At 35.8% G+C, this 57,671-nt stretch carries 45 protein-coding genes and 1 pseudogene (1 of these 46 cut by a window edge); 21 read left to right on the forward strand and 25 right to left on the reverse strand.

What is annotated here, in order from left to right; genetic code table 11:
* A protein-coding gene (locus Bccel_RS26590) for a YhgE/Pip family protein (RefSeq protein ID WP_050753910.1) crosses the window boundary here: on the forward strand, nt 1-795 show its 3' portion. Its footprint begins 786 nt before the window's first position; 795 of the gene's 1,581 nt are visible here — the last part of the coding sequence; its start codon lies beyond the left edge, outside the window; it ends in the stop codon at nt 793-795.
* Nucleotides 796-875: 80 nt separating this feature from the next.
* Here the strand turns inward: Bccel_RS26590 and hypB are convergent, their stop codons facing one another.
* Together hypB and Bccel_RS26600 are read right to left on the reverse strand one after the other, a co-directional pair.
* On the reverse strand, nt 876-1,529 hold the full coding sequence (gene hypB, locus Bccel_RS26595; protein ID WP_036944911.1) for a hydrogenase nickel incorporation protein HypB: 654 nt from the start codon (nt 1,527-1,529) through the stop codon (nt 876-878).
* A gap of 21 nt (nt 1,530-1,550) precedes the next feature.
* Nucleotides 1,551-2,180 carry a trimeric intracellular cation channel family protein gene (locus Bccel_RS26600; RefSeq protein WP_036944912.1) on the reverse strand — a complete coding sequence of 210 codons (630 nt, stop codon included), beginning with the start codon at nt 2,178-2,180 and terminating at the stop codon, nt 1,551-1,553.
* 244 nt (nt 2,181-2,424) lie between these two features.
* On the opposite strand from Bccel_RS26600, the gene ytvI reads away from it, so the two are divergent.
* Complete coding sequence (gene ytvI / locus Bccel_RS26605) at nt 2,425-3,492, forward strand: sporulation integral membrane protein YtvI (RefSeq protein ID WP_036944913.1); 1,068 nt, start codon at nt 2,425-2,427, stop codon at nt 3,490-3,492.
* On the opposite strand, the gene prmC is transcribed toward ytvI, so the two are convergent.
* The 6 genes from prmC to dcm form a co-directional block, all read right to left on the reverse strand.
* Nucleotides 3,473-4,402: a peptide chain release factor N(5)-glutamine methyltransferase gene (gene prmC / locus Bccel_RS26610; RefSeq protein ID WP_152966101.1), complete on the reverse strand. Its 930-nt coding sequence runs from the start codon at nt 4,400-4,402 to the stop codon at nt 3,473-3,475. The two genes, ytvI and prmC, sit on opposite strands and share 20 nt — an antisense overlap.
* Nucleotides 4,386-5,330: a DUF1385 domain-containing protein gene (locus Bccel_RS26615; RefSeq protein WP_036944915.1), complete on the reverse strand. Its 945-nt coding sequence runs from the start codon at nt 5,328-5,330 to the stop codon at nt 4,386-4,388. The genes prmC and Bccel_RS26615 overlap by 17 nt, the downstream gene beginning before the upstream one ends.
* A gap of 126 nt (nt 5,331-5,456) precedes the next feature.
* Nucleotides 5,457-5,666, reverse strand: coding sequence for a 50S ribosomal protein L31 (gene rpmE / locus Bccel_RS26620; protein WP_036944916.1), 210 nt, complete (start codon nt 5,664-5,666; stop codon nt 5,457-5,459).
* 144 nt (nt 5,667-5,810) lie between these two features.
* Complete coding sequence (gene mreB, locus Bccel_RS26625) at nt 5,811-6,845, reverse strand: rod shape-determining protein (protein WP_036944918.1); 1,035 nt, start codon at nt 6,843-6,845, stop codon at nt 5,811-5,813.
* Nucleotides 6,846-6,996: 151 nt separating this feature from the next.
* The gene (gene spoIIID / locus Bccel_RS26630; RefSeq protein ID WP_036944919.1) at nt 6,997-7,260 is read right to left on the reverse strand and encodes a sporulation transcriptional regulator SpoIIID; all 264 of its coding nucleotides are present in this window, start codon (nt 7,258-7,260) and stop codon (nt 6,997-6,999) included.
* Between the two features lie 161 nt (nt 7,261-7,421).
* Entirely contained in the window at nt 7,422-8,414 is a 993-nt protein-coding gene (dcm, locus tag Bccel_RS26635; RefSeq protein WP_036944920.1) for a DNA (cytosine-5-)-methyltransferase, read from the reverse strand.
* 213 nt (nt 8,415-8,627) lie between these two features.
* Here dcm and Bccel_RS26640 point away from each other — a divergent pair, with 213 nt between their 5' ends.
* The 4 genes from Bccel_RS26640 to Bccel_RS26655 are packed head-to-tail and all read left to right on the forward strand — an operon-like array spanning nt 8,628 to nt 13,696.
* On the forward strand, nt 8,628-9,578 hold the full coding sequence (locus Bccel_RS26640) for a sugar ABC transporter substrate-binding protein (protein WP_036944921.1): 951 nt from the start codon (nt 8,628-8,630) through the stop codon (nt 9,576-9,578).
* Nucleotides 9,579-9,591: 13 nt separating this feature from the next.
* Entirely contained in the window at nt 9,592-11,034 is a 1,443-nt protein-coding gene (locus Bccel_RS26645; protein ID WP_036944923.1) for a sensor histidine kinase, read from the forward strand.
* A gap of 6 nt (nt 11,035-11,040) precedes the next feature.
* Complete coding sequence (locus Bccel_RS26650) at nt 11,041-12,648, forward strand: response regulator (RefSeq protein ID WP_036944924.1); 1,608 nt, start codon at nt 11,041-11,043, stop codon at nt 12,646-12,648.
* A 1-nt stretch (nt 12,649) separates the two neighbouring features.
* Complete coding sequence (locus tag Bccel_RS26655) at nt 12,650-13,696, forward strand: sugar ABC transporter substrate-binding protein (protein WP_036944925.1); 1,047 nt, start codon at nt 12,650-12,652, stop codon at nt 13,694-13,696.
* Between the two features lie 340 nt (nt 13,697-14,036).
* Here Bccel_RS26655 and Bccel_RS26660 read toward each other — a convergent pair whose 3' ends face one another.
* Nucleotides 14,037-14,858: a M23 family metallopeptidase gene (locus Bccel_RS26660; protein ID WP_242853185.1), complete on the reverse strand. Its 822-nt coding sequence runs from the start codon at nt 14,856-14,858 to the stop codon at nt 14,037-14,039.
* Nucleotides 14,859-15,241: 383 nt separating this feature from the next.
* Here Bccel_RS26660 and Bccel_RS26665 point away from each other — a divergent pair, with 383 nt between their 5' ends.
* Nucleotides 15,242-16,558, forward strand: a complete 1,317-nt coding sequence (locus Bccel_RS26665; RefSeq protein WP_050753911.1) for a cellulase family glycosylhydrolase — start codon at nt 15,242-15,244, stop codon at nt 16,556-16,558.
* 114 nt (nt 16,559-16,672) lie between these two features.
* Here the strand turns inward: Bccel_RS26665 and Bccel_RS26670 are convergent, their stop codons facing one another.
* The 3 genes from Bccel_RS26670 to Bccel_RS32230 all read right to left on the reverse strand — a co-directional run bounded on the left by Bccel_RS26670 (nt 16,673) and on the right by Bccel_RS32230 (nt 18,409).
* Entirely contained in the window at nt 16,673-17,239 is a 567-nt protein-coding gene (locus Bccel_RS26670; protein WP_036944928.1) for a dockerin type I domain-containing protein, read from the reverse strand.
* A 155-nt stretch (nt 17,240-17,394) separates the two neighbouring features.
* The gene (locus Bccel_RS26675; protein ID WP_050753912.1) at nt 17,395-18,282 is read right to left on the reverse strand and encodes a 4Fe-4S binding protein; all 888 of its coding nucleotides are present in this window, start codon (nt 18,280-18,282) and stop codon (nt 17,395-17,397) included.
* Nucleotides 18,275-18,409, reverse strand: a complete 135-nt coding sequence (locus tag Bccel_RS32230) for a CD1871A family CXXC motif-containing protein (RefSeq protein WP_276326171.1) — start codon at nt 18,407-18,409, stop codon at nt 18,275-18,277. Before Bccel_RS32230 ends, Bccel_RS26675 begins: the two co-directional genes overlap by 8 nt.
* Nucleotides 18,410-18,691: 282 nt before the next feature.
* On the opposite strand from Bccel_RS32230, the gene Bccel_RS26680 reads away from it, so the two are divergent.
* Complete coding sequence (locus Bccel_RS26680) at nt 18,692-19,168, forward strand: hypothetical protein (RefSeq protein WP_201781981.1); 477 nt, start codon at nt 18,692-18,694, stop codon at nt 19,166-19,168.
* A gap of 96 nt (nt 19,169-19,264) precedes the next feature.
* Here Bccel_RS26680 and Bccel_RS26685 read toward each other — a convergent pair whose 3' ends face one another.
* Together Bccel_RS26685 and Bccel_RS26690 are read right to left on the reverse strand one after the other, a co-directional pair.
* Entirely contained in the window at nt 19,265-20,422 is a 1,158-nt protein-coding gene (locus tag Bccel_RS26685; protein WP_036944930.1) for a DUF116 domain-containing protein, read from the reverse strand.
* Between the two features lie 66 nt (nt 20,423-20,488).
* A complete protein-coding gene (locus Bccel_RS26690; protein WP_036944931.1) occupies nt 20,489-21,985 on the reverse strand; it encodes a methyl-accepting chemotaxis protein in 1,497 nt (498 codons plus the stop codon).
* 727 nt (nt 21,986-22,712) lie between these two features.
* On the opposite strand from Bccel_RS26690, the gene Bccel_RS26695 reads away from it, so the two are divergent.
* The 8 genes and pseudogenes from Bccel_RS26695 (at nt 22,713) to Bccel_RS26730 (ending at nt 38,878) form a co-directional block, all read left to right on the forward strand.
* Complete coding sequence (locus tag Bccel_RS26695) at nt 22,713-34,724, forward strand: RCC1 domain-containing protein (RefSeq protein ID WP_036944933.1); 12,012 nt, start codon at nt 22,713-22,715, stop codon at nt 34,722-34,724.
* Nucleotides 34,721-35,155 carry a hypothetical protein gene (locus Bccel_RS26700; protein WP_036944934.1) on the forward strand — a complete coding sequence of 145 codons (435 nt, stop codon included), beginning with the start codon at nt 34,721-34,723 and terminating at the stop codon, nt 35,153-35,155. The genes Bccel_RS26695 and Bccel_RS26700 overlap by 4 nt, the downstream gene beginning before the upstream one ends.
* A 295-nt stretch (nt 35,156-35,450) precedes the next feature.
* Nucleotides 35,451-35,756, forward strand: a pseudogene (gene tnpA / locus Bccel_RS32725) (IS66 family insertion sequence element accessory protein TnpA); the annotation flags it as partial.
* Entirely contained in the window at nt 35,753-35,995 is a 243-nt protein-coding gene (gene tnpB, locus Bccel_RS26710; RefSeq protein ID WP_082225170.1) for an IS66 family insertion sequence element accessory protein TnpB, read from the forward strand. The pseudogene tnpA (Bccel_RS32725) and the gene tnpB (Bccel_RS26710), both read left to right, overlap by 4 nt.
* 238 nt (nt 35,996-36,233) lie before the next feature.
* Nucleotides 36,234-36,587 (forward strand): IS66 family insertion sequence element accessory protein TnpA, encoded by a 354-nt coding sequence (gene tnpA, locus Bccel_RS26715; RefSeq protein WP_050753040.1) that lies wholly within the window; start codon nt 36,234-36,236, stop codon nt 36,585-36,587.
* Nucleotides 36,584-36,937 (forward strand): IS66 family insertion sequence element accessory protein TnpB, encoded by a 354-nt coding sequence (gene tnpB / locus Bccel_RS26720; protein WP_050753039.1) that lies wholly within the window; start codon nt 36,584-36,586, stop codon nt 36,935-36,937. The genes tnpA (Bccel_RS26715) and tnpB (Bccel_RS26720) overlap by 4 nt, the downstream gene beginning before the upstream one ends.
* A 64-nt stretch (nt 36,938-37,001) precedes the next feature.
* A complete protein-coding gene (gene tnpC / locus Bccel_RS26725; RefSeq protein ID WP_050753038.1) occupies nt 37,002-38,606 on the forward strand; it encodes an IS66 family transposase in 1,605 nt (534 codons plus the stop codon).
* Nucleotides 38,603-38,878 (forward strand): hypothetical protein, encoded by a 276-nt coding sequence (locus Bccel_RS26730; protein WP_036944604.1) that lies wholly within the window; start codon nt 38,603-38,605, stop codon nt 38,876-38,878. The genes tnpC (Bccel_RS26725) and Bccel_RS26730 overlap by 4 nt, the downstream gene beginning before the upstream one ends.
* Nucleotides 38,879-38,922: 44 nt before the next feature.
* Here the strand turns inward: Bccel_RS26730 and Bccel_RS26735 are convergent, their stop codons facing one another.
* Genes Bccel_RS26735 through Bccel_RS26745 form a run of 3 tightly spaced genes read right to left on the reverse strand, consistent with a single transcriptional unit; the run spans nt 38,923 to nt 42,139 of the window.
* Entirely contained in the window at nt 38,923-39,909 is a 987-nt protein-coding gene (locus Bccel_RS26735) for a tyrosine-type recombinase/integrase (RefSeq protein WP_050753913.1), read from the reverse strand.
* Nucleotides 39,906-40,841: a tyrosine-type recombinase/integrase gene (locus tag Bccel_RS26740; protein ID WP_242857024.1), complete on the reverse strand. Its 936-nt coding sequence runs from the start codon at nt 40,839-40,841 to the stop codon at nt 39,906-39,908. Before Bccel_RS26740 ends, Bccel_RS26735 begins: the two co-directional genes overlap by 4 nt.
* A gap of 44 nt (nt 40,842-40,885) precedes the next feature.
* Entirely contained in the window at nt 40,886-42,139 is a 1,254-nt protein-coding gene (locus Bccel_RS26745) for a tyrosine-type recombinase/integrase (RefSeq protein ID WP_050753566.1), read from the reverse strand.
* Nucleotides 42,140-42,515: 376 nt separating this feature from the next.
* On the opposite strand from Bccel_RS26745, the gene tnpC (Bccel_RS26750) reads away from it, so the two are divergent.
* Both tnpC (Bccel_RS26750) and Bccel_RS26755 read left to right on the forward strand, forming a co-directional pair.
* Nucleotides 42,516-44,120: an IS66 family transposase gene (gene tnpC, locus Bccel_RS26750; RefSeq protein ID WP_050753914.1), complete on the forward strand. Its 1,605-nt coding sequence runs from the start codon at nt 42,516-42,518 to the stop codon at nt 44,118-44,120.
* Nucleotides 44,117-44,392: a hypothetical protein gene (locus Bccel_RS26755; RefSeq protein ID WP_050753569.1), complete on the forward strand. Its 276-nt coding sequence runs from the start codon at nt 44,117-44,119 to the stop codon at nt 44,390-44,392. Before tnpC (Bccel_RS26750) ends, Bccel_RS26755 begins: the two co-directional genes overlap by 4 nt.
* 923 nt (nt 44,393-45,315) lie before the next feature.
* On the opposite strand, the gene ltrA (Bccel_RS26760) is transcribed toward Bccel_RS26755, so the two are convergent.
* The 6 genes from ltrA (Bccel_RS26760) to Bccel_RS29325 form a co-directional block, all read right to left on the reverse strand.
* The gene (gene ltrA / locus Bccel_RS26760) at nt 45,316-47,133 is read right to left on the reverse strand and encodes a group II intron reverse transcriptase/maturase (RefSeq protein WP_050753915.1); all 1,818 of its coding nucleotides are present in this window, start codon (nt 47,131-47,133) and stop codon (nt 45,316-45,318) included.
* A gap of 512 nt (nt 47,134-47,645) precedes the next feature.
* A complete protein-coding gene (locus tag Bccel_RS26770) occupies nt 47,646-48,812 on the reverse strand; it encodes an IS110 family RNA-guided transposase (protein ID WP_081927203.1) in 1,167 nt (388 codons plus the stop codon).
* Between the two features lie 211 nt (nt 48,813-49,023).
* Nucleotides 49,024-49,464, reverse strand: a complete 441-nt coding sequence (locus tag Bccel_RS31875; RefSeq protein ID WP_242853189.1) for a hypothetical protein — start codon at nt 49,462-49,464, stop codon at nt 49,024-49,026.
* 56 nt (nt 49,465-49,520) lie between these two features.
* Nucleotides 49,521-50,888, reverse strand: a complete 1,368-nt coding sequence (gene ltrA, locus Bccel_RS26775; RefSeq protein WP_242853190.1) for a group II intron reverse transcriptase/maturase — start codon at nt 50,886-50,888, stop codon at nt 49,521-49,523.
* A 973-nt stretch (nt 50,889-51,861) separates the two neighbouring features.
* Nucleotides 51,862-52,089, reverse strand: a complete 228-nt coding sequence (locus Bccel_RS29910) for a hypothetical protein (RefSeq protein WP_152966102.1) — start codon at nt 52,087-52,089, stop codon at nt 51,862-51,864.
* A 306-nt stretch (nt 52,090-52,395) separates the two neighbouring features.
* The gene (locus Bccel_RS29325) at nt 52,396-52,566 is read right to left on the reverse strand and encodes a SymE family type I addiction module toxin (RefSeq protein ID WP_081927205.1); all 171 of its coding nucleotides are present in this window, start codon (nt 52,564-52,566) and stop codon (nt 52,396-52,398) included.
* A gap of 621 nt (nt 52,567-53,187) precedes the next feature.
* Between Bccel_RS29325 and Bccel_RS26785 the strand changes: the two genes are divergently transcribed.
* Complete coding sequence (locus tag Bccel_RS26785; protein ID WP_036944977.1) at nt 53,188-54,480, forward strand: IS110 family RNA-guided transposase; 1,293 nt, start codon at nt 53,188-53,190, stop codon at nt 54,478-54,480.
* Between the two features lie 481 nt (nt 54,481-54,961).
* Here the strand turns inward: Bccel_RS26785 and Bccel_RS26790 are convergent, their stop codons facing one another.
* Nucleotides 54,962-55,261 (reverse strand): IS3 family transposase, encoded by a 300-nt coding sequence (locus Bccel_RS26790; protein WP_050753918.1) that lies wholly within the window; start codon nt 55,259-55,261, stop codon nt 54,962-54,964.
* 59 nt (nt 55,262-55,320) lie between these two features.
* Nucleotides 55,321-55,608: a transposase gene (locus tag Bccel_RS26795; RefSeq protein ID WP_036944978.1), complete on the reverse strand. Its 288-nt coding sequence runs from the start codon at nt 55,606-55,608 to the stop codon at nt 55,321-55,323.
* A 62-nt stretch (nt 55,609-55,670) separates the two neighbouring features.
* On the opposite strand from Bccel_RS26795, the gene Bccel_RS26800 reads away from it, so the two are divergent.
* Nucleotides 55,671-56,495: an ABC transporter permease gene (locus Bccel_RS26800; protein ID WP_242857050.1), complete on the forward strand. Its 825-nt coding sequence runs from the start codon at nt 55,671-55,673 to the stop codon at nt 56,493-56,495.
* Nucleotides 56,496-56,647: 152 nt separating this feature from the next.
* Complete coding sequence (locus Bccel_RS26805; protein ID WP_036944979.1) at nt 56,648-57,577, forward strand: sulfurtransferase; 930 nt, start codon at nt 56,648-56,650, stop codon at nt 57,575-57,577.
* Nucleotides 57,578-57,671: the final 94 nt, after the last annotated feature.

Raw genomic sequence — 57,671 nt, forward strand, 5'->3', positions numbered from 1 at the left:
GCAGTATCGTTGAAGAGTGGTTTGCAGGATGCCAATGAGGGAGCAATAAAACTAAAAGAAGGTTTGAACGGCGGCTATAACAAGTTAAGTGACAAGCTTAAGTTTAACTCTGAGAGTATGTCGGTGTTTGTTTCGGAACCTGTAAAGGTGAAAGATGAATCCATTAATCATGTTAACCATTATGGAGAAGGCTTGGCACCGTATTTTATATCATTGTCCTTATGGATAGGTATTATGCTGATGAATTTGGTACTCACACTCGGTAAAACACTGAAATTGTTTAAAAGCAAGCTTATGAGCAGCTTTAGCGGAAAATTCCTTGTAGGTATATTACTTGCAGTTATGGAGGCCTTAATCTTAAGCTTTGTACTTGTAAAATGGATAGGAATTGATCCTGTGAGCATACCTTGGCTATATATAATGAATATATTTATTGCTGTTGTGTTTTTTGGCATTATGTATGGGGTGTCAAATGGATTGGGTATTTTAGGAGCTCCACTAATGTTCATAGTATTGATACTCCAGTTGGCATCATCAGGAGGAACGTTTCCCATAGAAACAGCACCAAAATTATTTGGAATAGTTGGAGAAAAATTGCCGATGACTTACACAGTAAATGCATTGAGGATGGTAATATCAGGTGTAAATTCAGCCATACTCGGCAATGATATCAGAACACTACTGATAATTATGGTTGCATGTTTGTGCGGCGGATTAATCATAAGACCAATCATTAACCTGGGTAAAAAGATGCACAATAGATTATTGGTGAGAAATTTGGCTTCTGAAAACTAAAAATTCCAAGATGGAAAGGAAATATTGGGCCGCTACACTAATTTCTTAATGCAACGGCCTATAATTTTATTTAGGGAATATTAACGAACTTTATTGTGTTTTTTCATTAAACACTTAACCAATGAATCGATACCCTCGCCTGTTCTACAGGAAACCTCTATTACAACTGCCTTTTGGCTCAAGGCTTGTACACCCTTATAGAACATTTCTTTGTGGAAATCGATATATGGCATAAGATCAGTCTTATTAAGTACGATAATATCTGCAGCTTCAAACATGGATGTGTATTTAAAAGGCTTGTCATGGCCTTCGGGAACACTTGCTATGACCATCTTTATGCTTTCTCCGAGATCAAATGTTGATGGACATACAAGATTGCCTACATTTTCTATAAATACAATTGAATTGTCTTCAATATTAAGATCAGGCATAACAGTTTTTATCATGTTGGCGTCAAGATGGCATCCGCCGCCGGTATTTATCTGTATTACCGGAATTCCTAAGGCGTCAACCTTTTCAGCATCAATACTTGATGCTATATCACCCTCAATAACCCCCATACCAACCTTACCTTTAAGTGCGTCAATAACTTTTAGAATTGTGCTGGTTTTGCCTGCACCTGGTGATGCCATAATGTTTATAACTGTGATTCCCTTTTCATCAAATGCTTTTCTGTTGTCTTGTGCTATCTGCTGATTAGCATGCATTATATTTTTCAAAACTTTTATTTCCATAGGCTCTCCTCCATTACTTCACTATTTGCCGTTTTGGATACTTCTACTGTCAGTCTTAAGTACAGGCAAATTAATGTTAAAATACATGGATATGCTTCTTATTGAAAAAACAATAAGAATGCATAAATATATATTTATTACACTATCCAGTCTATTATACAGGATGTAAAATGAAAAAGCACCTATTATGGAAGCTAATGCATATATTTCTCCTCTAAATATCAATGGAACTTCATTTACCAGCATATCCCTTATTATTCCGCCGCCTACTCCAGTTAAAACTGAAATGAATATAATACCTGTAAGAGGAACATTTAGGAGTATGCATTGGTACGCCGTCAGCACGGTAAATGTTCCTAAACCTAGTGCATCGAAAATCTGTATAAATACAGAAATTCTGGTTATAAATTTATACAGCAGGCAGGTGAATATAGTGGAAATAGCAATGGTAGTCATATATGTTTTATCTGTAAAGAGTACAGGCATTCCCCTGTTTAGTATGACATCCCTTATCAGACCACCCCCACAAGCGGTAAAAACCCCGAGAACGAATAGGCCGAAAAAATCAAGCTTGTTTTTAATTCCCATTAATATGCCGGATATAGCAAAAGCGGCTGTTCCGGCGATATCCATAATATCTATAAAAATCATTAGGACTCCACCCCCTGCCTCTCTATTTGTAATACATTTATACTGTATTTTTCAATACAAATAGAATTATATTTTTTTGAGCAAGTCAAGTCAATGTTGCTTTTAGGAATTAATATATTAAAAATTAATGTCAATTATAAAAAATGCTAGTGTCTTTTAGTATATGCTGTATTATAATAGTGTATATAGTTAGAGTCATTAACACCTAAAAAGATATTTTCTATTTCGAAGGGTAATATAAAATATGCATAACTTTGTTCAAAAGTACTATAAAAGTGCGTTAAAGCTTTTATTTATAGTAGCATTTTTAGGTATAGTTTATATATCGGTTACTTACCTTATACCTTTTTTTGCACCATTTGTTATCGGCATACTTCTGGCTGTAATTAATGAACCGCTGATAAAACTTATGGAAAAAAAGATCAAACTTCCAAGGAAGGCATTGGCACTTATATCCTTGCTTTTCACCATAATAGTTTTTGGCGTGCTGCTAACAGTTGGCCTTGTAAAAATTTATAATGAACTTCTTATATTTAAGGATAATGTAACTGAATATGTAAATAGTACTTCCAACCAGATGAATGATTATTTCAATAGACTGGAGACTTATTACAATAAGCTTCCGTCAGGTATTTCAAGTGCAATAAACAGCAATATAAACAGCTTGGGGCCAAAAGTACAGGAAATAATTACATCAATAGTTACGTACCTTATAAACACGATTTCTTCAATACCAAAGATGACGGTATTTTTGATTGTATCTATTTTATCGGCTTATTTTATAAGCAGCGACAGGAAGAAAATATATGAATTTTTCGGAAAGCAATTTCCTGAAAAATGGAGAAACAATTTTCTTGATGTGAAATCAGGAACCTTTGCTGCGCTTTTCGGTTATGCCAGGGCTTTGCTTATATTAATGTTTATAACTTTTGCGGAGGTTAGTATAGGACTGACTATTCTAGGTGCCGAATATGCTTTGTTGATGGGCTTTATAGTAGGCCTTTCCGATGCTATCCCAATTCTTGGGACAGGTGTTGTAATGGTTCCGTGGATAGGCTGGAATGTTATAATCGGTGATTACAGAATGGCCCTGGGTCTTACAATAATATATGTCCTTGGTGTGTTAATGAGGCAGATCCTTGAACCTAAGATTATCGGTGATCAGATAGGATTACACCCTCTGGTTACGCTAACAGCAATGTATGTTGGGTTGGAGTTTTTCGGAATTATCGGAATGTTTGTAGGGCCTGTTTCAATAATAATACTTAAAAAGCTTCAGGATTCAGGTGCTGTCAAGTTTTGGAATGAGTAAAGTCACGAATTCCTGCAACAACTCTGGCAATGCCTGACAGGTCTTTATGAATTGCTACATCAAAGGACTTTAGAGCCATGAGTTCTTTAACGTCCTGGGCTTGGTTATAGCCTGCTTCAAAGGCTAACAGCCCTCCTTCAGCAAGAAGGGATTGACTCTTTAATATAATCTCCCTATAAAAATTAAGGCCGTCTTTACCGCCATCCAGTGCACCTACGGGCTCATGATTCCGAACCTCCTTTTGCAGCAAAGGAATCTCGTCAGAAGGGATGTATGGAGGATTGGAAACTATTATATGAAAGTCTCCGAATGCCTTGGCAGGTATGGGTTTATGTACAGTGTCTGTACAATAAAAAGTGCTGCTGCCTAAAATATCCAGCTCAATAAAAGAAATTTTATCTCTGACACCGATAGCTTCTGCATTAAACTCTGCAACTTTAAGTGCATTTTTTGATATATCAATTGCTGTAATAGAGCAGTCTTTAATATAATGTGCAAGACTTATTGCTATACACCCTGAGCCTGTACCTATATCGAGGATTCTTAATGGCCTTGCTGTCATCTTTTTTGCATGCTCAATAACTGTTTCAACAAGTATTTCAGTATCCTGACGCGGGATTAGAACATCTGGAGTAACCTTAAAGTCTAATGACATAAACTCCTGGTGACCTGTTATATATTGAAGCGGAGTGCCGTCAGACCTTCTTTTGATGAATTCAATATATTCGGCTGATACTTCAGGTCTTATTATCTCATCGCTTTTTGCATATAATAAGGCCCTGTTTATATTGAGCAAATTGCAAAGCATAACCCCGGCTTCAAGAACCGGGGCTTCTATTTGAGCTTTCTTTAAGCTTGATATTCCTATATCAAATAAATTTTTTAATGTAATATTACCATCTATCTGCATTTGAATCCTCTACCAAAACATTTTTTAGTGCTGTGATGGCTACTTCGATCTGCTGGTCATCAGGCTCTTTTGTAGTAAGCCTCTGAAGTGCCAAACCAGGAAGGCTGACAAAAGACATAAACTTTGAGTCACTTCTTCCTGCAAACTTAATAACCTCATATGACAGGCCTGCAACTAAAGGAATCAGAATAATTCTCGATAATACCCTCCACAAAAGAGAACCCCAGCCTGTAAATGAGAATACGATAATACTTACAATCATTACAACGAACATGAAAGCTGTTCCGCAGCGAGGGTGCCTGGTAGTGAATTTTTTTACATTCTCTACAGTCAGCTCTTCTTCACTTTCATAGCAGTGTATGGTCTTATGCTCTGCACCGTGATATTGGAAAACCCTCTTAATATCCTTCATATTGGATATCAGTGCCAAATACCCTACAAACAAGGTTATTCTTATGATACCCTCAAATACATGAAGACTTATAAGTCCTGAAGTAGTGTCTTTGTCAAAGTGCAATAACCCTGCTAAAAAGCTTGGTAAGAGCATAAAAAGTCCAATTACAAAAATCATTGACAAGAATACTGAAAAGTAAATAACTGCATCAAGAAATTTGTCCTTAAATATCTTTTCAAAAAAAGAATCAATCTTGGATGGTTTTGCGTCCTTCTCGTTTTCCTCTTCAACCTCAACAAACTCTGCAGAGTATAGAAGTGCTCTCATACCTATAACCATTGATTCGAACATACCAACAGCTCCGCGGACAATCGGAAGCTTAAAAAAATTATGCCTTTTGGCAAGTGTTTTTAGTGGTTTCTTATCTATGATTATTTCTCCGTCCGATTTCCTGATAGCTATTGCTATATCATCAGGACCCCTCATCATTACGCCTTCTATGAGGGCTTCTCCACCTATGCTGGTTTTTTTCATTATGACCTCCGATAATAAATATATACCTGTATATTTCTAAAGTTAATTTTCCCCACAAAAAATTAAAGGCTGAAAATATATCTCAGCCTTAGTTTAACACGTTTATAAAATTTTTTCAAATACAAATTAAGCTTTATCAACAATACCAAACTTTTTCTTAAACTTGTCAACACGTCCACCAGTATCGATGAGCTTTTGTTTACCAGTAAAGAAAGGATGGCATTTTGAACAAATTTCAACATGAAGACTGCTCTTAGTTGAACCAGTTGTAAAAGTTTCTCCGCACGCACATTTTACTACAGCCTGCTCATATTTTGGATGAATTCCTTCTTTCATTATATTCACCTTCTTTCGCATATATCTTTATATGATAATAATTATTGTAATCATCATTGGTCTATTGAACTCAAAGAGACAAAAAATATTCTAACACAAAAACAGAACTTGTGCAAGCATTATTTTCCTAAATTCTAATAAATCTTACCTTCTTAATGCCTTGTTTTCTGCGTTGGCACTTTCTTCAATTGCTTCAAAATTGTCCAACGCTTTTCCTGTACCTAATGCAACACATGAGATTGCATCATCAGCTATCAGAACATTGATACCTGTTTTCTCCTGTAGAAGCTTGTCCAACCCGTAAATAAGGCTGCCTCCGCCTGTCATAACTATTCCTCTGTCACTGATATCTGCAGCTAATTCAGGTGGTGTTCTTTCAAGAACGGAGTGAACAGCTTCAACGACGCTAGAGATAGGTTCTTCAAGTGCTTCCATTATCTCTGTTGAAGTGATGGTTATAGTTTTAGGTAATCCGGATATAAGGTTACGACCTCTGATATCCATTGTTACTTCCTGAACCCTTGGATAAACAGTACCTACATTGATCTTAAGCTCTTCTGCAGTACGTTCTCCAATCATGATATTATGTTTTTTACGCATATATCTTACTATTGCCTCATCAAACTTATCACCGGCAATTTTGATGGATGAACTTACAACAGTTCCGCCAAGTGATATTACTGCGATATCTGTGGTACCACCGCCTATATCTACCACCATGCTTCCGCATGCCTTTGCTATGTCTATACCTGCTCCGATTGCTGCAGCTATAGGCTCTTCAATCAAATATGTCTTTCTTGCACCTGCTTGCATAGCTGCATCAACAACAGCCCTTTTTTCTACTTCTGTGACTCCACTGGGAACACAAACCATAATTCTTGGCTTAAACAGTTTAAAAGCCTTGTTACCGCATACTTTATTTATAAAATATTTCAGCATTCTCTCAGTAATGTCATAATCAGAGATTACACCTTCCCTCAAGGGTCTTATGGCAACAATATTACCCGGCGTTCTGCCGAGCATTTTCCTAGCCTCTTCACCAACTGCAAGAAGCTTGTTTGTGTTTTTATCTATCGCAACAACGGAAGGTTCTCTCAGTACAATACCTTTACCTTTTATGTAAACCAATACGGTTGCAGTTCCCAGGTCAATACCTATATCTTGTCCGAAACCAAACAAAATGCATCTCCCTTTCAAAGTAATTTCATATTAATATTATCACACTATTTTAATATTGCAATATTTTTTAAGGAATGATTGAATAATTAGGAAAAAAATTGTGCCTGTAGAAAAAAAGGTATATTAAAATAAAAAGCCTGATACCAGGCTTTTATTCATCTTTTTTATCGTCCTGCCTGTATTTACATTTCGTTGCCTGACCGCCTCTTATATGCCTTTCAGCTTTGTTTTCCTCCAGTATGATTCGCACATCATTTGCAAGGTTATGATTTACTAATACAAGTCTCTCAGTTACATCCTTATGTACAGTACTTTTGCTAATGCCGAACTTTTTTGCTGCTGCCCTTACAGTCGCTTTGTTTTCAATAATAAAATTGGCTAGATCTACAGCACGTTCTTCGATGTACTCCTTCAATTCAGAATTCCCCCCTGTCACACCTTTTGTTGGTAGAAATATATAGCAGTGAAATCACATATGGAATTATTGGTGATAAATCCTATGGTATATTTATGCTATGAAAAGGTGATATATGAAAAGTTTTCTAAAAAATTGAAGGTAATAATTAGTCATCCTTATTAAATCGAAGAATGTGTATTTAATATTAGGCTTTGTAATTCATTCAGTTCAACAACATTTTTTAATATAGACTTTAGAACAGGTACCGCTACACTGTTACCGAACTGTTTATAAGCTTGCCCGTCTGAAACAGGTATTTTGAAGTCATCGGGAAAACCTTGGGCAAGGCAGCATTCCCGAGGTGCCAGTTTGCGAACCCTGCCATTAACAAGATAAGCACCTGTTTTTGCAGCAGCACCCCCGCCATGAGCTGATAAAGTTATGGCATGACCATACGGGCTGTAAATTCTTTCGCCCTGTCCGCCCTTGTTTATTGTACCTATACGGATTGGTTTTGCCTGATTATTATGGGACAAATTATCTGCTAAAACCATATCATCTCTTTTGATTACGTATTTGTCGGTTTTGTTATCAGGTAGAAGTATATCCTGAAGATAAATGTGGTTATTCAAGGGTTCTGGAAACTGGTATTTATTCACTCCCAAATCTTTTCTAAAGCATAACATATATACTCTTTCTCTGAACTGTGGAACACCGTAATTTCCCGCATTGAGTATCTTATAAAATACAGTGTAGCCCAAGCTGTCAAGTATGCCAAGCATATGATTGAAGGTTTTGCCCCCATCATGACGGACCAAGTTTTTTACATTTTCAAGAAATAGTAGTAAAGGCTTATGAAATTCAGTTATGCGGGCAATTTCAAAAAACAGTGTACCCCTTGTATCTTCGAAACCTTTCTGCTTGCCGCTTATGCTGAAAGCCTGGCATGGAAAACCTCCACACAGTATGTCATGAGAGGGTATCTCATGACTCTTTATTTTGGTAATATCACCAGAAGGTTTTTCACCATAATTTGCTTCATACGTAATGCAGGCCTGTTCATCTATTTCTGATGAAAACACACATTTGCCGCCATAGTGATCCATAGCCAGCCTGAAACCTCCAATGCCTGCAAACAGATCTATAAATTTTAAATTATTAAACTTCTTCATTATGATTCTCCGTGTAAATATTCAGTTATTTTATAAATTAATATTTATTATACATTACCGCAAAATTTTATACGATACAATCTTACATTCCGTGATTCAATATTTTTACTGGATACTGAAAATTACATATATCAGGTATTGATTTTATTTTAATATAGTAGTTAAATATATATTAAAGCGATGGGGTTATTAGTAATTTATGGGAGAAACATTATGGCAAAAAGGTATAAAGTTTTAATGATTATGGTGGTATTAGCTGCAATTACTATATCTGGAGTAATCCTATATTCAATAAAAGCTGGAAGAAAAGATCAACCCATAAATTTCAAATATACCTTTGCGTTTATTCCGCACCAGAAGTATGATCCTTACTGGGTAGAAGTAAGGAAGGGTGTTGAAGATGTAGCAAGGAAAGAAAACATTTCGTTGCAGGTTATGGAAAGTGATTGGGTAAATGAGAAAGCTCAACTGGACTTTTTCAATATAGCGATTTTGTCAAAGGTTGATGGAATAATTGCACACTCTTATGACAAGCCACAGTTTACCGATGTTATTAATAAAGCCCAGAGTGAGGGTATACCAGTTATCACTATTGATTCGGATTCACCCTTGAGCAGCAGGAGTGCTTATATTGGAATAGACTATAATTATGCAGGAAGAAGAGCAGCAGAAGCACTTATGAAAAGTCTTAGAGGAAAAGCTCATGTAGCTGTTCTGTTACCGAATACAGGAAATGATGCGAGAATAAAGGCCTTCCAGGAAGAGGTACATTCCGCTGGTCATGTCATAGATACTATTGAAAAGACAGATTCAAATATACTTGGTGCCAGGGGAATAATTAGAAGGATATTTAGAGAATACCCTGATATTAATTATGTTTTCTGCACGGATTATAATGATACAATAGGGGTTGCCAGAGAGATTGTAGATCTAAATAAGTCAGAGAAGATTAAAATAATAGGTTTTGAATGTATGTTAAAGGATGGGATTGATTCTGAGATGCAAACATATATAGATACAGGTACAATTTTAGCAAATATGGTCCAAAATCCCTATTATATAGGAAGAAATGCAATGATTAAAATGATTAATCATAAAAAAGGGAACAAGGATGGGCCGTTGGAAGCAGGTTATGATTTGGTTTTTACAAAGTTTTCGGAATAACGAGGAGTAAAAAATGTTCAGCAAAATAAGAACTAAGTTGGTAGTTTTTTTTATAGCTCTGATTTTAGCGATGAGTGTGGTTAATTATTTAGTATACCTTCAATATTCTTCCTTTGTGCATAATCTGAAGTCATTGGATAATATTATGGAGGATATTAACAAAACCCAATCCGACCTTGCGAATGATATCGTACTAACACGATTTGTACCTAGAAGTTTTGATTCACAGGTTAGTTCAAACAAGCTTATAAATGATATAGACAGTGCATTATATCTTAACCTTATGGATCCATCGGAATATGCTACCTATAGAAGCATCCAGGAAATGGTTAAGTCATATACCGATGAGGCAACGAAAGCAGTACATGCAAAAACAGGCCGGAACCCCGAAAAATCCCTTATGCATTTCAAAAATTCTGAAAAAATTGCAGGTTATATGAAGGAGCGAATTAATTATCTTGTTTCTTCATACAGGGTGGGTCTTGTACAAAAGATGCAGAACCAGTATATTATAGTTATAACACTATTTGCCACGGCTTTTATCAGCTTGTTTTTTTCAATTGCTTTTTCCGGAAGGATAACCAGGCATATAAAGAATCTAACAAAGGTTGCTCAAATTGTATCAAAGGGCAAATTTGACATTGAGGAAATCCCTATAACAGGAAAAGATGAAATAAGTATTCTTACATCAGCATTCAATAAGATGATTTCAAATATTAAAAAGCTAATTTCTGAAATAAAGGAAAAGGCTGAGGTCGAAAAAAAACTAAAACAAAAGGAAGTTGAAAATTTGGAAATCAGTAACCTTCTTAAGGAAGCTGAGCTAAGGGCGTTGCAATCACAGATTAACCCTCACTTTCTATTTAACACCCTTGGGTGTGTTGCACATACTGCTTTAAAGGAAGAAGCAGATAAAACGTATGACCTTATTATGTCGGTAGCTGACTTGTTTCGCTACAATCTCTCAAGATCACATAGGTATGGTACATTGAGAGATGAAATTAATAATATAAAAGAGTATATACATATTCAAAAGGCTAGGTTTAAAGACAAGTTTGAATTTGAAATCCAAGTTGAAGATGACAGCCTTTTAGATATTACCATACCATGTTTAAGTATCCAGCCTATTGTTGAAAACTCTTTCCTGCACGGTATAGAAAAGAAGGAAGGGCATGGAGTCATTAAAATCAGTATATTTAAAGCTAAAAAAGATATTGTTGTAGAAATTTGGGACACTGGCGTAGGCATCAGCGAGAAAAGGATTCAGGAGATTATTTCGGATGATCCGCTTCCTGATTCCATCACATCAGCAGCAGGCCATACAACCAGCCTGGGCTTAAAAAATGTAATAAAGCGATTGAAATTGTTTTATCAGAGATCGGATGTAATTGAAATTAAAAGCAAGGTAGGAGAAAGTACAAGTGTTATTCTTTATCTTCCTGCAGAAATGGAGTGATGCGATATGTATAAAATGATAATCGCAGATGACGAGGCTTTTGTGAGAGATACTTTTAAGATGGTGGTAAATAAGCATTTCCCGCAAGTTAGAGTTGTAGCTGAAGCCGAAACCGGAAGAGAAGCTATTGAAATGGCTTCAGAATTTAATCCCAACCTTATGATTATGGATGTTAAAATGCCTGGCATTAATGGACTGCAGGCTATATATGAGATTAAGAAAATAAATTCTGAAACCAGGTTTATAGTATTGACAGCATATGATCACTTCAAATATGCCAGGGAGGCTTTGAGCCTCTCAGTTGATGAATATATACTAAAGCCTGCAAGAAGGGAAAAAATCATAGAGGCTGTAAGCAAGGTGCTGAAAACTATTGAAGAGTTAAGAAGCAAGAAGGACCAGGAATTAGAATTAAAGGAAAAGCTAAGCAATGTACTTCCTGCAATGGAAAGTGAGTTTGCACTATCGATGATTTTTGGTGATACTGAGAGAATAAATCAGATGAACTATCCCAAGCTATTAGGCAGAACATTCGAGGCGGGATATTCAATGGTCTTGGATTTTAATATCCATGATAGCAAGAATAAGGATATTATAAAAGGCTTGCTTAATTCAAAGGTTAGAGATTTTCTTACCATGTTTTTTAATGCCAGAGTTAGCTATTGTATTATCAGTCCGGTCTTTTCAAACAGGGTTGCAGTATTTTTTCCGGAGGATATGGCTTATGATATTGATGAAATAGGTGCCATTTCCATAGATTTGGCAAGAAGCCTGGTTAAGAAAATACAGGAAGAGTTTGGCACAAGTCCTTTTATTGGCGTTGGAGGCATTCATAAGGGGATTGACGGCCTTATTGAATCTTATAATGAAGCCAACCTTGCTGTTTCTTCAAAAAAACAGGCTGTTAGCTGTGTTGACGATATAGAATACATAAAAGTAGATGCATCATATTCTTTTAAGCTTGAACGCCAGCTTTGTGAAAAAGTAAGACAATTTGATAAGGACGAAGCAATAGAGACATTCAAAGAACTGTATTTTTCTATAAATCCATGGGAAACTCAGAATATCACCAATAAAATGTGTGAGCTTATGGTAGTTTTGGCACGCATTTTGCTGGATTTTGATATGGAAAGTACAGCTAATAAATTCTTCGATGATATGGAAAAAAAGCATCTGATGATGTTTGATTCAAAGCAGGAAATATGCGAGTGGTGTATTTCAAAGATACTACAGCTTGTAAACTACTTAGCGGATTCTAAATCTATCAACACAGAGGATGATATAATTATAAGTGCTGCGAGATTTATTGAAGCAAACTATATGCATGAAATTACATTGGAAGATGTGGCAAAAGCTGTTAATGTAAGCCCGTATTACCTAAGCAAGTTATTTAAAAGTCAGATGAGTCAGAATTTTATTGATTTTCTCACTGATTTGAGGGTAGATGCTGCTAAAAAGAAGATACCTGATTCCAATATGAGCATAAAAGAAATATGCTATGAGGTAGGTTATAATGATCCGAATTATTTTACAAGGGTATTCAAAAAAGTTACAGGTCAGACACCGCTAGAATACAGGCAGGCAAATAAATCAGCAGGCAATGAGGGAAAATGATATGAAATGCATAAAATACTGCACAGCTGTAGCTTATTTTATCATCATAGGCATGATTACTCTAAATTTTAGCGGTTGTGCTCCTGATAAAAGAAAAGATGAAAAGGATATCAAACTTGGATTTCTGGTAGATGCATTGTGGGAAGAAAGATGGAAAAGGGATATGGATCTGTTTACTGAAAATGCCAAGGCTTATGGTGCTAATGTGTATGCAAAGTCTGCCAGCGGCCAAAACGAATTGCAGATAAAAATGGCCATGGAGATGATCAGGGAAGGCCTTGATGTTTTGGTAGTAGTTCCAAGCAGCAGTAAATCAGCAAAATCCATAGTTGATTTGGCCCATAAAAAAGGTGTCAAGGTCATTGCATATGATAGAATGATCCGTGATTGCAAGCTGGATTACTATGTATCATTTGACAGTAGGAAGGTTGGAGAAATTCAGGCTGAATACCTGGTTAAAAAGTATCCAAAGGGTAATTATGTTCTGGTGGGAGGATCTGAGGAGGATGATAATGCTAAACTTTTATGGGAAGGTCAGCATAAGGTATTAGATCCTTATATAAAACGGGGAGATATTAAAGTTGTATTGGAAAAATGGACTGAAGACTGGAATCCTATAGTTGCCTATGATAATGTAAATCGTGCTCTAAAGGAGAATAGGAATAATATTACAGCAATTTTAGCATCCAATGACGGCTGTGCAAGGACCGCCTTCCAGGCTTTGTCTGAACATAAGCTTGCAGGAAAGGTTGGTCTTACAGGTCAGGATGCGGATATAGCAGCATGCCAGAGAATAGTTGAGGGAACTCAGTCAATGACAGTATATAAACCCATAAAAAAGTTAGCTTCAAAGGCTGCAGAGATTGCAGTAATGCTTGCAAAGGGAAAAGAGGCTCCTGTCAATACAAAACTTAATAATGGCTTTTGTGATGTCCCATCATTTCTGATAGATCCTGCTTGTGTTGACAAATTCAATATAGATGAGGTTGTCATTGATGATGGATGGCAAAAAAAGAGTGAGGTTTATCTCAATGCAATCGATTATTAACGAATTTCTACTCTTGATATAACTATATATTATGTATATGAAAAGTGATTAATCTTAGTAATATTTTAGTCATTCCTTAAATAATACTTTTTATATTTGAAGGGAAAGTTCATTCTTAGGCATGATCAAAAAATAACTTCCACTATAAATCTTGCTCATGTGTTGACTTAGGCATGTTGAAAATATAACTTCCCGTATAATTTCGCTATCATGTTAACTTAACTCGTGAACACACGCTAAAAACGGGAAGTAATATTTCAATCATGCCTTAACTCGTCAAAACTCGCGTAGAAAGCGGAAGTAATTTTTAAAGCATACTTTAATCAATACTAATCCAAGCCTACTCTTTTGGTAAGTAGCTTGAAGGGTTTACCGGTTTATCGTTTTTAAGTACTTCAAAGTGAAGATGTGGCTGTTCTGCTGATTCAAATACAGCAGTATTTCCAACGCATCCTATTATATCTCCAATACTGACTTTTTGGTTTGTAGCTACCATATTACTGCTTGCAAGGTTAGCATAAACAGTTTTAAGACCGTTGGAGTGATCTAGAACAACAGTGATACCGTATTTCGGATCATCTTTTATTTCACACACATAACCATCTGCCGTGGCTTTTACTGCGGAGCCTTTTTCACATGCAATTTCTACGTACTTGTGGGTTTGCCACTGTTCAAGGGTTTTTGAATATACAGGCTTATCGCTTGAGTATCCAACACATATTTGTCCGAACACAGGCATTATCATATCTGTGATTTCTGCTATGTTTTTTCCTGAAGCAGGTTTGGCAACACTTTTACCGCTTTTGTTTGTTGGCTTGTTCGTTGGTTTTGCACTGACAGCAGGCGTCACTTTGGGTGTTGCACTTGGAACTATTTTAGTAGGGGTTGCAGCCTGTGATTTGTTATCTTCGTCACTTTTATTAGGCACAAGCTTTTCCGGACTCTTTCCAAGAATGCTGGAAGCAGGGTTGTTAATTTCGTCAGGTATTACACCTTGAACACTATTATTTGAATTTCCTAGCTGATCTTTACCCATCGTCAGGTAAATAGTGGCACCTACAATACAGATACATAAAGTCAGAACGACATAAAACAATCTTTTATCAAGAAAGTTCAGTATTTTTTTTCTTGTTAACTTTTTCTCGGGGAATAACTTTTTCATATTCACAATATCCACCTCCATACTTTATTGTTACCTACACAAGGAACAATATACATCAAAATAAAAATTTACTAATTTTAATTTCTGGGTTATAATAAAGTTACAAGAAGCAAAAATAATGTTACAAATGAAAGGAGTTGATTATGTAATAAGTTAATACTTAAGTGTTATTCCGGTGTTTTATTTATTGTAAGTTATAAAGTTTTATTTATATAATATTTAAATTCAATTCTCTATATATGTTCAATGCATTTAATTTCTAATTTTATTTCTCCAATTGTGATATTAAGTTTTATATGAAAGTAATTTATGGATACCGAAATGTAAAACTAATTGTCGGAGTGTATTTCAATTCAAATTATTTATGGAAGGGGAAAATTTTAATGAAAAAGGGAAAAGGTTTTAGGAAGTGTGGTCTGTCACTTCTGCTTGTAATGACACTTATAACATCTGCATTAATAGCTGCCATACCAATGAGAGTATCTGCAGGCGGAGATGTTGTATCTGGAAATGGAAGGCTTAAAGTGGTTGGAACTCAGCTGTGCAACGAGGCAGGTCAGCCTATTCAGCTTAAAGGTGTCAGCTCGGCAGGTCTCCAGTATTATGGGGAATATATGAATATAAACAGTATCAAATGGCTTAGGGATGACTGGGGCATTACGGTAATCAGAGCTGCTATGTACACAGCTGAGAAGGGCTATATAACAAATACGTCTTATAAGGAAAAGGTAAAGGAAATAGTAAATGCCGCAACTGAGCTCGGAATATATGTAATTATTGACTGGCATATACTTTCCGATGGGGATCCGAACATGTACAAGACACAAGCCAAGGAGTTCTTTGCAGAGATGTCAAGTTTATACAAGGACCACAAGAATGTTATTTATGAAATTTGTAACGAACCAAATAAGGTTCAGTGGTCATCAAGTATAAAGCCATATGCAAATGAAGTAATCCCGGTAATAAGGGCAAATGATCCTGAAAGTGTTATATTGGTCGGAACAGGTACTTGGAGTCAGGACGTTGATCAAGCAGCTAATGATCCACTGAATTTTAAAAACATACAATATGTTTGTCACTTTTATGCAGGAACGCATGGACAGTATCTTAGGGACAAGATAAATACCGCTTTAAGCAAGGGATGCGGAGTGTTTGTATCTGAGTGGGGAACAAGCCTTGCATCTGGTACAGGAGGAGTGTTTGTAAATGAAACTAAGACTTGGATTGATTTTTTAAACAGTAAAAAGATAAGTTGGGTTAACTGGTCCCTTTGCACAAAAGCCGAAACTTCTGCAATATTAAATGCAGGTGCAAGCACACAAGGCGGATGGAACAGCAATAATCTGACCCAGTCCGGTAACTTGGTAAAATCCCTCATGGGAGGCGGAATTCCATCAACTATTCCATCAAATACACCGACACCCACCAACACACCTACAAAGATACCTACAATTACGCCCACAGTTACACCTACAAGAGTACCGACCAATACACCTCCACCTTCATCAAACGCAGTAGTTGAAGATATAAATGGTGACAAGGCAGTAAATATGGCAGATGCCATTCTTATTGCGGGCTGCTTCAATGCGACTACGACAAGCAACAAGTATAACACAAAATGCGATTTGAATAATGATGGAGTTATAAATATGACTGATGTAATTATGTTAGCAGTTAAGTTTAATTATACATACAGGTAAGAATTAAAAGAAAAGCGGGTACCGGTAAGATGGACGGTATCCGCTTTGTTATGGAATATATGTAAATGAGTGGAGTGACTTGTCAAAACTCAGGTCTAATATTCCGATGACTCCTTAATATGCCTTATATTCAGGATAATCATTTACCGTTGCACCAAAATGGCGGGCAATAATCATAACATCTGCCATGTTTACAGATTTGTCCTTGTTAAAGTCAGATACTATATTTTGATCGGAAGCTGTATAAGACATATTAAAAGACGAAGACATAAGTATGATATCAGCAATATTGATTCTTTTATCCCCATTAATATCTCCAGCCCACATTTCAATAGGATTTTTTGCTTTACCTATGGGCAGCTCTACATGACGGCTAAGGTATCCTTCTTTATGTATTGTAAATGGTGACAATCCATTTGTACTATTAGGAGCGAAAAGAATACCCTTATCATTAATTGCATTCATGGCACCATCAATATAAAAGCCTTTAAGGACTTCATTATTTGCAAAATCAAAATCAGGTTTGATACTAGCCTCGCATATTCCCGGCAAAAGAGTGGGGCGAACAGTTGGTATTGGTGTAGACTGTCCGTCAGCAGCAAAGGATAAAAAGCAGCTAAATGATATTAAGCTGCACAAAATAATAACGGAAATTACATAACAAGCTGTTTTTTTGAACATAATTAATTACCTCCTCCTAAGATATATATTAAAAATGTTAATAGGCTTATCACTTTTAATAACTATTTAGTGTTCAAAGAGTAAAACATGATTAACGGTATAGTTTAATAATACACCAAAATACTGCTGATGTAAACGGTGTATTACACATTTTTTTATATATTATAACTATTTTTATTTGAAGGAGTGAAATTATCAGGCTTTGGGCCAAGCTCACGATTTCCCAAATAGGATTTTATGGCACCCTGAGGGCAGTTTTTCTTACAATCGCCACAGCGTATACACTCAAGCCCATTTGGCCTTTCATAGATGGTATGATCCACTGGACATATGCTTTTGCATTTTCCGCAGCGAGTGCATTTAGATGGAGATACTTCCATTCTGTAAAAGCTGATTTTATTGAATATGGAATAAATGGCACCTAAAGGACATAAAACTCTACAGAATGGCCTTTTGGCCGCCATGGACAAAACAATAACTCCTATGAGTATTACCATTTTCCAGCCGAACAGAAGTCCAAGGGTTGACCTGATTCCTTCTTTAGCTATAGCAAGAGGAATTCCGGCTTCCAAGGTACCAACCGGACAAATAAGCTTGCAGAAGTATGGAGAATCCAGTGCCAAATCAAAGCTTACATAGAGTGCTGGAAGTAAAATTACAGTTACAAATAGTATTACATACTTGAGCTTCTCAAACAGTTTGAGAATTCCAATTTTTTTGAAAGGAACTTTATAAAGAAGCTCCTGGAAAAACCCAAATGGGCAAATCCAACCGCAAACAGCTCTTCCAACGAGAGTTCCGATAAGAATCAATATCCCTGCAATATACATGGAAAATTTATATTTTATATCAAGAGCTATAGCTTGCATTGATCCTATTGGGCATGAGCCTAGTGCTCCCGGGCATGAATAGCAGTTTAATCCGGGAAAGCAAAGCTTTTTAAGATTTCCATTATAAATTGTACCTTCTAAAAATCCTTTTATGTAAGAGTTACCTAATAAGAATGAGGTAATCTGAATGCAGTATCTTTTAATTTTAACCAATTCCTATACACTCCAGACATATTAAAATGGCCTTGCGAAATACTTGCTTCATCTCGCCTGATGAGATGCCATAAGCAATAAATGTTATTGATATTATAAGAAGGCTTATTCTTATAAGCTTTTTCATATACAATCTCCTGCTTTATTGAAAGGATAATAATATTTTAGCTCAACTTTTTTATTTTGTCTGTATAAAAATTTTTGAAGCCATTAAGGTATATCAAATTTATGTTAATTAAGGCATAAATGAAAAATTACTTCCGCTTTTGAGCGGGTGTTGATGAGTTAAGTCAACACATGAGCCAAATTTATAGCGGAAGTATTTTTTGATCATGACTAAAGTAATTTGTTGTAAATTGTCATATTATGTTGTAAAATTATATTGTATATATTTTTATGGAGGGTTAAAATGAGCGATTTTAACACAAACTTTGAGCCAGATTCATCAGATGGCTTCACCACAGGCATCAACATGGTACCGGAAGTAAGAAGCAATATTTTTCTAGGCTTCATAGGAGGCCTTGCTTCTTCAATTATTGGAGCAGGATTATGGGCAGGGATAACTATTTTAACAGGTTATCAGATTGGTTTTATGGCAATAGGAGTAGGCTTTTTAGTTGGAATGTGTATAAGAGTTCTGGGTAAAGGCAACACACTTGCTTATGGAGTAATGGGTGCGGTTTTTGCTTTACTTGGCTGTATGCTTGGGAATATTCTATCGATGTATGGAGTATATGCCAAAGAGCTACATGTTACAATAGGTGAGGCATACAATCAATTGATAGGCCCTATTGATATTCTTAAAGAGACATTTCAGGTAATGGATTTATTATTTTACGGATTGGCTGTATATGAAGGTTTCAAATTTTCTATTTTCAATAGATAAGCAAAACTGATTTTGTTAATGTTAAGGAAATTTCTAAGGGATGATATATTATTAAAAGATCAATAACTTTTAATAATATATCATCCCTTTTATACTTCACGGGTCGAGGAGTATTTTTTCCATATACCTTTCATTTATCTCGGTGGGAAGTCCTTCCTGGTGCCAGTGCTTTTTACAGCCGCAGTAGTCAAGCAATACGCACTGGGCAGCTATACCTACTTCTTTGAGCATCAATCCGCCTGATACCAGATTTAAAACGCATGCGATTCCGATTATTCCTACATCTTCCTTTATGGTAGAGTCTTTTTTCCAGCTTGAGTAAAGTGATGATTCGTGAGGAATTATCAATACTTGAAAGCCAAGTTTATGGCCTAAAGTTTTTAACTTGTTTACGCTGCAATCCTTCATACAACCTATGCAGCTAAGACCGCTTCCATATGGCTTTGCCTGACATTTGTCCCTTGAGATACACATGCATGCCGGAACTACTGCGAGCTTTTTATCGGTATGCTGAAATGCTTTTTTAAAAGCTCTATTCATTATTTCTGCCCCAACCATATTAAGGTGGTACTCGACCCTTCGCCTGCCGCAGAAGATCACATCTTCATTCCAATAGCGTGAAGGGCGTATTTCGTTTAGATACCTGTCCACATTCGGTGTATATTTTCCCAAAAACTCATCACTCTTATCTTCAAACCAGTCAGCAAAAGCTATAGAAGAAGCAAGTATATTGACAGCATCTTCCTTAGGTTTAATTTCAATATATTTGTGCCACTTGGTAAGTCTTGCTACTTCATATTTGAATTCCCCGGTGGCTTCAAGCCAATTGAGCAATATTTCAAGGTGTTTGACTGCAGGAGATAGGGTAAACATGTTATCATAAAGATCAGGCGAAAGAAATATGGTAGATAAAAAACCCCGAACGGCATCAATGCTTGGCTTTAACAAGCCGCCCTTCTGCCTAAGGCTTACAAGAGTTGACAGGATATGCTGAGGACCTTTTTCCAGCTCCAGGGCATCGCCGCTGTACACCTTCCACAGCACGCCAAGAATCAGCAGCTCAAAGAAATATTCTTCCTTTGAAGTATTATCATGCGGGCTTATAGCCTTTATATATGATGAATATTCATCTGTATAAGCCCCTAAGAATTCCTGGGCTTTACCCAAGACCTCATTGGTAAAGAGGGCAATATCAAAATAATAATCATCAGAATTGTTTTTATTATCTCTTAAAGAATATGTTATTGTATACATTCTTGTACTCCCCAAAATTATATATGTATTTTTTGAAATGCCCTTTTATCATATCATTAAAAAGTATCAGCTGCCAATATACTTCTCCATTTGTTTGGAGGTTGTAATTAGCTCAGTAACCAAGCTTTTGGCCAGATTTGCATTTTCCATGTTGTGATCAACCGTACTGTTGACTTGGTTTGCATTAGAGGATGCTAACTGGCTTAGGTTGGAAGCTTCCTGTATACAATCAACAATTTTGTTGTTAGCATTTAAAATGTGATCGATTCTTTCATTTACTAAAAGAACGTTATTATTGACTTCTGTTATTTTGGATAAAGTGGAATTAAATAATTCCTGTGTTTTGTAAATAAGATTGTTCTGCTTTTGGTTGGCGTCTATAAGTTCTGAAATTGCAATGACTGAAGTATCTGTCATATTATTAAGTTCAATAATAATCTTGTTTATACTGCTTGCAGATTCAGCACTTTGGGTTGCCAGTTTTCTGACTTCCTCTGCAACCACGGCAAATCCCTTACCCGATTCACCGGCACGGGCACTTTCTATGGCGGCATTTAACGAAAGCATGTTTGTCTGTTCGGATATGCTTTTTATGATATCAGTTATATTAAGGATTTCAGTGGCCTTTGTTTTCAATTCGTTTATGATGTTGTTCATATTTGAGTTATTTTCATTAACAACTTTAGACATGTTGCTTAGATCATTGACAATGTTCATACCTTCTTTAATGGCACAGGATGTGTCTTTTGACAGAATGCTTGTTTTTGAAGAAACTTCAGAGCTCTCTTCAATTATTTTATGTATATCATGAGTTAGACTGGACTGAACCTTAAAGCTCTCCGCAGTTTCAGCAGTACTTTTTGCAATTTCAGTAACCGAATTATAAACATCCTGAGTGGAACTGTTAAAATCATCCATTATGTTATATACTTTTTTAGAGTTGGTATCAAGTACAGCTGCAATTTTTAGAACATCATCTAAAATTTCCTTCTGTCTTTTCTTTTCCCCTTCAATTGAAGAGATCTTTTCGTTATTAAACCTAATGGCAAGTATGGATGATAGAGTAAGAGAAATGCAGTACATTATTACTACGCATAGCTGAATTGTATAATCGGTAGATAAGCTTTGATTAATCAATTTTAAAATTAGAATATTTTTCAACATACTTATTAAATTTAGAGTAATAGAGATTGAACTAGCCCAAATGATCAGTTTGAAATCAAAGTATAGAAAATACATAAGCAATATAGGAAAAAGATATGTAAAAACAGCGAACCTGTCAGAGGTCATGAGTGAAAAGCCATAGATAATAAAATAAGCACTTAATGTTAAATATTTTATTTTTATGCTGGAGCTGTTTCTAAAATACACTATAGTTGCAAGTGAAAAGGTAACAATTATAAGTGATAGCATGGTGCCAACATAAGCTAGACTTCTATTTCCTTTTAAAAACTCCATTATATACCCGACTATAAGAATTAAGTTTATGACCCAGTTTATAATTAATACTATTCTATTAGTTCTTTTAAGAGAATTGCTGCTAATATTATGTAAGTTATCCATATACCGAACTCCTTATCGAAAGATTTTATCATATAAGTTATCGGCATTTAACCGAAAAATGTAAGTGATTGGGGAAAAATTTTTGTTTTTTTGGATGGTCTAAATCATTAATATGAAGTCCAAACGGTGTTTGCTTTGTGGTTACGGAATATTGACAATGGGTTAACGAAATGATATGATTGGTACGTAACCTGATGGTGACAAAGAGAGAAGCATGAAAGGTGTCAATATAGGTTGTAAAGTTGATTTTAAGTATTGCACTATCAATTTTTTTAGATGGAAAAGACATATTGATTACTGCAGTGATCAATGTATTGTCTATAAATCTTTATGTTTTAATTTGACATTTTACCAAATGGTTGCAAAAAATATTATAACTCTATGATTATATTTAAATATTTGACAATAAAGACCAAAATATGATATTCTTTGCTGGTGATTTCTATGGGATTTAGATAAATTTTTATAATATAAATAAAAGTAGTAAAATTAGTAAAAGTAGTACTAATTACTTGATTAAGGGAGAGAAATGATTTTACTTTGTCAGCGTAGATCCAATATAACTAGAGTATTTCTGTGCCTTTCATGTTTACATAAACAATAAATAATCCTAGTTTAAAAGCCTGATTTAATATTTATTATTTATTTAGCATTGGAGGTGGTTGATTCACAAACTAGTATAGGTAATATTACTGCAAATTGATTTTTAATTTTAGGGGGATTGCTAATGAAGAGATTAGTTAAAAGAATTATTGCAACTGCACTAATTACAACATTTATAGCCGGAGCAGTTAATTTTCCGGTAAGTGCAGAAGAACTTTTTGGTTTTGGCAAAGAAAAAAAACAAGATATGATAAACCAGGGAATCAAGGATTGTGCTGATGGTAAAGATTTGAAGGATGTTAATGGTTTAAAAGCTATATGCAATACTGAACCCGAAAAGCTTGAACCTCACCCGGAACCTGTATTTGATGAAAGTGAAGGATTTGGTAAGCCTACAGGCTTTTTGAATCGAAAAGAAAAAAATGAGATTATTGTGAAATATAAAGATTTAAATGATGCGGATTATAATAAGAATGAAATTATAGATAAAATAGAGATAGTTAAAGATGAAAGTGAAGACAAAATTAAGGATAAAACTAAAGATAAAATTAAAGATAAAATTAAAGATAAACTAAAGCTGTCGAAACTTAATACCAAGAAAAAAATTAAAGATATAGAAGTTTTAGAGATAGGTGAAAATGATGATTCTGAAAAGCTGATAAAGGAACTTCGCAATGATTCCAATGTGGAATATGCCCAGTTGAACTATAAGCTTTATACAAATAGCATTCAAACAGATAAAAAGTTTGGTAGCCAATGGGAGTTAAATAATACTGCACAGGTTGTGGAAGGACAAAAAGGAATAGCAGGAGTAGATATAAATGTAATTCCAGCCTGGGATATTACAAAAGGATCCAATGAGGTAACTGTTGGTATACTTGATACAGGAATAGATATAAATAATAAAGAGATAAAAGATGCCATATATATTAATCAGAATGAAATAGCTGGAAATGGTATTGACGATGATCAAAATGGTTATGTTGATGATGTAAATGGTTATGATTTTGTAAATAAGGATGGTAGTGTATACGATTCAGAATCTATTGATATACATGGGACTTTTATTGCAGGGCAAATAGCAGCAAAGTCAAATAATATTGGAATAGCTGGTGTTGCAGACGTTAAGCTGATGCCGCTTAAATTTATAAATAGTGATGGAGGCTATACCAGTGATGCAATTGAAGCAATACAGTATGCTAAGAATATGGGCGTTGAAATAATAAATTGTAGTTGGGGCTCAACTTTTTATAATGAGGCTTTAAAAAATGAGATGGAAACCAGCGGCATTTTATTTGTAGCATCAGCGGGTAATGATAGGTTTGATGTTTCACAAACTCAGGTCTACCCTGCCTGTTTTGATATTGATAATGTAATATCTGTCACATCTATAGACAATCGAGGGAATATTGCCAGATTTTCTAATTATGGACAAGAAGTTGATGTTGCGGCACCTGGGGTAAACATTACTGGGATAGCACCGGAAAATAGCTTTATTACAATGAATGGAACCTCATTTTCAGCAGCACTTGTAACTGGAATAGCAGCACTTATTAAGAGTAAATACAAAGATATTACGAACAATGAGATAATATCCAGAATTAAAAATAATGTTGTTACTTCAACAAATCTACAGGGTAAAGTATCGTCAGGCGGTAGAGTTGATGCATATGCAGCGTTGACAGGAAATAAACCTTCTCCTGATAATAATGACAACATAAGGAATGACCCGGCTCAAAGTACTGCAGATGTTGATAATCTCAATAAAGCCATGGCTTTAGATATAAAGCTTTTGGAGCAAATTCATTATGGTGAAAATGGAGTTAATCCTGCATCTGGAAATTTTTCAAGGACTTTCACAGATATGAGCCTCGATGTACCTGGATTTAAAATTAATATAAGCAGAACATATAATTCAAAGTCCGATGATATAGGTAAATTTGGTAGGGGTTGGACATTTGGCTTTGATGGCAGTGCTCTTGAAAAAACAAGTAATAATATAAAAGAGATAGCAATTACACTACCTAATGGTGCAGTACAGACATTTACGGACTATGGTGATGGGGCTAATTTTAGAGCAAATGATTCAAGAAGTAAGCTTGAAAAGATAAATGGAAAATATGTTTTGACAACAAAGGATCAATACAAGTATTCTTTTAATACCGTAGATTCAACAAGCAAAATTGGGTACTTAAGCGAAATGAAGGATAAAAATGGCAATAAAATAACAATATCTGTTGACAGTAATGGGAAAATTACTCGAATAATTGATGAGGCAACAGGGAGATATTTTGAAGTAGTTAATGGAACTTATACTATAGGTACAAAAAGCTATAACTTTATAACTGATATAATCCAGAAAACTTCTGCTGGAAGTGAGATTAGAAGAGTTAGTTATAGATATAACGGTTACAAAATCTTGGATAGGGTTACATATCCAGGAGGCGACTATGATGGATATGGATATGTTTCTGTAGGAGGACAATATTATCTAAATCAGATAATAGATCAATGTAATGCTATAGAAACTATTATATATTATCCAGATACAGATGTTAATAAATACAAGGTTAATAAAATAAAGGATAAGTTTAACAATACATATACGTATACATATTATAATTCAGAAAAAAGGACGACAATAGTAGATTCAAACACGCCTGCAAGAACTACAGAAAAATATTATGACGACTTCTACAATGTTACCAAGTCAAAAGATCCTGAAGGAAATATAACAAAAGTAGAATATCTTGATGACAAATGGTCCTATACAGGTGAAATGGGATATAGAGGTAGTGACGTAGGTGTTGTAACAGTAAAAGGGAAAATCTATGCTATAGGAAGATACACATGGCTTCACAGATCTACAGGAGTAGTTGAAGAATATGACCCCATAAAAAATGTTTGGAATAAGAAAGCTGACATGATTGTTCCTCGCTCAAATGTAGCTGTAGCTGTGATAAATGATAAAATATATGCCATTGGAGGAGAAAACGATGCTAAAGGTCCGGTTAATACTGTTGAAGAGTATGACCCGGCAACAAATAAGTGGACATATAAGGGTGGATTAAAAAAAGATACTAGTAATAACTGGGTTGATGATAGCAAAGGAATGATAACTAAAAGGTATGATACCGCAGTTGCAGTTTTAAATGGCAAAATATACGTTTTTGGCGGAACAGATGATACAAATTCTTTAGCGAGTGTTGAAGAATATAATCCTATTGATAATACATGGAGAACAATGAACCCACTATCTACTGCAAGATCAGGTCTTGCAGCAGTATCTTTTAATGGCAAGATATACCTTATGGGGGGAGGAACGCTAGACAGTACAATAGAATATGATCCTAACAACACAGCAAACCAATTTATAACAAAGGCTAAAATGCCTGCAGCAAAAAGCGGTATGGGTGCTTGTGTGGTCAATGGAAGGATATACACTGTTGGTGGGATGTCTAATAATGTACGGTCAAATACTGTTGAAGAATATGATCCTATTTCAAATGTTTGGATCAAAAAAACAGCTACTATGGCATTTGAGAGGGATAAAGTCGGGGTTTGTGCTTTAAATGCCAACATTTACGCTATTGGAGGAGATAGTAGAAATCAAGATATTGGAGAGGTTCCAGATATGGAATTCTTTAGGCCTGATGCATCAAGGGTTAAAGGAGAGTTAGCTATATCAATCGAACCATCAACAGATTACACTGCATTACAAGGGGTACCTCTTGTAGCGTTTGGTGAGAATAATGGTGTTTATTTAAATAAGGATGAAGATGTTTATACTTCAGGATATAATGCCAATGGACGATTGGGCCTTGGGGATGATCAGACTAGAACTATAAGACAGGCAGTCATTGGTTTGCATAATGTTGAGCGGGTAGTTGCAGGAGCAGCTTCCACTTATATATTGATGAAAGATGGTACTGTAAAGGCTTTTGGTAAGAATAATTATTGCCAACTAGGTGTTAATGACGGTAAGGACAGAAATACTCCTTTTACTATTCCAGGACTTAGTAATGTTAAGAAACTTGTAGCAGGCTGTGACCATGTAATAGCATTATTGAATAATGGAAATGTTATGGCATGGGGAAGAAACGATTATGGGCAGTTGGGAATCGGGGAAGGAGTTACTTCATCTATACCGGTACAAATACCTGGACTGAGTAATGTAAAAGATATATCGGCAGGTTTGTTTTTTAGTTTTGCATTATTGGAAAACGGCAAAGTAATGGTATGGGGAAGAAATGATGAATATCAGCTTGGACTGGGAACTTTAGGAAATAAGTACACCCCAGAAGAAAATACTTATCTTGTTGGAGCAAAACAGATTGCAGGAGGGTTGAAACATGGTATTGCTCTTATGACTGATAATACTGTAAAGACTTGGGGTGGTAATAATTATGGGCAATTGGGTAGTGGTTTTCTTGATACTATAAGAACTCCAGAAAGTCCATTTTGGTCGGTAAGTCAAAATATTAAACAGGTTTCAGCAGGTATATACAGCAGCTATGTTTTGACTGAAGATGGAAGAGTACAAGGCTGGGGGTATAATGGACATGGTGAATTAGGCTGTGGGAATAATGTTACTCATAAATATGCAAGATATATACCTAATTTATCTGATATTAAGGAAATATCAGCAGGGTATTATAACTGTGCAGCAATAACAAAAAGCGATGTTGTATATGTATGGGGATACAACGTAGGGCAACTTGGCTTCGGCAACAATGAGGATTGCTATTGGCCTGTACCTATCAACAGTAACAGGATAGAATACATGAGAGATGAGAGAGACAATATTATAAAAATCACAAATGCTGACGGTGGTAATAGGATAAACACATATGATGATAAAAATAATATAATAAGGGAAAGAGATGAGACTGGAAGATTGACTTTCTATATATACGATGCAAATGGAAATGTCTTGAAAAAAGTACAACCATTAAATGGAACAGATGAATATATAGAAGGTACAAGTGATACTTCAAAATTTTCTATTATAGTTTATGAATATTATACTTCACCTGGTGAAAAGCCTATTAAAGGTCTGCTTAAATATGTGTATGATCCGGAATTCCCTAATTCAAAAATTACATATAACTATGATCCCAATTATTATTTGAATTCTGTGAAAGATAATAACCAGAATGAGACTACATATACATATGACGACAGAGGATTGAAAAAAAGCCAGACATCACCAAAAAAGAGCAAAACAGATTATGATTATGATGCTATTGGGCGGTTGATAAGAACAATACAATATGATGGAAATAAGGATGGTGCAAAATCAAGTATTACAAGAATTACCTATGATAAGATGGGTAGGGTAACTAAGGAGATTCAACCTAACTTATTCAAATCTGAATATGATACGTCTAGTGATTATACATTTAGTCATGGCACAAGATACTTATATAATACAGCTAACAATACAAATGGAAGAGTAATTGGTACTTTATCAACTGTAACTGATGCAGAAAACAACACAACAACGTACAATAGCTATGACCTTTATGGTAATGTAACATCTGAGACGAAGCCTAATGGCGCGATTTATGAGTATTCCTATGATCTTATGAATAGGCTTAAGTCCATAAGCTTTAAGGAAAGTTCAAGTGATATTGCTAAAATACTGGAGGAATATTCATATACCTTATTGAGGGGAGGAAGAAGTGAGAAAACGGTTACTAAACACTTGGATGATAATGCTAAAGCTGTTACTACTTATATTTACGACCAGGAAGGAAGGATCATAAAACAGGAAAATCCTGATGGAAGTGTTCTTTATTCAAGTTATAACTTGAATGGAACTTTAAACTCGTCAACAGATGGAAATGGTTGGACTACATATTTCAGATATGATGGCATGAATAGATTAATTGAGAAGTGGGTTCCATTTGGTTTAGATAATGGTAATACAGCATTTATGTATTCATTGACAAGTTATGACAAAGCCGGTAGGGTCAGAGAGGAAAAGAATGGGAAGGAGTTTGTAAATCTTTTCTCTTCAGCTTCAAGTTATGTGTATAAGAATACGTATTATTATGAAGACGGTAATGTAAGTTGTAAATCCGGTGTTGATGGAGTTAAGGTTTGGTATTACTATGACGAAGAGGGCAATGTCGAGCAGGAAAACCAATATATGAATTCAAGTGATTATATATTAACTAAATACTCATATAATTACCTAGGTAAACCTGACACAAAAACCCTAACTGTTAAAAAAGGTGATTTATATAATAACAGTTTTGATGATGCAACAACAACTTCCCTAACCACTAGCTACAAGTATGACCTTAATGGGAATCTTATTTGGATGCAAACACCGGAAGAATCTCAATTGGATCCAGCAAATTTATATACCAGATATGAATACGATAATATGAACAGACAGATAGTTGTCAGCCAAACAATAAGGGGAGACAATGGAACATCTTTAGTAAAGTTAACCACCGCAAAGAGATACAATTGGGAAGGAAAAGTTGTTAATATTAAGGATGCAGAAGGATATACAACTCTTAATGAATATGATAAAAGAGGATTCCTCATTAAGGTGCACAAAGGATGCATTATAATGGATACAGAATCCACTGGTTTTACTACTACAGGTACATGGAATGATTCCAACACAAAGGGATATTCAAGCATGAAAACGAAATTTAGTTCTCCTACATCCGGAAATGCAAAGTGGGTTCCTAAAGTCAACATTAATGGTGATTATAAGGTATATGTATGGTATCCATCTGGTACTTCTAACTTTAATAATGCAAATTACATTATTAATCGGAATAATGTAATTAATAATTATTATGTTAATCAAACTATAAATTGTGGTACATGGGTTTTGCTAAATAGTAGTACACTTAAATTTACTTCTGGGACAACACAAAGCGTGGAATTGATGCCAAGCCAAACCAATGTATGCCAAGCAGATGCAATAATGTTTGTTCCAGATACAGGTGCTGGTTATGGACAAGTGCAATCATTCACATATGACAGGGCAGGAAGACTTAAAACAGAGGTTTCTCCTAATAATTATTCTTCTTCTACAAATAAAACTGAGTATGCATATGATGTAATGGGAAGACTTAAAATAAAAACCGAAAAATACTTTGATACGGCATTGAATCAGGATGTTACTACTGTTACTAAGGCTTATAAGTACGACAATAACGGAAACGTTATAAAGGAACTCGATGCTTTAGGTTATGAAGCAGGAACAGGTGCTACTACTGATGATAAAATTAATACAGGGTATGGGAATGAAACCAAATTCACTATGGCGAATCAAGTATTATCTGTTTTAGATCCTGTTTCGAAGGACAAGGCACTTCCTTTCAGCATAAAATACCAATATGATGGTACAGGAAGAAAAACGTCAGAAATAAACGGAAAAGGTGTTGTATATAAATATGATTATGATGATGTAAATGATGTAACAACTAAAAAATATCTTACACCCAAAATTTCTGATGGAAAAATTGTTCATGATGAAAACGGTAATATTGTTTATGAAGAAAAAATAATTCAAACAAGTAAAACTGATTTTATGGGAAATTTAATTTATCAAGCAGATGGAAGGAAAGATGCGGAAGGTAAGGCAATTTCATATACTTCGTATACCTATAATGCCTTTAATAAAATAAGCACGATAACTTATGCCAATCAAAATGTTTTAAGGCACCAGTACGATATAAGTGGTAATTTGAAGTGCAAGCAGGATACCATGGGAACATTGACTGACTCATCAAATGATAAGACTACAATCTATGATTATGATCTAACTGGAAGACTGCTAAAGGAAACAGGTAAGAACTTCAATGTAAATAAAGATAATATTTTAGTGGATATAGTACTACAATATAGGTATGATAAAAATGGAAATGTTGTTAAAACAATTGATGGTAACGGTGTTGATAAGAATTATACTTATGATGAGTTCAACAGAAAAATAACCGAAAGCATTAATGTTACAAGGGTAGATGGCACAGTAACGACTCATACAACGGAATATGGTTATAATAAAAACAATAATCTTGTTACCACTACTGATTGGCGAAATAATATAGCTATAAATGTATATGATCCATTAAACAGATTGATAGAGAAGAAAGAAAACAATAATGGCAGTCCCAAAATAGTTGAGAAGCTTGGATATTATGCAAATAATTTGCAGAAAAAAAGCGGAACAACTATGAATGGAGCATCATTCAACTATACAGAATTTAAATATGATAAAAATAATAGGCTTATAAGCACTACTGATCCTAGAGGATTTATTACCAGCAAGACCTATGATAACGCCGGGAATATTGAATCTGTGACAGATGGAAGAGGAAATGTTAAAGATGCAAACGGAAACCCGGTAGATGGTAAAAACCATACAACAATTTATAGCTATGATGAAATGAACAGGTTGGTAAACGTGAAAAATGCCAAATCCGAAAACACATCATATGTATACGATGATGCAGGTAATTTACTGGTTCAGAAGGATGGAAGAGGTAAGGAGACCACATATGAATATGATTGCATGAATAAACCTTTGAAGAAAATTTATCATGGTGGAAGGTCGACAACTCAACCATATACATATGATGATACCCTGGTTGAAAGCTATACTTACTATTCTGATGGGAATCTCTATAAAAAGACCGATAGAAAAGGAATTATAACAACCTATGAGTATTATAATAGTGGTAAGTTAAAGTCAAAAAAAGCAAGTGCAATAACATATTCATACACATACGATGGAAACGGAAATGTTCTTACTGCTGGTGGTGGTATTACAAATACAATTACCAGAACCTATGATGAACTTAATAGGGTAAAGGTAAAAACAATTGCAGGAAATGGCACAACAAGCTATACATTCAGTTATTGTTATGATGTAATACCAACAAGATCGGATATAGAAGCAGGATGCACAGCAGAGACAGTCACAGATCCTAAGCAAAACAAGACAACAAAAATATATGACAGGTTGGGGAGAATAAAATATGTAATAGATGGGGGAGTTTCTGATACTATAAAAGCAACATATGAGTATTATGATAATGGTAATAAAAGGAGTGTTTGGTATCCAAATAATACCATGGTTGAATATTACTATTGGTCGAATAATCTGCTTTGGAACTTGTCGAATTATAATTCCAATGGAACTTTGATAGAAAACTATAAATATAACTATGATGAAGCAAATAATATGTTAGACAAGACAGACAATAAAGGAACGACATCTTATACTTACGATGAGCTAAACAGGATTGAGACAGTGGCAGAGCCGGGTGAAAAGATTACTGAATATAAATATGATGCATCAGGCAATAGAGCTACGGAAACAGTAAGTCAGAGTAGTAATGCCACAGTATCAACTTACAGCTATGATGACTTGAACGAATTGGAAGGTATTGAAGCAAAGCATAATGATGTACTGTCAGAAAAATATATTTTCCAATATGATGAAAATGGCAACCAAAGATATGCTTATAGAGATATATATTCAGGTGGTACTTTACAAAAATCATATACGTGGCAGTATTCATATAATTTATTCAATGAACTTATATATACATACACGTCAAATGGATTAGTTCTACATTACTTTTATAACGCAGAAGGGCTAAGAGTACGGAAGTATGACCAGTCCAATAATAATGACACATACTACTTCTATGAATATGATAAGGTAGTTCTTGAACTAGGACATGATGATGAACAGCTAGCTAGGAATATGTATGGAAGTAATCTTATTTCAAGGACGGTAAACGGAACATCACTCTATTATATGTATAATGGACATGGAGACGTGACAGCCTTGATAGATGTTAGCACAAATCAACAAAATCTTGCTGCAGGCAAAACTTTAACGGGAAGTGTTTCCGTAACTAATGCGGTTTATGCAACTGATGGAGATATAAGTACTGGCAAATATACTTCTATAGGCTCAAATCTGCAGCATGTAAAACTTGATTTAGGGCAGAGTCAGATTGTAGACAAAGTAAAACTTTGGAGATATTATGGAGATACAAGGAAATATCATGATGTAATAATCCAATTCTCAAATGATGCAAACTTTGCTAGTGGAGTAACTACTGTATACAATAATGATACAGATAATTCGGCAGGACAAGGAAAGGGATCTGACAGCGAATACGTAGAAAGCAATGCAGGAAAAGAATTTGCATTCAAGCCTGTACGCACAAGGTATATGAGGGTTTTCTCCAATGGAAATACAGTGACTGCGAATAATCACATTGTGGAGGTACAGGTATTTAAAGCTAGTCAGCCAAACCTTGCTGCTGGCAAGACTATAACAGGCAGTGTATCTGTAACTAATGCGGTATATGCTACTGATGGAGATACAAGTGCTGGTAAATATATTTCCATAGGCCAAAATCTGCAACATGTAAAACTTGATTTAGGGCAGAGCGAGGTTGTAGACAAGGTAAAGCTTTGGCGGTATTATGGAGATACAAGGAAATATCATGATGTAATAATCCAGTTCTCAAATGATGCAAACTTTGCCAGTGGAGTAACTACTGTATACAATAATGATACTAATAATTCATCGGGACAAGGTGAAGGACCTGACAGTGAGTATGTAGAAAGCAATACAGGAAAAGAATTTGTATTCAAGCCTGTAAGTGCGAGGTATATGAGGATTTTCTCCAATGGTAATACAGTGAATACTAATAATCATCTTGTAGAAGTGCAAGTATTTAAAAGCAGTGTAGAGGGCATGTACTATTATGATGCTTTTGGAAATATAACTGAAGAAGCTGGATATGTGGATAATAATATAACATATGCAGGCTACCAGTATGATAAAGAGACTGGGCTGAACTACTGTAATGCAAGGATGTATGATCCAAAGATTGCACGATTCCTGCAAGAGGACACTTATACAGGGGAAAAAGATGATCCACTTAGTTTGAATCTATATACATATTGTGCGAATGATCCATTAAAGTATATTGATCCAACAGGACATTGGTATGAAAAACCTAAAGGAAATTATAACCCTCTTAAAGATGGAATATTGGGAATTGGGAGTGGAACATCAAATAGTGGATCAACAAACACAAACACAAATACAAACACTAATACAAACACTAATACAAACACTAACACCAATACAAATACAAATACAAATACAAACACTAACACAAATACAAACACTAACACCAATACAAATACAAATACAAATACAAACACTAACACAAATACAAACACTAACACCAATACAAATACAAATACTACTAATACAGGGGCTGGAACAACAGGCAATGGATCATTGACATCAACAACCAATGAGCTAAAGAACTCAGATGATATTGGTGGACGAGAATCCAATCAAGAATTAACAAGTTGTGCAAGTCCATATTATGCTCAGACGTATGGAGAAAATTATAAAGATTCAGTAAGTAGGACAATTGGCAATATAAACTATATTATTTACGATAAAGCTACCACTACAGAAGTTGAATTGGATGGTGTAAAAGCAATAATCATATCCAAGTATGGTAAAAATGCTAGTATCAAATTAATAGATGTTAACAGTAAGGAAAGCTTTATTAATGCTTGGAACAGTATTGACGATATTAATAATAATGTAGACTCGGTCTATACAATTTTTCATGGGGATGGATTGCATATAAACACAGGGAAGGAAGGTTTTTATACAAGTGATGTTGGTTCATTAAAATCAAAGGTAATTGATAATTTAATATTGTTTAGCTGTAATTCTGGAAATATAACAAATATATCTGCTGGGAAAAAAGTAATAACTTACAATTTAGCGGGAAGCTTTATTATAAAAAACGTTATTAATAATTTAAAGGCTTTTGATGGAGAAGTAAGGATAGACATGAACCCATATTGGTTAGGGGTCGTTGGTGGTACTCCTTATTTTCAAAGTGGAGGGTATATGTCAGAGCCTTATTACGATCAAGAGTTGCATAGCCCAGCTGAAAGAAGGCTTATCGGATCTCTTTTATATAGATTGGATAAAGGTATATTAACAGCTATAGATAGTAAGGGAGGCTTAAGACTAAAAATAGATGTTTCAGCGGGTAAGTTAATAGAAAGAAATACTTATGCATCAAGGAGGGAAACTTTATGAGATTTAGCATATGGCAAAAGATTGCACTTTTTCTCATCCTAATATTTTTGGTAGTTATAATTTTTCGCATTGCTAAAAATCAGTCTTATACTAATAGTACTGTTAATGAAAAGACATATTTTGAGTACCAAGAAGAGGCATTAAGCAACATTAAAACAGCAATTTTAATTTATACCAACGAAACTGATGACTATGAGTTAAAATTAAACAAGAAAACGACAACTACTGTTAGCGACCTTCTAAAAGTATTACAAGAAGGAATAAGTATTAATGGAAAGAAGTATGGCCCATATATAGGCCAATCTCCTGGAGGCGGATTAAAGTATAGTGATATCTTTCAAGACAAACCGATAAGAATAAGTATATATAAAAAAGAATTTGATATTGATGTCAGATGGTCAAATAGTAATGAAATACTAATAGAAAATTAAATTACTATTGATGATATATTGACTTCACAAATCACACCAGAACTAAAACTAAGGTAAATTTTGAATTAATGTACTTTGCAGCTAAGAGTAGTAAGCGGTGGAACAAATACCGTAGCTCAAAAAAACAGCTCCATTTTAAAACATATGGAGCTGTTTTTCAATAAAAGCCTTCTTTTGCACTTTGAAAAGTGAAGTACTATATAATCCATTAATAAAAATGTTTTTCAACCAGAAATGGAGTGATTGTATGAATACACAAAAAGTTGCAGAATAATATCGATTATCACAATGGGCACAAGTAATTCAGGCACAACAGGAAAGTGGGCAAAGTATCAAGGATTTCTGTGAGTCTACAGGCATACGCAAAAACAAATACTTTTACTGGCAAAAGAAGTTACGAAGTGAGGCTTGCACTGAGCTTGCTAAGGCTGAAGAGTCAAGAAATATTGTGCCAAGCGGATGGATGCAGCTGGAATCTAAACAAATGCAAGACATAAAAGAATCTTTGGATATTGAAATTAATGGCTTTCATATAACTTTTACGTCCGAGACCAATACTGAACTTCTAAAAAAAGCTTGTTGTACACTGAGGTCGCTATGATAAGATGGAGTGATAAATCTGTATATCTCTGTTGTGGCTATACCGATATGAGAAAATCCATTAACGGTATGACGATGCTGGTAAAGGAGAGTTTTTCCTTGGATCCTTTTGATGATGCACTATTTGTTTTTTGTAACAAAAGCAGAGACAGACTGAAGATCTTGGAATGGGACGGCGATGGATTTTGGTTGTACTTTAAGCGTCTGGAACGAGGTTATGTTAAGACTTCCGTTATGTAAAGAAAAGCACAAGAATGAAATGTTTAAGCGGAAGTCTTAACATATATCTTTACATAATAGATGTCAGATTTTACGCGTGCCAAGACTTTTCAGCCATGACTTTAAATCGGTATTTGAGTAAGCGTAAATTACATCATCACATAGTATAACAAGTACAAAGCTGATATAATCACGAATGATTAGGTTGAAAAAGTCTAAAAAGTAATGAAACTTTTTCAACCAGAAATGGAGTGATTGTATGAATACACAAAAAGTTGCAGAAGAATATCGATTATCACAATGGGCACAAGTAATTCAGGCACAACAGGAAAGTGGGCAAAGTATCAAGGATTTCTGTGAGTCTACAGGCATACGCAAAAACAAATACTTTTACTGGCAAAAGAAGTTACGAAGTGAGGCTTGCACTGAGCTTGCTAAGGCTGAAGAGTCAAGAAATATTGTGCCAAGCGGATGGATGCAGCTGGAATCTAAACAAATGCAAGACATAAAAGAATCTTTGGACATTGAAATTAATGGCTTTCATATAACTTTTACGTCCGAGACCAATACTGAACTTCTAAAAAAAGCTTGTTGTACACTGAGGTCGCTATGATAAGATGGAGTGATAAATCTGTATATCTATGTTGTGGTTATACCGATATGAGAAAATCCATTAACGGTATGACGATGCTGGTAAAGGAGAGTTTTTCCTTGGATCCTTTTGATGATGCACTATTTGTTTTTTGTAACAAAAGCAGAGACAGACTGAAGATCTTGGAATGGGACGGCGATGGATTTTGGTTGTACTTTAAGCGTCTGGAACGAGGGCGTTTTCGCTGGCCTGCTGAAGGAAATGACAAAACCATGATTCTTAATGCTAACGAATTGACCTGCCTAATTGATGGTGCCAGATTAGAAAAAAAGCTTAAGAGAAACGAAGTTTTTGAAAGACAAATAACTTAAAAATATTCTATTGAAATATGCCTAAGATCTTGGAATTATGGGGGGTTTATGGTATAATTATCTTATGAAAACAAAAGAAAATCCAGCAGAAAATTTCATCAAAATAATAAAAGAATTAAAGAAAGAGAACGAGCAACTAAAGCAGCAAAACCAGTGGCTGATGGAGCAGTTTCGTCTTTCAAAGCATAAGAAATATTGTGCATCCAGCGAACATAACTCTGTAGACCAGATTTGTCTTTTCAACGAAGCGGAAACGACTGGGGTTTTGACTATACCACAACCTGGTTTTACTGAGGTGAAGGCTTATCACCGCAAAAAAAGCCGCTTAATAACTGATAAACTTCCTGATGATTTACCTATAGAGATAATTGAACACGAATTGCCGAAAACAGAGCGTTTCTGTCCGGAATGCAGCAGTGAATTGCATGAAATGGGAAAAGAAACACGTGAAGAAATAAAGATTATTCCTGCCAAAGCAGTAATTATACGCCATGTACGATACGTTTATTCATGTCGGAAGTGTGAAAGTACCTCTGATCATGTACCGATTGTTAAGGCGGATATGCCTGAGCCTGTCATAAAAGGCGGATTTGCTTCGCCAGATACAATTGCCCATATTGCATCACAGAAATTCATGATGGCATCACCATTATACCGACAAGAGCAGGAGTGGAAGCAAAATGGAATCATGCTCTCACGCCAAACTATGTCTAATTGGCTCATCAAGGCTTCTGAGGACTGGTTGGAGCCGATATATCTGGCAATGAAACATAGATTGTGCAAACATGATGTGCTTCATGCAGATGAGAGTGCTCTACAGGTGCTAAAAGAACCGGGGAAAACGCCACACTCAAAGAGTTACATGTGGCTGTTCCGAACCAGTGGAGAGGCAAAGCACCAGATTGTGCTTTATGAATACCAACCAGACAGGAAGCATATACATCCAGAAAAATTTTTAAAAGATTTTTCTGGCTATATCCACGCAGATGGATACGAAGGGTATCATAAATTACCGGGAAACATTATGGTAGTTGGCTGCCTGGCTCATCTGCGGAGGAAGCTTTTTGATGCGTTGAAAATCTTGCCAAAGGACAAACAGCCTGGTTCAAATGCAGCCAAAGGAGTAGAATATTGTGACAAGCTGTTTCATCTCGAGAAGCAATTTGCTTCGTTGTCCCCAGAAAACAGGCATAAAGAGCGTGAAAGGCAGTCTAAACCTCTGATAAACGAATTTTTTAACTGGATGGAACAATTGAATGCATTACCAAATACACTACTTGGAAAAGCGGCATATTATGCAAAGAGCCAACGAAAGTATCTTGAAAGGTATCTGCTTGATGGCAGGTTGGAAATTTCAAACAACCGTGCAGAACGTAGTATAAAACCTTTTGTTATCGGGCGAAAAAATTGGCTTTTTTCCAATACACCTAACGGTGCGAAGGCAAGTGCAATTTATTATAGCCTGATCGTGACAGCAATCGAAAACGGCTTAAATCCATTTGAATATTTATCGTGGATTCTTACAAACGCCCCTAACCTTGGAAAATCGGGATATGTAACAAAAATTGAAGATTTATTGCCTGACAGCGATAAAATACCATCCAATGTGTTTGTACCAAAGCCAAAAGGAACAGCACCTGAAAAATATGCCTGGGAGGAAGACAAATGAACTACAAAAAGCACACATCATTTATGATTGATTTCATCTCTGATTTTGTAAATGGTGAAATAGACCGTTATTTTTTTGATTTGGATTATTCTGCTTATGTGATAGAGCATTTTCCTCATATGGAGCTTGAGGACGCCAGATTTGCAGACTGGTTTGCCCATACAATAGATCAGACATATGAGCGTGGAACTGATCTTGGTCTACCAGATGAAGAGTTTAGGGTTGAAATATCTAAGGCTCTGGATGAATGGCTTGGTAGGAAAAGATATTGATATTATTTAATTGAGATGCCTATATGTCTGCTTGTATTTGACGCTTACGTATTTGATTCCCATTCAGGCAATTCATCTAGTATTATTTCATTTCCTGCTGCCTCTATTGCTTTGCGTTTTAGCTGTGCATTTGTTTTCGCATAGACTTCCGTCGTTTTTACGCTGACATGTCCGAGCAGGTCGCGGATATAGATAAGATCGACACCAGCATCCACAAGCCCCATAGCTGAACTATGCCTTATCTTGTGAGGACTGAAATCTTTCGGAACCAAGCCCGGATTCTGAGACCTTGCTAGCAATGTATACTTTGAAACTATGTAGTTTATTCCCTGCCGTGTAAATTGCTTTTTCATATGATTTTTCAAAAGCCATTCATTTTCCCTTCCTGGTCGATTGTATCCAAGTACATCGAGATACCTATTGATTGAAGGGATCAAATACTTCATTAGCGGAACGTATCGGTATTTATTGCCCTTTCCATGAACCAGCAGCGTCTCTGGTTCATATAAAGATAAATCCTTGACCTCAATGGAAATCAACTCGCTTACCCTTATGCCGGTAGTGTAAAGAATTGCCAGAATGACATAATCCCTCAATCCCATGGCACTTGTGGCATCTGGCAGGTTCATCATCAACTTTATGCCATCTGTTTTTGCATATGAGATTTCCGGCCGAAGGATTTTTTTGACAGGAATCGCCAAAACACGCTGATATTCATTCATATATTCCGGTTGCTCCATCATAAGGAATCTTACAAAAGAGTTTATGGCTGCCTGTCGCTGATTCCTGGTATTAGGCCCGTTGTGCTTGCATTCTTCAAGCCAATCTAGATAACCACACACGTTTTCATAAGAGAGGTCACTTATCTTAATTTTATTTGCTTTGATTTTCGATGTTTCCTGTAAGTATTCAAGAAAATTTATGAATGAGTACCTGTAGGAATCAATCGTTGAAGGACTGCTCCCTTTTACGCTTGGGAGGTATCTGACAAAAAATTTATTAAGGCAGAAAGCAAAATCTGTGTTCTTCATCTGAAATCACCCCTTTCCACAATTCCAAATACATACTCCATCTGACACCTGCATTTCTCCTCAATGTAAGGATATATTGACATCGTGAGACGGAGGTATTTTTCAGTGTCATAGATGCTTTTGTGTCCGAGATAGGTGCTTAAGATTGGGAGGGAAGTGTACATATCCATCCCGGAATCAATCATCCTCTTGAACGACCTAACCGCAAAAGTATGGCGCCAGTCATGAATTCGAGGACCTTCCTTGTCTCCTAAATAGGGGATTCCAGCATACTGCAACGTCTCTCTATGTATGGTGTAGATTCTATCTTTACTGTAACGGGAACCTATTCTTGAATTGAAAATAAAATCATCTCCGTCAAGCTGATAAAAATACTTGTCCGCATAGGCAATCATCAGTTCCAAGAGGTCGTCACCCAATACAATGAATCGCTCTTTATGGTTCTTTGTTTCACACAAGCGGACGATCCCTTCTTTAAGATCGAGATCTTTTAACCGAATGCCCAAGGTTTCGTTCAGCCTTGTTCCGCAGCAATAAAAAAGCCTGAACATAACAGGAAACTGTATCGAATTGATTTTAGCTCTTGCCGTATAATAACGATCGATTGCGTTGAAATACCGTGTGGTTTCATCATCCGTATAAATGTGCGGCTTAAAATCCGAACCTTTATACGGTACAGAGTCAGGTATTGCCACATCATAATTCTTAGCGTTAAGATAAGTGAGAAAGTTTTTTGCAATACTGAGACGACCACAATACCTTCTATCTCCTTCATCGCCATCTGCCTGTATCCAGGCATGAGCATCCTTCATTGTGAATACCGGAGAAGTTATACCTCGTTCTATACAGAATTGATCAAATATCTTCAGTTGATAAAAATAGCTTGTCATCTGAAAGCCATGGGATACTTTTATGTCAAGGTAGTTCCGCATTTCATCGGCGAAAACAGACTTTAGTACATATGGGTTTATCTTTCTCATAACCAGATTCCTCCTTTTTTATAGAAAGGAGAGTTGTTTTCCGGCATGGGAATGGCACATTTCTTCAACTGCTTAAAATCCACTTTAAGATAAATCTTTGTTGTTTCTGTAGAGCTATGACCAAGAACACCGCTAATTACTGGTAGAGGAACTTCTTTTCTAAGCATATTTGACGCAAGGCTATGGCGAAATGCATGTGTTCCCCTGTGACGGGCATTTAATGAGGATATCCCTGATTTCCCAAAATACATTGCTGCGATGTGACTGACAGCCTGAGCCGATAGAGGCATGGATTTTCTCGACGGTTTGACGGACAGTATTACTTCCGACACAGATGTGGCTGGCCTCCCGTTCTTCAAATAGTCAATAATAGCATTCCCAACAGATGCGAGAAGCGGAAATGATACTGGTACATCGGTCTTGTCTTGATAAAACCAGATTTCATTTTTGTCCCAATTTATTTGATCCAACCTGAAATGGCGGATATCGCCATTTCTCCAGCCATATTCAGCAGCAAGTATAAGAATGAGATAATCCCGCTTCCCGATAATGGAAGAACGATCAACGGACGACAAAACTTTCCGAACTTCTTCTTCGGTATACACAGAGGGAAGCTTACTTTCCCTGATTCGATAGTTGTCCGGAACCACATAAATCGAATAGTCCTTTTCAATTTTACATGACTCGTATAAGTATTTCAGAAATCGACGGATTATCCCTGCACAGGTATGCAGCGTATTCATTGAATATCCCTGTTCATGATGAAAATCCTCGATAATGTCAAAATTGATGTCTTTTATTTCATACCCATGAGATTTTAGAAAAGTGTAAAACAGGAACAAGCAGTATTCATTGCCTTTAATGGTCGACTTCTTTCTCTTAAGAACATTTGCCATGTAATCAATATATTGCTTTATAGTGTCGCCTAGTGCTCCTAAAAAAACGTGCTCTGTTTTAGGAGCATGGTCTTCGATGCTCCCTTCATTTTGATGAGATATGAGCATCCTGATAGCCCTGACATAAACCCTTTGAGATTTGATAAGGTCTTTGTTCGGCAGATGAGTACCAACTTTTCTATCACAAAAAGCATTTCCCACATCCGTATCGAATTCTGATACATGATTGGTATCCATCCACTCCACAAGAGTGTCCCATGCCTTGGAAATACGGCATTTATAGTCTTCGCTATAATCCCTAGTTTCCAGTTCTTCACGGCATAATTCAATCAACCGTTTCACATCAGTTTGCATAAATCAACGCCTCCTCGTTTTTTATTTATTGCGATGACTTATGATTACAATATTTAGTTTATTATGTAAAGATATACGTTAAGACTTCCGCTTAAACATTTCATTCTTGTGCTTTTCTTTACATAACGAAAGTCTTAACATAACCTCGTTTACGTTAATCTTTACGTAAACGAGGGCGTTTTCGCTGGCCTGCTGAAGGAAATGACAAAACCATGATTCTTAATGCTAACGAATTGACCTGCCTAATTGATGGTGCCAGATTAGAAAAAAAGCTTAAGAGAAACGAAGTTTTTGAAAGACAAATAACTTAAAAATATTCTATTGAAATATGCCTTAAAACCTTGGAATTATGCGGGTTTTGTGGTATAATTCTCTTATGAAAACAAAAGAAAATCCAACAGAAAATTTCATCAGAATAATAAAAGAATTAAAGGAAGAAAACGAGCAACTAAAGCAGCAAAACCAGTGGCTGATGGAGCAGTTTCGTCTTTCAAAGCATAAGAAATATTGTGCATCTAGCGAACATAACACAGTAGACCAGATGTGCCTTTTCAACGAAGCAGAAGCGACTTCAGATTTGACTATATCACAACCTGGGTTTACTGAGGTGAAGGCTTATCATCGCAAAAAAAGCCGCTTAATAACTGATAAACTTCCTGACGATCTACCTATAGAGGTAATTGAACACGAATTGCCGAAAACAGAGCGTTTCTGTCCGGAATGCAGCAGCGAGTTGCATGAAATGGGAAAAGAAACACGTGAAGAAATAAAGATTATTCCTGCCAAAGCAGTAATTATACGCCATGTACGATACGTTTACTCTTGTCGGAAATGTGAAAGCACCTCTGATCATGTACCGATTATTAAGGCGGATATGCCTGAGCCTGTTATAAAAGGCGGATTTGCTTCTCCAGATACAATTGCCCATATTGCATCACAGAAATTCATGATGGCATCGCCATTATACCGACAAGAGCAGGAGTGGAAGCAAAATGGAATCATGCTTTCACGCCAAACTATGTCTAATTGGCTCATCAAGGCTTCTGAGGACTGGCTGGAGCCAATATATCTGGTGATGAAACATAGATTGTGCAAACATGATGTACTTCATGCAGATGAAAGTGCTATACAAGTGCTAAAAGAACCGGGAAAAACGCCACAGTCAAAGAGTTACATGTGGCTGTTCCGAACCAGTGGAGAGGCAAAGCACCAGATTGTGATTTATGAATACCAACCAGACAGGAAGCATATACATCCACAAAAATTTTTAAAAGATTTTTCTGGATATATCCACGCAGATGGATACGATGGGTATCATAAATTACCGGAAAACATTATGGTAGTTGGCTGCCTGGCTCATTTGCGGAGGAAGCTTTTTGATGCGTTGAAAATCTTGCCAAAGGACAAACAGTCTGGTTCAAATGCTGCCAAAGGAGTAGAATATTGTGATAAGCTGTTTCATCTCGAGAAACAGTTTGCTTCGTTGTCCCCAGAAAACAGGCATAAAGAGCGCGAAAGGCAGTCCAAACCTCTGATAAATGAATTTTTTAGCTGGATGGAACAATTGAATGCATTACCAAATACACTACTTGGAAAAGCGGCATATTATGCAAAGAGCCAACGAAAGTATCTTGAAAGATATCTGCTTGATGGCAGGTTGGAAATTTCAAACAACCGTGCAGAACGGAGTATAAAACCTTTTGTTATCGGGCGCAAAAATTGGCTTTTTTCCAATACACCTAACGGTGCAAAGGCAAGCGCAATTTATTATAGCCTGATCGTGACCGCAATCGAAAACAGCTTAAATCCATTTGAATATTTATCATGGATTCTTACAAACGCTCCTAACCTTGGAAAATCAGGATATGTAACAAAAATTGAAGATTTATTGCCTGGCAGCGATAAAATACCATCCAACGTGTTTATACCAAAACCAAAAGGAACAGCACCCGAAAAATATGCATGGGAGGAAGACAAATGAGTTACAAAAAGCACACTTCATTTATGGTTGAATTCATCTCTGATTTCGTAAATGGTGAAATAGAGCGTTATTTTTTTGATTTGGATTATTCTGCTTATGTGATAGAGCATTTTCCTCATATGGAGCTTGAGGACGCCAGATTTGCAGACTGGTTTGCCCATACAATAGATCAGACATATGAGCGTGGAACTGATCTTGGTCTACCAGATGAAGAGTTTAGGGTTGAAATATCTAAGGCTCTGGATGAATGGCTTGGTAGGAAAAGATATTGATATTATTTAATTGAGATGCCTATATGTCTGCTTGTATTTGACGCTTACTTCTACGGAGCTGCTGACGGAATGCCCGGATTCACTCCGTCAGCAGCTCCGTAGAATGCTAAAAACATATACTTTAAAATATTGAAAATCATTTTTTGTATTTGTTGCAAATTGAGAATTACTTCCTTTAGTCTTCAATCCATATCAAAAGCAAAAAACACTAACGAAAAACGAAAAATAAATTTGTAAATAGGTTAGACTTATGTGGCACCCCTGATATTCCTTAATGGCTTTCCATATAGGTGTAAATGAATTATTTATTAATCAAGTTCTGCATTTATGATCCAGTGTTCTGTTCCTCTCTGGGAACTTCTTAATATAAAATCTAATTTAATATTCCCATAATACCTGAAATTAGAAAAATTAAACCTAGTACTAGGAATATCACCCTTATAATAATCTTACCAATATTTCCTGTAAGATTTATAAGTGATTTAACCTTCAAATTATTATATATGTTATTTGGTCTTAATAAGGAATTGGTAATAAGTACAAGACCAGCTATTATAAAAAAATAAACAATACCATTTTATGCACCTCTTAGATTACTAAATTGACTTCATAACCTTTTCCTTATATGTGCTATATATTTCTGTTTCTTCTATTATATATTAAGATTATTTCAATAGCACCCATTTTATTGGATGCTATTATCAGTTGGTATCAGTGGCTCTCTGTATTCTGATTTATCCCGCATCATTTTATAAATGATATTTACCAGCTTTCTCATGATACATTTGATCCGTAGGGTAGGACTAACAGCGTCTTGCTTGTTTTACCAAGTAGATTTCTGCGTCCCCCCTCAGAACCGGACTTACACCTTTCAATGTATCCGGCTCGCCAGCTGTTTCTAAGTGTAAAGTCAATCGATTTATCTATATTTCTTTTCCAAAATGGATGTCTTTATGGCATTTTTTGCACACTATTAAAGTTCTACGATTCAGTTCAATCATTCTTTGTACCCAATATGGAGTTATCATATTTGCCTTAGAGTATTTGTCTTTTAGGCTTTTAAGTTTTTTAATGTGATGAACTGCAAAATCTCCAGGAGTGCTATTTTGTATTCCGCAAAGTTCACATTTACAATTCTCCAACCTTTTGATAACTAAAGGTTTTTTATAGTAGATTTCATTGGTTTCCTTTATCCACTTTATGGGCTGATTTATGTATATTAGTGGCTCGATAAAATATGTCATGGTTTTACTTCCTGCTTTAGTCTCATAATTTACACCAATTATTTTACGAGTCCCTGTGCCGTGTTTCCTGGGCACATCCATTCCATATTTTTTTATAACCTTTGTGATCGAACTGTCTTCCTTTCTTGCTATAGTTGCTGCCATACTGGAATAATGGTAGTATTTGTACTTTCCTATTTTGGAGCTTACATCCGTTGCAATCCTGTAGTAGTTGTACATGCCTCTAATTTCTGAATTGTATTTGCCAATTATATCTGCAATGGTCAGGTTTATCCTATTGCAGTGATGAGTGGGTTTACCATTCTTTCTGAAAGGTTCCAGTTTTTTATTAATCACGTCGTTTGGAACTAAAAGTTGTATTGTCTCGTTCAGTGTCCTTCTTTTATAACCGAGTGTGTTTTTCTTTGTAAAAGTACAATTGGTAGTTTTGGAAATCTCAAATCCAAGAAATCTTGCTCTTTCTGTTGTTAAGTTTGTTATAATGGTTTTATCCATGTTAAGTTCCAATTTTAGTTTAGTATTAAGTAGTTCTTTTATTTTATCTCTTATTTCCTCTGCTAACTTCTTGCTTCCAATTATACATACAACAAAGTCATCGGCATACCTTGTGTACTTGACCCTTATATAATCAGGGTCCATAGGGTCTAATGAACGTAGAGTATACATTTGTTTTAGTATTTCTTTAGCAGTTTTATTATCGCCTCTTCGTCTTGCATTGTGCCTCGCCTTTTCAAGTTGTGAGTATGCAGGGTTATACTTTCTTTTATTTTGGTACGTGGAATATTGTTCTTTTAATGACTCCATGTACTTATCCAGTTCATGCAAGTATATATTGGCTAGAATAGGACTTATTATACCTCCTTGCGGTATTCCTGACAAAGAGCCTTTTACTTGATTGAATTCAAAATAACCTGCCTTAAGAAATCTTTTTATTAATTCCAGAAGTCTTCCGTCCGTGATTTTTTTACCTAATAGACTAATAAGAACATCATGGTCAATGTTATCAAAGAAACCTTTGATGTCACCTTCAATTACCCAATTTGTTCCCTTATACCTGTTTTTGATTTGATATAGGGCTGTATGGCAGCTTTTATTTGGTCTGAAGCCATGTGAAGTTTCCAAAAATATAGGTTCATATATTGACTCCAGTATCTGCCGAACTACTTCTTGTACAAGCTTATCTATAAAAGATGGTATTCCCAGAGGTCTTAACTTTCCATTTTTCTTTGGAATATAAGTTCTCCTAACTGGTATAGGATAATATGTCTCAGATTTCATTTTTTCAATTATGTCATTAATGATATCATAGTTGAAACCATCGATTGTTTTACCGTCTATACCAGCGGTCATATTACCTTCCTTCGCATAGATTTTTCCGTAAGCTGTTATATAGAAATCTGGATTAAATAGATTTCTATATAACCTATCAAAGATAAATTCTTTGTTTTCTTTTGACTTCTTGCTTAGTATTGATAGAACTATATCAGCTTTCTGCATTTCGCATACCTCCATATTCATTCAATTAAACAACCTGCCACCCTTCGCCATGTGGACAGCTTTCCTGTATCCGATTTTACGGCTTTCCCTGTCTATTCAGGTTCCTCAGACTACTATGGTGGCTCTGTAACCATATCAGCTCTGCTGACTTAGGTTATCTCCGTTTAGTTCTTGAAGTACAATTTCGTGTAACTTAGGTTCCCGTTCGTACCTTTATCGTATTTCTTATACGCTTGAAAAGTCTCAGAGATTATGAGAACCAACAAAGCGAGATTCTCATAGAATCTTTTCATGTGCTTATCAATTAGCCTTCGCACATCCCCCAAAGTTAAGGTCAAGGCACTGGGTTTAAGGCAGTTTAGCTTTAACCATATTACACATTGGTCTCGCATAACCCCCTGTAAGCTAATTTTCAAGGTATACACTTTACTGAAATGCTATGTTCCCTTATGGCGTTTCCACCTCCGGTTAATCAGTCGACCATCCAGACATCTCTCTAGTCCAGAATCCTCTTAGGATGATACTTTCAAGTCCATTACGGACGCACCTTGTTTTTTCGTTTTACCCTCTGAAAGTTTCTTTTTATAATATTCATAAAAGTAAGCATTTGTAGGCTTTCCCATGGGGTTACTCAGTGCCGAGATAGCTATTTGGAAAAATATTTGATATAGATTCCTGTTACCAAGTTTGTTGCTGAAATTCTTGTTTGTCTGTCCTGTTGAATATCTCATAGGGCTAATTCCTGCATATGCAGCAAGGGCATCAGCATTGGGAAACCTTGATATATCACCAATTTCAGATATTATTCCGGCAGCTGTCACTGTGTTTATGCCTTTCATACTTTCCAGTTTATAGCCAAATTTAGGAATGAGTTTTTTCATGTTCTCTTCAATACTTGCTATGATAGCCATATTATCGTTGATTTGCTTAATTGATGATGTGACAATAAAATCTCTCAAGTCTTGAAATTCATTCGTTGTGTCTCCGTCTTTCTCTACATAATCAAGGATTTGACGTGCTTTTTTCTCAGAACAGTTATGATGGCTTTTCTCACTTAGAAAGGTTGTAAGTTCTTGAAGGGAAATTCCCTTTAATTTTGACGGGGACGGAAACACTTTAAAAAATTCCAGTGCTGTTTTACTATCCAGCGAGAAGAAAAAGTTTTTATAATTTGGATAGTGATGGCTTAGATATGTATGGGTTTGATTCTTTAAAACAACATTGTTTTTAACAAGTGTATTTCTCTTTGTTACAAGCTCATTTAAGGCCCAATGCAAATCGTTTGGTGCTGCATCCGGCAAGGAATCAAGCTTATTTAAAAGAACGTTTGCCACACATTGACTGTCTATACTGTCGGATTTATTTATGCTGGCTTGGTTTTTCCTCTCCGATTGGGACAATGAAGGATTTACATATTTGACTTTATAATTCTTTTCTAATAGAAATATTGCCAATTCCCTTCCGTTTCCCAATACATCTTCCAGAGCAAAAACAGGAGTAATTCCTTGGGCTGTATGCTTTTTAACAAAGCTTATCAACTTGGAAAAGTCCTGCTTTCTATTTGGAAATGTCATTTCCCCCAGTTTTTCACTAAAACAATCAATTAAAACTGCTGTGTGTTGGTGTTTATGCACGTCGCAACCAATGTAGACATGCCGCATCTTTGGGTGTAACATCATTAAATCATCCCTTCTTTATTCATATTTCAAGGTACATTAATTGACCTTAAATAGCGATTGGTAAGGCTTTGAAGTTATCTCCACCTTTTCCCCCGCTCCAAACCGTACAGGCACCTTTCGATGCATACGGCTTTCCAACGATTAAACCTACTCGTCTTCACGACTTTCGACCTACCAATGTCTTACGACATTGATGGACTTGAACAAATCGTTATTTTAATTTATTCTGGTATTCAAGAATCTTCTTAACAATCTTTTTGTCAGTGCTTTTGGGTTTTTGTCTGCTATGTACTAAGTGGTCACAGTTGTAGCATAACCATGCTAGGTTTGGAACTTTATTGATTTTATTCAGCGGTAGACTTTCGTTGATTCTATGACAGTGCATTTTGTAGGTTTTTAAGTAGTTTCTACATATTCTGCATTTACCCTTATCCCTATTAAAAGCGTATTCTTTATTCATATGGTATTCAAAATTATTTAGTTCATAGTTACCTGATATATCTGGTAAGTCCTTATGATTAAGATGGGGCCTGTGTTTAGGTAATTGTTTGTCGTTGTTTTTCAAATATAACTTCCTTCCTTCTTCAGTATAAGGAGTCATTCTCTGATTGAAAGAAAACTTTTCCCATTTGCTGTGCGTTATGTATGCCATTGTTAATCCAATGTATATATTCCGATGCATAATTGCGAATGTTTTTGTTTTGCGTTTCATATGCCTTTGTTGTCTGTTGGCAAGCTGACATAGAGGAATTTTATATTGCCAGTATTTCTTGCCAAAGAGTATTTTAAAGGATGTAAAAGCTTGTTTATTGCGTTGTCAATGTATGCAAAGGCAGCACTGCAAATTGAGGGTTTGATATATTCTGAAAGACCTATAATCTTTGCATTTATGTTTTCAATTATAGTGGCTTGCAAGTATGAGTTTTTACCGGTGAACCTTATCTGTTTGAGTTCACTGCTAATTTGCCGGACTTTCGTTTTGACTCTTTCCATATCTGGATAGGACTTACCTACTATAGTTGAAGGATTCGGGTTTTCAGGTGTTTTTCTCGGAAGCTCAGCTTTTATCATAAATCCGAGAAATTTCGCCATATTCTCTGTCATGTCTGTTATTAATGTTTTTTCTTCTGAAAGTTCCAATTTCAATCTGTGCTTGAAGTACTTTTTGAGATATTTTAACAGCCTGGTTGCTTCTTTTATTGTAGAAGTTAATATAATCCAATCATCTGCAAAACGCACCAAGAATTTCGGTATTATTCCTTCATTTCTCAGCCTTGTTCTGTCGGTAGCAATGTTGCTGCTCTTCCTGCGTTTGGTGTAGTGGTACATTCTACCCACCATCCAATCAAAATCGTTCAGGTATATATTTGCAAGCAGCGGGGATATAATTCCGCCTTGTACTGTTCCGGTTTCAGTATCGTAAAGTGTATCATTTTCCATATATCCTGCTTTGAGCATTGCCTTGATTATTGCCAGTATTCTTTTATCATGAATGCCTATTTTCCAGAGCTTCTTGAGTAATTTCCTGTGGCATATACTATCGAAATAACCCTTTATATCTCCCTCTATTGCAACTGCTGGAGGTTGTTTCCAGCGGGATGAAATAATCGTGGTTATATCTTTTATTGCATGCTTGGTAGCTCTATATGGTCGAAACCCATAACTTTTTGGATAGAATTTTGCTTCTGCTATTGGCTCTATGATTATTCTTAGACATTCTTGAATGATTCTGTCCAAGATTGATGGTATACCCAGCGGCCTCATTTTCCCGTTGCTTTTCTTTATATAGTGTCTTCTGACTGGTTTTGGTTTATAATTATTTACCTTCTTGCGGATAAGGCTTATTAATCGATCTTTATCCATTTGAAGGTATTTATCCATTTTTTCTCCGTCAATTCCAGGTGTGTTTGCACCCTTATTGGATTTGATGTTGTGTATTGCAGTAATAATCGTTACTTCGTTCAAGACAGCTTCCAGTATGCCGTTAAAACTTTTCCCTTTTTGGCTTTGACTATAGATATTGTCAAGGATCATCTTGAGTTCCGATTCGCTCGTAAAGTTGTGTTTGATGAACATAGTTTCCTATGGTACACTACCTATATTTCAAGGGGTTAGAACTTTACAATACGATATGTTCAAATTTAACCGTCTGGTATCCTTCGCCATGTAATTGGCTTTCCCAATCTCAGACTACTATGATACCTCTGCCATTCCATAAGTTTCATTGTACTGTCATACTCTGCCTATGGAACTTCTCGTGTTCCGTCCTGTTTATCCTGTTTTTACCGAGGTTTAGGTCCTTGCTTTACTCCGGGAGAACTTGGCATCAATTTGAGTCACAGTTGTAAATGATGCCTCTCAAGTCATTTCAGGCTTGAGCCAATATTTCAAGGTTGCAGTGAAATATCGTTTCTCCTAGTTCCCAGCTTTCACTAGGCGTGCATTTAACGAAGCTTCACACACAAGTTTATTTCCTTGACCATGCCTCGTCTAGACATCCGTGCCATGTATATGCCATACTGTTAGACAGCTTAGGCTTTCAGGCTACGACTTCACCCCGCTTTGTACAAGTTGTATCAACAGCTACTTCCTGCACAGGGGAGATTAATGCTCGTACTACCTACCATTTGGTATATGGTCATCGGTATTGACTCCGTACGGCAAGGGGATTTCACCCTTGTATTCAACAGAACAGTTTAATACTATTAAATATCAGTGCCGTTTTGCTTGGCTCACCAGAACAAGCTTAAGGCACAACACGACGCACGCATCCCTAATTGCAGCGTTACACTTTTTTACAAAAGCATCGCAATGAGCATTAAGCCCGGCTTTTAAAAGGTATTAAAACGCTTACAGAAACCACCTTAAATAAAGTAACTTCTGTAAGGGCTTTAATGTTAACCCTTCCGGCATATTGGAATGCTGGCATGATAGCCGTAGTATAAGATTACAAGGAGCATGACAGCCTTTTTCATTCCTTGCCGGAAGGGTTATATATCAGGTGCAGCTTTTGCATACACCTTGATTGACAGTAAATTTGCACTTAAAATCAGGAATAAACTCTGTAAGAAATACCAGCCTTGATAGCTCTGGAAAGCATGTCACGACTTCCTTTACTGCTTGCTAAGTCATCATGGAAAATAAGTACCAAATCAGGCTTTTCCATCTTTAGCATCAGGGCATTCCTGATAGGTCCGGCACTTTCGCCAAACCTCTGCCAATCTGCCGGATACTCAATATATTTGATGCCGCACTGACGAGCAGCACGAACAGCCAAAGCATCAGCACCCTACACCCTCCGGCAATGACCAAATCAATATCCAAGCTTCTGACAACAGCTAAAATCTTCTGGTAATCTCTATAAAAGCGGCTTCCAGCTATCAAGACCCTCATATAAAACCTCCTTCCAGATTTACTGAAAAAGCCTGTAAAAAATACAAGCCTTTGCACTAAAGCTGGAAGCTTCAAGCACAGCTATATCAACGCTTCTTCAAAATATACAGTATGTAGAAAAACAACCTGAAATGACGGGCAGAGCTGCCGTAACGTCTGGCAGCCCTATGTAAAAACCTCTCAAAACCCCTCATGCATCATCCTCACAATCCACAGGTCGAATAGTAATAATACCCTGTGATACATCAATAACCACCCTGGAACCAACCTCAAAACCGTAAGTGGCAAGCCACTCAGCGGATACCACAATAGCAGGGGAATCATCTAACCAATGACTCCTGACAGACGATAAAGCTACCATAAAAAAATACACCTCCACAAAATACTACTAATGAGCCTATGGAGGAAAATACCTCTGCATAAGCCGGGCAAATGCTACCGCTATATCATGACTATGTCAATGGGACTTTGACAAAAAAAGATAAGAAAAAATGCTTTTCTCCAAAGGACGCTTTTTAGAGACCTCGTAGGCTTCATCCGATATGAGGGAAAGGAATGTTACCAGTACTTTCCTCATATCTCAAGTGAAAATCTCAAAAATATATATTTGAGTTTTTCACTTGATGCGGCTTATGAGCCACTGCAAGAGAACTTGTACAATTAGGTTAGAAAAAAATGAGTAGGAGATTTTCCAATTTAGATAAGGTAACATAACATTGTTATACGGGTGTACAATGACAACTATCAAACTATATAATAAAATCTATGAATTGGAGGATTATTGTGTGAGTGGCTGGGTTTTTTAAGATATCATATTCTTAAGAGGTTACCTGTTTCGAAGAGTGAATATCCATTTGTATGAGTTTATATGATTTGGCTGGTTGAGGCTATATATTAGATCCTCGTGTCACATGCAAGTTTGTATGCTCTTTACAAAATAAATGGAAGCTCCTATTCAAAAAAATATTTGGGAGGTTATATATTGAATAATGTGCCAGTAGCAGGTATTGATGTAGGAAAGTTTTTTAGTGAAATGGCTATTCTGTCTCCTTCAAACGAGATGTGTAAGAGGATGAAGATTACCCATTGTATGGATGATTTTAATAAAGCATTGGATTTACTTAAAAAAGCAGAAAATGAGTTTAATGAAAAGCCAGTAATTGTCATGGAATCAACTGGTCATTACTTCAAACTCCTTTCCAAATTTTTAAATAACAATGGATATGAAGTGGTCGTAGCCAACCCTATCCAAACTAATTCTATCAAAAACATAAGTATTAGAAAAGTAAAAAATGATAAAGTAGATGCAAAAAAAATAGCACTACTATATAGATTGGGAGAATTAAATTCTTCCAATCTACCTGATGATGACATTACAGCACTCAGGTGTCTTTGTCGACAATATTATGATCTTGTAAGAGAAAGAACTGCTTATAAAAATAGACTTATAGGAATAGTCGACCAAATTATGCTTAATTATAAAGACGTTTTTAGTGATCTATGCTGCGAAACTTCCCTTGAATTATTAGAAAATTATCCAACTCCTGATCACATAATAAAAGCTGATAAATCAGATTTAATAAATATTATGGCAAAAGTATCCGGTATGGGTGAGAAATGGGCTACAAAAAAATATGATTTGCTAATTTTAAAAGCAAGAGAATTTCAACCTTTAAGCATTAGCAGCTTTGCTAATACTGTAATGCTTAAAAACTATATTTCTATAATAAGAACCATGAATAAATCAATAGATGAAATACTGAAAAGCATAAATAACTATATTGTTACAGAAAGTTTTACTGTCGTAAGTGAAGATATCAGACTACTTTCTACAATTCCAGGTATAGGAACTCTTACTGCTGCTACAATAGTAGGTGAAATCGGAGATATCCGAAGATTTAACAGTCCGAAAAAACTTACTGCATTTTTTGGGCTTGATGCATCTGTTTGTCAATCCGGAGAGTTTATAGGAACTAAAAACCATATATCTAAACGTGGTTCAAGATTGTTACGTCAAGTTTTATATACATCAGTATTGACAAGTATAGGCAAAAAAAGTAATAGAGAGGCATGTAATCCTGTGCTTTATAAATATTATCATGATAAGTGCATCAATAAACGTAAAATGGTAGCATTGGTGGCAGTTATGCATAAGTTAGTATTTTTTATATATGCTGTATTACGTGATAAAAAGCCTTTTGAGTTAAGAACTCCAGAAGAACATATTAAAATGCTCGCTGAGAGAACAATAAGTAATAATAAAGAAATAGCTTAAAAATCGAATTTTCTAAGGTTGCTTTTTGTGTTAGAAAACATCTGTTTTATGTCAATCAACAATAACAGATGTATTTTGTTATGCTCTTTTTTATTAAGTCTTTTTATAATAAAACTACAGATTTATATCTAAAAAACTATTGACAACACTTAGCTGGTCTTCGAAGAGTTCTTGCAGTCCTTCTGTCATTCTCACAGGCTCTTACAAAGCCTCCTGTAAGCACCAGAAATGTAACATACGGGTTGGCAAAAAGACAACTCAATGTCTTTTTGCCAATCCTAAAGCGTTAAAAAATATAATTAAAAATATTTTTTATCGCTTGTTGTCTCTCATAAGAGTCTCTGAAAGCTTCTAAAAAGCGGCTTAAGGGTTATGCATTCACTACATAGCGGTTTTTACAGCCGCTGCAAAGAATCTTTTTAGACTCATACGGCTACTGGAAAAACTTTCATTTATTTTTCCAGTAGCCTACCGAAAAGTATCAAAAATTTATTTTTTGATACTTTTCGTGTATGTGGCTTTGTAAGCCGCTCCCAAAGAGACTTTTAAGATACTCACAAGACTTCCAACCATTATTCCTCATTATCTTTGAAATTGTTTTTCGATTTACTGGTGATTCCGGTTTGCTAAGCATTTCTGCTATTTTTACAGACCCCGGAATCTGCTTATTTTCATAAAATTCTTTCTTTACAAGTTCTGTGAGATTTCTTTCCCTAATACTTCTTTTACTCTCTAGACGTTTATCCCATGCATAATAACCGCTTCTTTTAACTTCAAGCACTTTGCATAGCTTCGCTATCCTGTAATTTGACGATTCCGCTTTGATAAACTTGTATATTTCTATTTTTGATTTTTTGCGAAGTAAGCTGCTGCCTTTTTTAATATTTCGTTTTCTTCCTTAAGTTCTTTAATTTCCCTTTGTAGCTTTTCAAATGCTTCATCTTCCGGTTTTATATGACCACTACCGACAAATGGCTTCTCACTGTTTTCACGGTATCGTGATACCCATCCATATATTGTTGTATCTCTTATACCAATTTCTTTAGAAACAAACGATACTGTTTCTCCACCTTCAACTATCCTTTTACATATCTCAGTCTTATACGCCTGGTCATAAACTTTTCCCATCTCCGACACACCATCCTTTTGTTTTATTATACTCTATGTTCTATGTGTCTACAAAATGGGGTATGGGTCAGAATTCAATGCGTCCGCCGATCATACAAAATGTATCAATGCCCAAGCGTATTATTCTTACTTCTATTTGCTTATTTGTTGCACTAATTGCTTTTTTACCTCAGATAGTTGTAATTATAACATCATTTATAAAAACCAATGGTCCTATTTTTGTCAAAGGATTTAGCCTTGGAAGTTATGAAAAGATCTTTTACAAGCTTTCCAAAAATATATTCAACACATTTTCATATTCATTTATTGCAATTATCATAATTATTATAATTGGAATGCTATTGTCATACCTTATTGTAAAAAGAAAGGGTAAAATCACTGCCTTACTGGATTTAATGGCAATGTCTCCATATGTTATCCCGGGGGCGGTACTAGGTATATGCATTCTAACTGCTTTTAATGAGCCTCCTCTGATTTTAGCAGGCACACCTATAATTTTAATTATCTCATATGTAATCAGAAAAATGCCCTATATAATAAGGTCGAGCAGTGCACTTTTGTATCAGATGGAGCCAAGTATTGAAGAGGCATCCATTAATCTTGGCGTATCACCAATGAAAACTTTTTTCAAAATTACTGCCAGAATGATGATACCTGGTGTTCTATCCGGAGCAATATTAAGCTGGATTACGACAATAAATGAGTTAAGCTCCAGTATAATGCTGTACAGCGGTAAAACTGCAACTATTTCAGTTGCAATTTACACTGAAGTAGTTCGTGCGAGCTATGGTACAGCGGCTGCTTCAGCATCCATTTTAACTGTAGCTACAATACTGTCACTCCTTTTGTTTAGCTTGGTTACTAAAGGAAAGGGCTCAGTGGTATAATTACATATATAAACCATAATGTAACAACATACCCTTTTAAATACAATGGTTAAATGATATAATCAATACAAAAAAGCAGAAAAATATATTCTTTAAGAGGGTATATTTGGTGCTGAAATACGCTTTGGAAAAAAGAAAGTGAGGTATGAGAAATGAGAAGAGAATTGATTTTGCTTTTGGTAATTGTAATGTTGTTTTCATCACTGGTCTCAGGTAATGTTGCGTATGGGTGCATACCGGAAAAATTAGTTGAGCCCATTGTTTCTACCAACTGGTTGGAAGCTAACGCGGGTCTTAAAAATCTTGTAATACTTGATGTAAGGAGTTCTGCTGATTATGGTGCTGGGCATATACCCAATTCAATAAGTGCACCTTTTGAAATGCCCACATCTGCATGGATAATCATGAAGGATGATCTTCTTTTGGAACTGCCTGATAAAGAAGATATTTTCAATTCTTTAGGAACATTAGGCATTACAAAAAAATCAATCGTTGTTATTGTTACTGCAGTACCTGGACCATCTGAGCCGCCATATTCTCTTGCAGGTGCCACAAGAGTTGCAGACACTCTTATATATGCGGGAGTCAAAAATGTAGCTATTTTGGATGGAGGATACACCAAGTGGGTTTCAGAAGGTAAGCAGGCAACAACAGAAGTGCCTGTTGTAAATGAAACAGTTTATAATGGTAAGGTAAAAAAGAATATGTTTGTACCTATTGAATATGTGGAAAAGAAAATGGGCAAGAGCATTATTATTGACACCAGAGATGCAAATGTTTATTCGGGAGAAGTAATAGAACCTTATGCAGATAAGGCAGGTCATATACCAAATGCCAAATCTTTACCAACTCCATTAATGTGGAATCAGGATGGAACCTACAAGAGCATTGATGAACTTCAAGAAATGGCTGCTTCTGTAGCTGATAAAGATGATAGTATCATCGTTTATTGCGGAGTGGGAGGTTATGCTAGCTCATGGTGGTATGTACTTACACAAGTTCTTGGATATAAGAATGTTAAATTTTATGACGGTTCGGCACAGGAATGGGTAAGATACAATGACATGGTTTTAGGTTATTAAAAGTGTTAATAATCTTACATTTGGCTGAGCAAATAACGAACGGTTCAACGGGATTTGCGACAGGCAAATGTAATAGATTTATCACTTTTATTAT

The sequence above is a fragment of the Pseudobacteroides cellulosolvens ATCC 35603 = DSM 2933 genome (genome assembly GCF_001262605.1).
GTDB classification, from domain to species: domain Bacteria; phylum Bacillota; class Clostridia; order Acetivibrionales; family DSM-2933; genus Pseudobacteroides; species Pseudobacteroides cellulosolvens.

Coding starts and splice junctions, on each gene's coding strand:
- Bccel_RS26695 (WP_036944933.1), top strand. CDS start 22,713: ATGAAGAGATTAGTTAAAAGAATTATTGCAACTGCACTAATTACAACA.
- Bccel_RS26680 (WP_201781981.1), top strand. CDS start 18,692: ATGAGCGATTTTAACACAAACTTTGAGCCAGATTCATCAGATGGCTTC.
- prmC (WP_152966101.1), bottom strand. CDS start 4,402: ATGCAGATAGATGGTAATATTACATTAAAAAATTTATTTGATATAGGA.
- Bccel_RS29325 (WP_081927205.1), bottom strand. CDS start 52,566: ATGGTAGCTTTATCGTCTGTCAGGAGTCATTGGTTAGATGATTCCCCT.
- Bccel_RS26795 (WP_036944978.1), bottom strand. CDS start 55,608: ATGGGAAAAGTTTATGACCAGGCGTATAAGACTGAGATATGTAAAAGG.
- Bccel_RS26755 (WP_050753569.1), top strand. CDS start 44,117: ATGAGTTACAAAAAGCACACTTCATTTATGGTTGAATTCATCTCTGAT.
- Bccel_RS26805 (WP_036944979.1), top strand. CDS start 56,648: ATGAGAAGAGAATTGATTTTGCTTTTGGTAATTGTAATGTTGTTTTCA.
- Bccel_RS32230 (WP_276326171.1), bottom strand. CDS start 18,409: ATGAAAAAGCTTATAAGAATAAGCCTTCTTATAATATCAATAACATTT.
- Bccel_RS26645 (WP_036944923.1), top strand. CDS start 9,592: ATGTTCAGCAAAATAAGAACTAAGTTGGTAGTTTTTTTTATAGCTCTG.
- Bccel_RS26640 (WP_036944921.1), top strand. CDS start 8,628: ATGGCAAAAAGGTATAAAGTTTTAATGATTATGGTGGTATTAGCTGCA.
- Bccel_RS26735 (WP_050753913.1), bottom strand. CDS start 39,909: ATGAAGAACACAGATTTTGCTTTCTGCCTTAATAAATTTTTTGTCAGA.
- Bccel_RS26740 (WP_242857024.1), bottom strand. CDS start 40,841: ATGCGGAACTACCTTGACATAAAAGTATCCCATGGCTTTCAGATGACA.
- Bccel_RS26670 (WP_036944928.1), bottom strand. CDS start 17,239: ATGTTCAAAAAAACAGCTTGTTATGTAATTTCCGTTATTATTTTGTGC.
- ltrA (WP_242853190.1), bottom strand. CDS start 50,888: ATGTTCATCAAACACAACTTTACGAGCGAATCGGAACTCAAGATGATC.
- Bccel_RS26600 (WP_036944912.1), bottom strand. CDS start 2,180: ATGATTTTTATAGATATTATGGATATCGCCGGAACAGCCGCTTTTGCT.
- Bccel_RS26700 (WP_036944934.1), top strand. CDS start 34,721: ATGAGATTTAGCATATGGCAAAAGATTGCACTTTTTCTCATCCTAATA.
- Bccel_RS26665 (WP_050753911.1), top strand. CDS start 15,242: ATGAAAAAGGGAAAAGGTTTTAGGAAGTGTGGTCTGTCACTTCTGCTT.
- Bccel_RS26770 (WP_081927203.1), bottom strand. CDS start 48,812: ATGATGTTACACCCAAAGATGCGGCATGTCTACATTGGTTGCGACGTG.
- Bccel_RS26650 (WP_036944924.1), top strand. CDS start 11,041: ATGTATAAAATGATAATCGCAGATGACGAGGCTTTTGTGAGAGATACT.
- Bccel_RS31875 (WP_242853189.1), bottom strand. CDS start 49,464: ATGGCATACATAACGCACAGCAAATGGGAAAAGTTTTCTTTCAATCAG.
- Bccel_RS26745 (WP_050753566.1), bottom strand. CDS start 42,139: ATGCAAACTGATGTGAAACGGTTGATTGAATTATGCCGTGAAGAACTG.
- ytvI (WP_036944913.1), top strand. CDS start 2,425: ATGCATAACTTTGTTCAAAAGTACTATAAAAGTGCGTTAAAGCTTTTA.
- Bccel_RS26690 (WP_036944931.1), bottom strand. CDS start 21,985: ATGGATAACTTACATAATATTAGCAGCAATTCTCTTAAAAGAACTAAT.
- Bccel_RS26655 (WP_036944925.1), top strand. CDS start 12,650: ATGAAATGCATAAAATACTGCACAGCTGTAGCTTATTTTATCATCATA.
- Bccel_RS26800 (WP_242857050.1), top strand. CDS start 55,671: ATGGGTCAGAATTCAATGCGTCCGCCGATCATACAAAATGTATCAATG.
- tnpA (WP_050753040.1), top strand. CDS start 36,234: ATGAATACACAAAAAGTTGCAGAAGAATATCGATTATCACAATGGGCA.
- tnpC (WP_050753914.1), top strand. CDS start 42,516: ATGAAAACAAAAGAAAATCCAACAGAAAATTTCATCAGAATAATAAAA.
- tnpB (WP_050753039.1), top strand. CDS start 36,584: ATGATAAGATGGAGTGATAAATCTGTATATCTATGTTGTGGTTATACC.
- ltrA (WP_050753915.1), bottom strand. CDS start 47,133: ATGCAGAAAGCTGATATAGTTCTATCAATACTAAGCAAGAAGTCAAAA.
- tnpB (WP_082225170.1), top strand. CDS start 35,753: ATGATAAGATGGAGTGATAAATCTGTATATCTCTGTTGTGGCTATACC.
- Bccel_RS26730 (WP_036944604.1), top strand. CDS start 38,603: ATGAACTACAAAAAGCACACATCATTTATGATTGATTTCATCTCTGAT.
- Bccel_RS26660 (WP_242853185.1), bottom strand. CDS start 14,858: ATGAAAAAGTTATTCCCCGAGAAAAAGTTAACAAGAAAAAAAATACTG.
- Bccel_RS26615 (WP_036944915.1), bottom strand. CDS start 5,330: ATGAAAAAAACCAGCATAGGTGGAGAAGCCCTCATAGAAGGCGTAATG.
- hypB (WP_036944911.1), bottom strand. CDS start 1,529: ATGGAAATAAAAGTTTTGAAAAATATAATGCATGCTAATCAGCAGATA.
- tnpC (WP_050753038.1), top strand. CDS start 37,002: ATGAAAACAAAAGAAAATCCAGCAGAAAATTTCATCAAAATAATAAAA.
- rpmE (WP_036944916.1), bottom strand. CDS start 5,666: ATGAAAGAAGGAATTCATCCAAAATATGAGCAGGCTGTAGTAAAATGT.
- Bccel_RS26685 (WP_036944930.1), bottom strand. CDS start 20,422: ATGTATACAATAACATATTCTTTAAGAGATAATAAAAACAATTCTGAT.
- dcm (WP_036944920.1), bottom strand. CDS start 8,414: ATGAAGAAGTTTAATAATTTAAAATTTATAGATCTGTTTGCAGGCATT.